At 70.6% G+C, this 41,291-nt stretch carries 30 protein-coding genes and 2 pseudogenes; 14 read left to right on the forward strand and 18 right to left on the reverse strand.

The features are described from left to right. Nucleotides 1–78: 78 nt before the first annotated feature. The 6 genes and pseudogenes from DWB68_RS13400 to DWB68_RS13420 all read right to left on the reverse strand — a co-directional run bounded on the left by DWB68_RS13400 (nucleotide 79) and on the right by DWB68_RS13420 (nucleotide 6,607). Nucleotides 79–714, reverse strand: coding sequence for an IS5 family transposase (locus tag DWB68_RS13400; protein WP_233548814.1), 636 nt, complete (start codon nucleotides 712–714; stop codon nucleotides 79–81). Next, nucleotides 669–1,166: pseudogene (locus tag DWB68_RS17200) on the reverse strand (IS5 family transposase); the annotation flags it as partial. The gene DWB68_RS13400 and the pseudogene DWB68_RS17200, both read right to left, overlap by 46 nt. Nucleotides 1,167–1,313: 147 nt before the next feature. Next, nucleotides 1,314–2,747 (reverse strand): aldehyde dehydrogenase family protein, encoded by a 1,434-nt coding sequence (locus tag DWB68_RS13405; protein ID WP_119425630.1) that lies wholly within the window; start codon nucleotides 2,745–2,747, stop codon nucleotides 1,314–1,316. 358 nt (nucleotides 2,748–3,105) lie between these two features. Beyond that, a complete protein-coding gene (locus DWB68_RS13410) occupies nucleotides 3,106–4,608 on the reverse strand; it encodes an APC family permease (RefSeq protein WP_267896975.1) in 1,503 nt (500 codons plus the stop codon). A 216-nt stretch (nucleotides 4,609–4,824) separates the two neighbouring features. Further along, on the reverse strand, nucleotides 4,825–5,790 hold the full coding sequence (locus tag DWB68_RS13415) for an AraC-like ligand-binding domain-containing protein (RefSeq protein WP_119425631.1): 966 nt from the start codon (nucleotides 5,788–5,790) through the stop codon (nucleotides 4,825–4,827). A gap of 166 nt (nucleotides 5,791–5,956) precedes the next feature. Continuing rightward, a complete protein-coding gene (locus DWB68_RS13420; RefSeq protein WP_158588320.1) occupies nucleotides 5,957–6,607 on the reverse strand; it encodes a TetR/AcrR family transcriptional regulator in 651 nt (216 codons plus the stop codon). 130 nt (nucleotides 6,608–6,737) lie between these two features. Here DWB68_RS13420 and DWB68_RS13425 point away from each other — a divergent pair, with 130 nt between their 5' ends. From DWB68_RS13425 to DWB68_RS13435, 3 genes are all read left to right on the forward strand, one after another. Continuing rightward, nucleotides 6,738–8,696, forward strand: coding sequence for a primary-amine oxidase (locus tag DWB68_RS13425; protein WP_119425652.1), 1,959 nt, complete (start codon nucleotides 6,738–6,740; stop codon nucleotides 8,694–8,696). A 5-nt stretch (nucleotides 8,697–8,701) separates the two neighbouring features. Beyond that, nucleotides 8,702–9,358: a hypothetical protein gene (locus DWB68_RS13430; RefSeq protein ID WP_147391690.1), complete on the forward strand. Its 657-nt coding sequence runs from the start codon at nucleotides 8,702–8,704 to the stop codon at nucleotides 9,356–9,358. Nucleotides 9,359–9,575: 217 nt separating this feature from the next. After that, nucleotides 9,576–11,231 carry an amidohydrolase gene (locus DWB68_RS13435; RefSeq protein WP_119425634.1) on the forward strand — a complete coding sequence of 552 codons (1,656 nt, stop codon included), beginning with the start codon at nucleotides 9,576–9,578 and terminating at the stop codon, nucleotides 11,229–11,231. A gap of 205 nt (nucleotides 11,232–11,436) precedes the next feature. On the opposite strand, the gene DWB68_RS13440 is transcribed toward DWB68_RS13435, so the two are convergent. The 3 genes from DWB68_RS13440 to DWB68_RS13450 all read right to left on the reverse strand — a co-directional run bounded on the left by DWB68_RS13440 (nucleotide 11,437) and on the right by DWB68_RS13450 (nucleotide 15,965). Next, nucleotides 11,437–12,630, reverse strand: a complete 1,194-nt coding sequence (locus DWB68_RS13440) for an MFS transporter (protein ID WP_119425635.1) — start codon at nucleotides 12,628–12,630, stop codon at nucleotides 11,437–11,439. A gap of 333 nt (nucleotides 12,631–12,963) precedes the next feature. Further along, nucleotides 12,964–14,244 (reverse strand): M20 family metallo-hydrolase, encoded by a 1,281-nt coding sequence (locus DWB68_RS13445; RefSeq protein ID WP_325048570.1) that lies wholly within the window; start codon nucleotides 14,242–14,244, stop codon nucleotides 12,964–12,966. A gap of 95 nt (nucleotides 14,245–14,339) precedes the next feature. Next, on the reverse strand, nucleotides 14,340–15,965 hold the full coding sequence (locus DWB68_RS13450) for an amidohydrolase (RefSeq protein WP_119425636.1): 1,626 nt from the start codon (nucleotides 15,963–15,965) through the stop codon (nucleotides 14,340–14,342). Nucleotides 15,966–16,104: 139 nt separating this feature from the next. On the opposite strand from DWB68_RS13450, the gene DWB68_RS13455 reads away from it, so the two are divergent. From DWB68_RS13455 to mmsB, 5 genes are all read left to right on the forward strand, one after another. After that, nucleotides 16,105–17,412 carry a helix-turn-helix domain-containing protein gene (locus DWB68_RS13455; protein ID WP_147391691.1) on the forward strand — a complete coding sequence of 436 codons (1,308 nt, stop codon included), beginning with the start codon at nucleotides 16,105–16,107 and terminating at the stop codon, nucleotides 17,410–17,412. 131 nt (nucleotides 17,413–17,543) lie between these two features. After that, a complete protein-coding gene (locus tag DWB68_RS13460; RefSeq protein WP_119425638.1) occupies nucleotides 17,544–18,878 on the forward strand; it encodes an MFS transporter in 1,335 nt (444 codons plus the stop codon). Nucleotides 18,879–19,279: 401 nt separating this feature from the next. Then, a complete protein-coding gene (locus DWB68_RS13465; protein ID WP_119425639.1) occupies nucleotides 19,280–20,779 on the forward strand; it encodes a CoA-acylating methylmalonate-semialdehyde dehydrogenase in 1,500 nt (499 codons plus the stop codon). Next, nucleotides 20,779–22,029, forward strand: coding sequence for a 3-hydroxyisobutyryl-CoA hydrolase (locus DWB68_RS13470; protein ID WP_199700460.1), 1,251 nt, complete (start codon nucleotides 20,779–20,781; stop codon nucleotides 22,027–22,029). The genes DWB68_RS13465 and DWB68_RS13470 overlap by 1 nt, the downstream gene beginning before the upstream one ends. A gap of 49 nt (nucleotides 22,030–22,078) precedes the next feature. Continuing rightward, a complete protein-coding gene (mmsB, locus tag DWB68_RS13475; protein WP_119425640.1) occupies nucleotides 22,079–23,011 on the forward strand; it encodes a 3-hydroxyisobutyrate dehydrogenase in 933 nt (310 codons plus the stop codon). A gap of 215 nt (nucleotides 23,012–23,226) precedes the next feature. On the opposite strand, the gene DWB68_RS13480 is transcribed toward mmsB, so the two are convergent. Then, on the reverse strand, nucleotides 23,227–23,790 hold the full coding sequence (locus DWB68_RS13480; RefSeq protein ID WP_407645707.1) for a MarR family winged helix-turn-helix transcriptional regulator: 564 nt from the start codon (nucleotides 23,788–23,790) through the stop codon (nucleotides 23,227–23,229). 59 nt (nucleotides 23,791–23,849) lie between these two features. On the opposite strand from DWB68_RS13480, the gene DWB68_RS13485 reads away from it, so the two are divergent. The 5 genes from DWB68_RS13485 to DWB68_RS13505 all read left to right on the forward strand — a co-directional run bounded on the left by DWB68_RS13485 (nucleotide 23,850) and on the right by DWB68_RS13505 (nucleotide 31,160). Next, on the forward strand, nucleotides 23,850–25,124 hold the full coding sequence (locus DWB68_RS13485; RefSeq protein ID WP_119425642.1) for an acyl-CoA dehydrogenase family protein: 1,275 nt from the start codon (nucleotides 23,850–23,852) through the stop codon (nucleotides 25,122–25,124). A 37-nt stretch (nucleotides 25,125–25,161) separates the two neighbouring features. Then, nucleotides 25,162–25,455, forward strand: coding sequence for a hypothetical protein (locus DWB68_RS13490; protein WP_119425643.1), 294 nt, complete (start codon nucleotides 25,162–25,164; stop codon nucleotides 25,453–25,455). A 231-nt stretch (nucleotides 25,456–25,686) separates the two neighbouring features. After that, entirely contained in the window at nucleotides 25,687–28,308 is a 2,622-nt protein-coding gene (locus DWB68_RS13495; RefSeq protein ID WP_147391692.1) for an LPXTG cell wall anchor domain-containing protein, read from the forward strand. 93 nt (nucleotides 28,309–28,401) lie between these two features. Then, nucleotides 28,402–29,793 carry a SpaH/EbpB family LPXTG-anchored major pilin gene (locus DWB68_RS13500; RefSeq protein ID WP_119425645.1) on the forward strand — a complete coding sequence of 464 codons (1,392 nt, stop codon included), beginning with the start codon at nucleotides 28,402–28,404 and terminating at the stop codon, nucleotides 29,791–29,793. 131 nt (nucleotides 29,794–29,924) lie between these two features. Next, nucleotides 29,925–31,160, forward strand: a complete 1,236-nt coding sequence (locus DWB68_RS13505; protein ID WP_119425646.1) for a class C sortase — start codon at nucleotides 29,925–29,927, stop codon at nucleotides 31,158–31,160. A 68-nt stretch (nucleotides 31,161–31,228) separates the two neighbouring features. Here the strand turns inward: DWB68_RS13505 and DWB68_RS17055 are convergent, their stop codons facing one another. From DWB68_RS17055 to DWB68_RS13535, 6 genes are all read right to left on the reverse strand, one after another. Further along, a complete protein-coding gene (locus DWB68_RS17055) occupies nucleotides 31,229–31,909 on the reverse strand; it encodes a glycoside hydrolase domain-containing protein (RefSeq protein WP_199700461.1) in 681 nt (226 codons plus the stop codon). Next, nucleotides 31,882–33,438: a glycoside hydrolase domain-containing protein gene (locus DWB68_RS13515; protein ID WP_119425647.1), complete on the reverse strand. Its 1,557-nt coding sequence runs from the start codon at nucleotides 33,436–33,438 to the stop codon at nucleotides 31,882–31,884. The genes DWB68_RS17055 and DWB68_RS13515 overlap by 28 nt, the downstream gene beginning before the upstream one ends. Continuing rightward, entirely contained in the window at nucleotides 33,435–34,250 is an 816-nt protein-coding gene (locus tag DWB68_RS13520) for an ABC transporter permease (protein ID WP_119425648.1), read from the reverse strand. Before DWB68_RS13520 ends, DWB68_RS13515 begins: the two co-directional genes overlap by 4 nt. Then, on the reverse strand, nucleotides 34,247–35,212 hold the full coding sequence (locus tag DWB68_RS13525) for an ABC transporter permease (protein WP_407645708.1): 966 nt from the start codon (nucleotides 35,210–35,212) through the stop codon (nucleotides 34,247–34,249). Before DWB68_RS13525 ends, DWB68_RS13520 begins: the two co-directional genes overlap by 4 nt. Continuing rightward, nucleotides 35,209–36,804 (reverse strand): ABC transporter substrate-binding protein, encoded by a 1,596-nt coding sequence (locus tag DWB68_RS13530; protein ID WP_233548816.1) that lies wholly within the window; start codon nucleotides 36,802–36,804, stop codon nucleotides 35,209–35,211. Before DWB68_RS13530 ends, DWB68_RS13525 begins: the two co-directional genes overlap by 4 nt. An 86-nt stretch (nucleotides 36,805–36,890) precedes the next feature. Beyond that, complete coding sequence (locus DWB68_RS13535; protein WP_233548818.1) at nucleotides 36,891–37,892, reverse strand: YdcF family protein; 1,002 nt, start codon at nucleotides 37,890–37,892, stop codon at nucleotides 36,891–36,893. 67 nt (nucleotides 37,893–37,959) lie between these two features. Between DWB68_RS13535 and DWB68_RS13540 the strand changes: the two genes are divergently transcribed. Continuing rightward, nucleotides 37,960–39,930, forward strand: a complete 1,971-nt coding sequence (locus tag DWB68_RS13540; RefSeq protein ID WP_119425649.1) for a BCCT family transporter — start codon at nucleotides 37,960–37,962, stop codon at nucleotides 39,928–39,930. An 86-nt stretch (nucleotides 39,931–40,016) separates the two neighbouring features. Here the strand turns inward: DWB68_RS13540 and DWB68_RS13545 are convergent, their stop codons facing one another. Further along, nucleotides 40,017–40,790 (reverse strand): isocitrate lyase/PEP mutase family protein, encoded by a 774-nt coding sequence (locus tag DWB68_RS13545; protein WP_119425650.1) that lies wholly within the window; start codon nucleotides 40,788–40,790, stop codon nucleotides 40,017–40,019. A 312-nt stretch (nucleotides 40,791–41,102) separates the two neighbouring features. Further along, nucleotides 41,103–41,291: pseudogene (locus tag DWB68_RS16315) on the reverse strand (hypothetical protein); the annotation flags it as partial.

The raw sequence follows: 41,291 nt of genomic DNA on the forward strand, positions 1-41,291 counted from the left end.
CAATCATCACCGACCCCACACCGGCATCGGAGGCCTCTCACCCATCGATCGCGTCCACAACGTCAGTGGGAAGAACACCTAGGGCGTGTCTCCCAATAGGCGTGTCCAGTTGAGGACGGCGCAGAGGGTGACGCCGGCGCGGTAGGTGATCGCGAGTTTGTCGAACCGGGTGGCGATCCCGCGCCATTGCTTGGCGAGGGCGAAGAAACGCTCGACGACGTTGCGGCCCTTGTAGGCGTCGGCATCGAGGCCGGGCGGTCTGCCGCCACGCCGGCCGCGTCGCTTGCGTGCGGCCGCTTGGTCGCGCTTGTCGGGGATCACGGCCTTGATCCTGCGGCGGCGTAGTTCGCTGCGGATCACACCGGTCGCATACGCGCGGTCTGCGATCACCGCATCGGGTCGGGTGCGCGGTCGGCCAATACCGATTCGGGGAACGTGGATCTCAGCGAGGACCTGTGTGAGCATCGCGCCGTCGTTGCGCTGCCCGCCGGTGACAATCATCGCCAACGGCCTGCCGTGCCCGTCGACGGCCTGATGGATCTTCGTTGTCAGGCCACCACGGGAGCGACCGATGCCGTGACCGGGTGGCTCAATCTCGTGCCAGGGCAGATTCTTGTGATTCGATCCTGCCCCCCTGTGTCCTGCTCGGGGCGAGTCGTGTTCGTCGCGTGCTGATGCGCACGCGCGATCGTCGCGTCGATCGACACAGCCCAATCGATCTTCCCGGCCGCGTCAGCCTCGGCGAGGATCTGCTTCAGCACGCGATCCCACGTGCCGTCCCCGGCATACCGACGGTGCCGCTTCCACACCGTCTGCCACGGGCCGAAGGGCTCCCGGGGCAGATCACGCCACGGAATCCCGGTGCGGAACCGGTAGGCGATACCCTCCACAACCCGCCGGTTATCACCGAACGGGTGACCGCGGCGCCCCGAGTTCGAGGGCAGAAGCGGCTCAATCCGCTCCCACTGCTTATCCGTGAACACCCGATACCGCGAACCCGTCGACCTCACCCTGCCAGCATCCCGCGAGCCCCACCAAACATATGGGAGACACGCCCTAGTGCTGTGCCGCCAAACGTGCCCCGACCGGTCCCACGCCCGGCCCGCCGCCCACCCGACCACGCGCCGTCGGGCAGCGCCACCGCCCGCCGAAGCCCGCGAGGACACCAAGCGGCGCCCCGTCCTCCATGACGATGGACGGGGCGCCGAGTCGTGTGCTCTGGCGAGAGCTGCGGCGGGCCCTCCCCCACATCCAAGGGGAGGACCGCCGCGTACCGCCCGGGCCGCTGTTCACACGGCGCCGGGCGGAAGCGATCAGAAGTTGATCACGTGCGGCTGGCCGAGGTGCTTGAGGCCCTCGACGCCGAACTCCAGGCCGAAACCGGACTGCTTGGCGCCACCGAAGGGCATGCGCGGGTCGATCGCGCCGTGCTTGTTGATCCACGTGGTGCCGGCCTCGAGGCGGGCGGCCACCTCAAGCGCGCGCTCGCGGTTGGAGGACCACACGGAGGAACCGAGGCCGACCTCGAGGGCGTTGGCCCACTCGATGGCCTGCTCCAGATCGGTGTACTTGATGATCGGCAGGGCCGGGCCGAACTGCTCCTCGGTGACCAGCGGGTTGTCGTTGTCGATGTCGGCGATCAGCGTGGTCGGGTAGAAGAAGCCAACGGCGTCCTCGGACGGGGCCTCTCCGCCGATCAGCACGCGGGCGCCGGAGTCCTTGGCCGCCTGGACGAGGTCCTTGACGATGGTGAACTGGGCCTTGTTCTGCAGCGGGCCGAGGACGTTCTCCTCGGAGAGACCAACGCCCATCGGGGAGGCCTGGGCGACCTTGACGAGCTCCTCGCACACCTGCTCGTAGATGGACTCGGGGACGTAGAGGCGCTTCAGGGCGGCGCAGGTCTGGCCCGTGTTGATGAACGCGCCCCAGAAGAGGTCGGCGGCGATGGCGGCCGGATCGGCGTCGTCCAGCACGATGCCGGCGTCGTTGCCGCCCAGCTCCATGGTGGTGCGCTTCAGGGTGTCGGCGGCGGCCTTGACGATCGCCTTGCCGGCCGGGGTGGAGCCCGTGAACATGATCTTGTCGATGCCCTCGTGGGTGGTCATGGCGTTGCCGACCACGCGGTCGCCCGCGACGATCTGCAGCACGCCGGCCGGGAGGACCTCGTTCATGACGTTGATCATGGCCGTGACGCACAGGGCCGTGTAGCCGGAGGGCTTCACGATGACCGTGTTGCCCATGCGCAGCGACGGGGCGATCTGCCAGATGCCGATCATCATGGGCCAGTTCCACGGGCCGATGGCGCCCACGACGCCCAGCGGGCGGTAGTGCAGCTCGGCGCGGCCGGACTCGTCGTCGAAGAGGACCTCGGGCTCCAGCTCGAAGGAGGCGGTGGCGCGCAGCCACGCCGAGCAGGCACCGACCTCGAAGCGAGCGTTCGGGCCGTTCAGCGGCTTGCCCTGCTCACGCGAAAGCAGCACGGCGAGCTCCTCGGCGCGCTCCTCGATGGCGTCGGCGGCCTTGAGCATGTAGGCCTGGCGCTCAGCCAGCGGCAGCGCGGCCCAGGACTTCTGCGCGGCGCGGGCCGTCTCGACGGCGGCGTCAACATCGGCCTCGGTCACGGCCGGGACGAAGCCGACGAGCTCGCCGGTGGCCGGGTCGAAGATCTCGCGGCCGGCCTCGGCCAGGCCGAACGCCTGGCGCAGCTCCTGCGAGGTGGGGTACGTGGTGGTGGCTTCAGCGGACATGCGGGTGAGTCCTTCCGTGGTTCTGCTTCGGATGCGGGCTCACGCCCGCGTTCCTTCCAGCATGCTCGGGTCTTGTGAGCGGGGCCACGGCATCCCGGCACGCGCTTTGTCTTTGAGTGCACGACGGCGCGCGCCCACCTCGGGCGGGTCGGCCGCGCTGGGCGCGGCGCACCACCGGGAGGCGCGCGGTGGTGCGGCACGCACGGTCCGGGCCACGCGCCGTCGTGCGCCACCGAGGTGCGTCCAGCATCAACAAAACGACGGGAGAAAAGTCGCATGGACTTTTCTCCCGTCGTTTTGTTGATGTTTTCTACGGGCGGGCGGCAGGGCGGGCCAGCGACCCGGCGGGCGGCGATCCTTAGAGGCCCACGCCCTCCGCGTCCTCGGCGGCGGAGCCGTGGCCGATGCGGGCGAAGCGCTCCGGCGAGGTGCCGCGCAACCACATGGCCCACAGGGCACCGATCACGCCGGGCAGCAGCGCGATGAGCGGCAGCAGCCAGTTCAGGACGTTGCCGGGCTCGAGGCCCACCAGCACGGGGAACTGGATGATGATCGTGACCACCAGGATGCCCAGCGCCACGCCGGCGATCAGCGGGGCCACCACGCGGGTGAAGACGCCGTGGCCGTCGGGGTTGCGGCGCAGGAACACGAGGGCGGCGAAGCTCGTCAGTGCCATGAGGGCCACCAGGCCCAGGGCACCCACGTTGGTCAGCCACGTGAAGAGCGTGAGGACCGGGAACATGATCGGGTCCTCGGCGCCGGCACCGGCGACCGCGAAGATCAGCAGGACCACCATGGCGAGCGCCGACTGGGTCAGCGAGCCGGCCACGGGGGCCCGGCCCACGCCGCGCGAGGTCGCGAGGAAGGACGGCAGGGCACCCTCGCGGGCCAGGGAGCGCAGGTAGCGCGAGACCACGTTGTGGAAGGAGACCAGCGCGGCCAGCAGCGAGGTCACGAAGAGCACCTGGCCCAGCTGCACGGCCCACACGGGCAGCGCGGAGCCGAGCATCGCGAAGACCACGCCGGGGCCGTTCGTCGCGGAGTTTTCGACGACTTTGGAGGCACCCTCGCCCATGACCATGGCCCACGCGGAGAAGGCGTAGAACACGGCGATGACGATCACGGCGCCGAAGGTGGCGCGACGGACGGTGTTGCGGGGATCGCGCACCTCGTCGGTGTAGATGGCGCCGGACTCGAAGCCCATGAACGCGGCGACGGAGAAGGCCAGGACGGCGCCGACGCCGCCCGTGAACAGCTCGCCCGGGGCAAAGCCGGCGGCGGAGATGCCCTCCGGCGCGGTGCCGATCGCGATGAAGTCGTAGACAAACACCACGAGGAACTCGAGCGCCACGAGGATGCCGAGCACCTTGGCGGAGAGGTCAACGGCGTTCACGCCGAGCACGCCGACGATCACCCAGCCGCCGAGCGCGCAGGCCCACCACGGGACCGTGATCGAGAAGACCGAGGCGAACAGGTCGGCCGTGGCGAAGCCGAACATGCCGTAGATGCCGATCTGCATGGCGTTGTAGGCAACGATCGCGACCCACGCGGCGGCGACGCCGGGCACGCGCCCCAGGCCGCGGGCCACGTAGGAGTAGAACGCTCCGGCCGTCTGCACCTTGGAGGAGAGCGCGGAGAAGCCGACGGCAAAGAGCGCCAGGATCACACCCAGAACCACGAAGGACAGCGGGATGCCGAGCACCGAGGTGACGGCAAAGTTACTGGTGGTGCCGCCGGCAACCACCGTGAGGGGCGCGGACGCGGCGATGATCATGAGGACCAGCGACAGCGTGCCGATCTTGGGGGGCGCCGCGGACGTCGTGCCGGACGTCGCGGGGGCCGCGGTGCGAGAGCTGCTCACAGCTACACCTCCAGGCAGGGGAATCGAGTGGATACTCCAGGGTGGCCCGGATCACAGGCCCGTGTCTGTCATTGCCCCGCACGCCAGTTGACGATGCGTGCGCGGCCTGACGACTCCCGCCCGCGGCGCGCCTTGCGGGCGGCGAGCGGAGACCAGAATGCCCGACGGCGTGTGGTGACCACACGCCGTCGGGCATTCCTCACGCGGTGGGCCGCCTCAGGCGGCCTCGGCCCGCCGCTCCTCGGAGGGCGAGCAACCGTACGCGGCGCGGTAGAGCCGCGAGAAGTGGGCGGGGTCCGGCAGGCCCCAGCGGGCGGCGACGACGCCGACGGGGATGGTGCGCTGCGCCGGGTCCTGCAGATCGGCACGGGCGCGCTCGAGGCGGCGGCGGCGGATCCACGCGGCGACGGTGCTGCCGGTGTCATCGAAGAGCTTGTAGAGCGCGCGGACGGACATGTAATGCGCGTCGGCCACGAGCTGCGGGCTCAGGCGCGGGTCGACGAGATGGTCCTCGATGAAGCGGTGCACACGGCGCAGTGTGCCGCGGCGGCCGGATTCGGTGTCGCCGAGGCGGCGCTGCGCCTCGTCGTCGCACAGGGTGACGATGAGTTCGAGGGTGTTGCCGACGAGGCGGCGGCCGTTGCCGGGCATCTGCGCCATGCGGCGCGCGAGGCCGCCCATGGTCGGCGCGACCATGTCCAGCAGGCCGCCGTCGCCGCCGAGACGCAGGGCGGTCAGCTCGGCGACGTCCTCGGCGGTGGCGCCGAGGCGCTCGCGGGGCACCATAGCCACGAAGATGCCGCACTCCTCCTCGAAGGTGAGGGAGTACGGGCGGGAGGTGTCGTAGACGGCGAGGTCGCCGGGGCGCAGGAGGGTCTCGCGGCCGTCCTGGATAAGCAGGCCGTGGCCGGAGAGCTGCAGGGTGAACTTGAACTGACCGCCGCCGCCGGCCGCGATGAGGTCGTCGGTGCGGACCACGCGGTGTGCGCGGGCGTCAACGCGGGAGAGCGAGACGTCGTCGTAGCGGTGCGCCAGGATGCGCCCGGCGAAGGGGGTGGAGCTGATGGCCTCGGCGTGCAGGCCCACGAAGGCCGTGGAGGCGGCGCGCTGGAAGGACTCAAAGTCAACCGACTCGGCGAGGGTGTGCTCCTCGCGGGCGCGGGGCTGGGCGGTGGTCGTCATCGACGCGCTCCTCTCCTTGGAAGCTCCGTGGGTCCGGGCCTCGAGACGGGGGAGCTCATCAAGGGGTGATCCGGATCACCTGGAGAATCTACGCCGGGAGAGAGAAAAAGTCACCCCGCCGAAAGCTGTGAGTCTTGCGCCGGCCACCTTGAGCGGTCCGCGGCGCTCAGCCCGCGGCGCCGTCCCGGGATTCACCCTCGGCATCCCCCTTGTCGGAGCCGGATCCCCACACAGCCCAGCCGTCGATGAGCTGGTCCAGCTGACCGCGCAGCGAGCGGCCGGAGCCGCCCACCGGGTCGATGACGCCGACGATCTGGGCACCCTCGAAGAAGGTCAGGAGCGCCTCGGCGGCGTTGCTGACGCTCACGCCCTGGCGCACCTCGCCCGCGGCGAGCGCCTCGGCCACCCAGTCGGTGAGCCACTGTCGCCACTGCGCCTGCTGCTGCACCATGAGCTGGCCGGTCGCCGGGGACTGCGCCGCGAGCGCCCAGTAGGCCACCACGACGCGCGCCTCGTCCAGGGCCGCGGCATCCAGGGGCAGCACCTCTTGGGCGAAGGCGAGCACGGCGTCCCAGCCCCTCAGGCCGCGGACGCGGCGCTCGATCCGCGCGTTGGTGCGGGAAAAGACGTGCGTGAAGGTCGCTTCAAAGAGGGAGTCCTTCGTGGGGAAGTACGGCTTGATGGCGCCGTTGGAGAAGCCGGCCTCGGCGGCGAGCTCGCGCAGCGTGGCGCCCTCCACGCCGTTCTTGGCGATCACCTGCGAGGCGATTTCAACCAGTTCGCGGCGGCGGGCGTCGTGGTCGACGATCTTGGGCACGGTGCTCCTGTTCACATGCTGAGGTGGGGCTTGTCACATCGTAGCCACTCGCCTATTCTCTACGATCATAGAAAAAAGCGTGTCCGTCGTCACGCTTTTCCTCGCGATTTTTCCCTCGGATCGGAGCACCATGTCTGAGACCACCTGCGAGCACAGCCTCGCCGCCGCCGTCGGGCATCACACGCTGGCCACCCCGGAGGAGGTGAGCGAGGCCCGCCGCCTGCTCGCCGAGGCCGGCCACTTCTCTGAGACCGTGCGCCTGGCGTACATCGGCCTCATCGACCCCGCCTTCGGCCTCGCCGAGGACGCCCCAGTGGACCGCCGCTTCCGCATCCAGACCCTGGACACCGCGGACAACGTCTCCCGCGACGCGATCGTCTCCGTGACCCGCGGCGTCGTCGAGTCCGTGCGCGAGCTGGACACCGCGGCCACGGGCGAGCTGCCCGTCAAGGACGAGGACTACGGCGTGGTGGAGGAGCTGCTCGCCACCGACGAGCGCTGGCTCGAGGCCCTCGCCAAGCGCGGCCTCGACGTGGTCAAGGTCCGTGTGGCCCCGCTCTCCGCCGGCGTCTACGCCGACGAGTACCCGGACGAGAAGGGCCGCCGCATGCTGCGCGGCCTCGCGTTTGTGCAGGACTTCCCCGAGGACTCCGCCTGGGCGCACCCGGTCGAGGGCCTGCTCGCCTACGTCGACATCACCAACCGCAAGGTCGAGAACGTCCTGGACTTCGGCGTCGTCGAGATCCCCAAGGAGCACGGCAACTACACGGATCCGGAGCTCACGGGCCCGATCCGCGAGACCCAGAAGCCCATCGTCATCACGCAGCCGGAGGGCCCGTCCTTCTCCGTTGAAAACGGCAACCACGTCGAGTGGGAGCGCTGGAGCCTCGACGTGGGCTTCGACATGCGCGACGGCCTGGTGCTGCACAACATCAGCTTCGACGACCCGAACAAGGGCCGCCGCCGCATCCTCAACCGCGCCTCGATCGCCGAGATGGTGGTCCCCTACGGCGACCCGAACCCGGTGCGCAGCTGGCAGAACTACTTCGACACGGGCGAGTACCTGATCGGCCAGTGCGCCAACTCCCTCGAGCTCGGCTGCGACTGCCTGGGTGAGATCACCTACCTCTCCCCCACGATCGCCGACAACGACGGCAACCCGCGCACCATCAAGAACGGCATCTGCATGCACGAGGAGGATTGGAGCATCCTCTCCAAGCACTCCGATCTGTGGACCGGCATCGACTACACGCGCCGCAACCGCCGCCTGGTGATCTCCATCTTCACGACCGTCGGCAACTACGACTACGGCTTCTACTGGTACCTCTACCTGGACGGCACCATCGAGTTCGAGGCCAAGGCCACGGGCATCGTGTTCACCTCCGGCTACCAGGGCGATCCGACGTACAACTCGGAGATGGCTTCCGGCCTGGGTGCCCCGTTCCACCAGCACCAGTTCGCCGCGCGCCTCGACTTCGCGCTGGATTCCGGCGTGACCCGCGTGGAGGAGGAGGACGCCGTGCGCGTCCCCATGGGCCCGGGCAACCCGCGCGGCAACGCCTTCACGCGCAAGCGCACCGTGCTCTCCACGGAGAAGGAGGGCGTCCGCGACGCCGACGGCCGCATCGGCCGTTCCTGGGTCATCTCCAACCCGGAGTCGAAGAACCGCCTCGGCGAGCCGGTGGCCTTCAAGCTGCACCCCATGGGCACGCCCACGCTGCTCGCAGACCCCGAGTCCTCCGTGGCCAAGCGCGCCAACGTCATGACGCACGGCCTGTGGGTCACGCGCTTCGACGAGACGCAGAAGTACCCCACGGGCGACTTCGCCAACCAGAACCCGGGCGTCGAGGGCATCGCCCAGTGGATCGAGGCGGACCGCGACATCGACGGCCAGCAGGACGTCGTGTGGCACACCTTCGGCCTGACGCACTACCCGCGCATCGAGGACTGGCCGATCATGCCCGTCGACACCGTGGGCTTCAAGCTGCGCCCCGAGGGCTTCTTCGACCGCTCGCCGGTCCTGGACGTCCCCGCCCCGGTCAAGGCCCACGGCTGCTGCTCCGGCGGCGAGTGCCACTGCGAGCACTGAGTCTCATGACCTCGCTGTCCACGGCTCGTCCCGCGTTCCGCGCGGGGCGGGCCGTGCCCGCCTCCGCCGAGCCAGGCTCCGTTGAACCCGTCTCCGACGCCGAGTCCCGCACTTTTCGTTCAATCCCGCACACTTTGGGCGGGATTCGACGAAAAGTGCGGGATGAGACGCACGACGGCCCGGGCTCGGCTGGGCTGCCGACGGTCGTCACCGCGACGGGCACACTGCACGACGGCGCGGGCTCGCCTTTTGCTTGGGCCGCGGCCCCGTCGCGGGGTTGGGGCCGCGCGGCCTCGGTCGCCGCGCTGTTCGCGCTCGCGCTGCACGCCGGGGTCTCGCTGGCCCACGCCCACGATCCTTTGTTCGCGCTCCTGGTGGGACTCATGGGCCTCGTGTGTGCCGTGTGTGCCGTGCGCTGCGTCGTCACGCCGTGCCGCCGCGAGCTTACGGCGTTGCTCGGCATGAGCGCCGCGATGGTCGCGCTCCACGTGGCCTGGCTCCTGGGTGCCGGCGCGGCCTCCGGTGGTTCCCACCACGGTGGGGCGCTGGGCGCCTCCGGCGCCCACGCGGCGTCGGGCATGGGGGCCGCCATGCTGGGCCTGGCCTTGGCCGAGGTCCTCGTGGCGGCGCTCTGCGCCGTGGCCCTGCGTCGTCGGGCCTGAACGCCGCAGCCCGCCCCATCTCACTCCGCCCTACCGAGGCCCCGCCCGCTCCCACCGAGCGGCGCGGGGCCTCGGCGTGCCACCGGTGAACAAGCGCGTGCAGTCACGTCCTAGCGCCAACGCCCGGAGACGGAAAGAGTGGGATGGATCACCGTGGGGCCGCGCGCCCCGCTATCCACGCCCGGCGGATCCCCCGCCGCAAGGAGCAGGAGGACGCATGAGCTCGACGCTCTCCCCCACCTACATCGTCACCGGCACTATCCACACCATGGACGAGGAGGTGCCCACGGCCGAGGCGATCGGCGTCAACGACGGCCTCATCGCCGCGGTCGGCACCCTCGCCGAGGTCCGCGCCGAGCTGGGGGGCGAGGCGCCCGTCGTCGAGCACTCCTCCGCGATCCTCCCGGGCCTCCTTGACGCCCACAATCACCACGCCGAGGCCGGCAAGGAAGACCTGTTCCAGCTCTCCTTCCCCGCGACCGCCACGGTGGAACAGATCATCGAGGCCGTCGCCGAGTACGCCACGACCCTCCCCGAGGGTGAGTGGCTCGTGGGCGGGCTCTGGGGCTCCAACCTCGGAGCCGAGCTCGCCACGGGCGAGCCGCTCAAGGCGCTGGACGCCGTCACGGGCGATCGCCCCGTGCTGCTCACCGACGATTCGCACCACAACAAGTGGGCCAACACCGCGGCCATGCGCGCGGCCGGCATCCTCGACATGACCGAGGACCCGCACGGCGGGCAGATCATCCGCGATGCCTCCGGCGCCCCGAGCGGCCTGCTCTACGAGGCGGCCGCCGCGATCGTTGAGCAGCACCGCCTCACCACCGTCACGCTGGACGACGAGTTCCACGCCCGCTGCTCGGAGCGCGGCATCGAGATGCTCGCCGAGCACGGCATCGTGGCTTTCCAGGACGCCGCCGCCGGCCTGCACACGCTCAAGGGTCTGGCCAAGCTGGACGACGAGGATCGCCTCAAGGCGTGGGTCGTCTCCTCCTCGCTCATCAACGACAACATCTTCGGCAACGAGGTCGTCGGCGAGGAGCTGCTGGGCCAGGCCGCCCAGTACGCGCGCGCCCACCACCGCCCCACGTGGTCCAAGATCTTCCTGGACGGCGTGCCGCCGAGCCGCAACGCCGCGTTCCTCACCCCCTACGTGGCCGACGACGAGCACGGCCACGACCACCTCGGCGCCACGCTGCTTGACTTCTCCGAGCTGGCCGGCTGGCTGCGCTCGGCCCAGAAGCACCAGATCGGCATCAAGATCCACTGCACGGGCAACGCCGCCGTGCGCCTCGTCCTCGACGCCGTGGCCGACGCGCGCGCCGAGGGCATCGAGGTGCCCGTGCACATCGCCCACGGCCAGTTTGTGGAGCCCGAGGACCGCCCGCGCCTGGCCGAGCTGCGCGTCGTCGCCGAGATCTCCCCGTTCCTGTGGTTCCCCGGCGTCATCGCAAACGCCCTGGACGCCGTGCTGCCCGAGGAGGTGTTCGCCGGGATCCACCCGAACCGCTCGCTGCTGGACGCAGGCGCACACCTCGCGGTCGGCTCCGATTGGCCCGTGTCCGAGTCACCCAACCCGTGGCACGCGGTGGCCGGCCTCGTCACGCGCCAGGATCCCTCCGGGCAGTTCCCCGGCACGCTCTTCCCCGAGCAGGCCATCACGCGCGAGGAGGCCATCGCGGCCGTGACGAGCCGCAGCGCCGACGCGACCGGGCTCGGCGACGTCACCGGCCGCCTGCGCGTTGGCAACTCCGCCGACTTCGTCTTCCTCGACCGCGACCCCTTCGAGGTGCCCGTCGAGGAGCTCGCCCACACGCGCGCCGTCGCGACGTTCTTCGGCGGCGAGCAGGTCTTCGGCGAACCCGTCGCCTGATACTGAGCCCCCTCCACCCCCCTGATCGGAGTGCGAAATGTCGTCAAAACCGCGGTTTTGACGACATTTCGCACTCCGATCCGGGGACGGGGCGGGGCGGCCACTCAGGGCACCCACCCTCCCGCACCTCCCCAGCCCCCCACACAGCCCGACGGCGCGTGGCCAGGAAACCTGGCCACGCGCCGTCGGGCGTTGGGTTGAGACCTCAGCGAGCCCCGGCGAGCTCCGGCTCGGCGGCGGGCGCCGCGGCGGCGGCGGGGGCGCGCATGACGACCACCGAGCAGGCCACCGACACCGCGAGGATCGCGATCGACACGATCAGCATCGTGGAGAAGCCGCCCGTGGCGTCGATGATGGCGCCGGCGAGGATCGGGCCCACGGCCAGGCCCGAGCCGATCATGAGGTTGGTCGAGTTCATGACCTGCGCGCCGCCCACGCGGGAGACCGCGGCGAGCAGGAACGGCAGAAGCCACGACCAGGCGATCTTGAAGAGGATCGCGGAGAGGGCGAAGCGGACGAGGCCCGGGGCGCCGAAGAGCAGGAACATCGAGGCCGCCATGGCCGCGTAGCCGCCCAGGACGTAGTACTTGGCGCGGGAGCCCTCGCCCACGAGCGTGCCGACGAGCGAGGAGGCGACGCCGAAGAGCGTCGCGACGCCGATCGTGGTGGACGCGGTGCCGAGCGAGGTGCCGCCGGTCTCGGCGATCTTGGCCATGAAGGTCCACACGCCGCCGAGGGCCACGTAGAAGCCGAACACGGCGATCAGGGCCGCGGCGAAGGGCAGCACGCGGCGGGCGCCGGCGGCGACGGCCTCGACCGGGTTGGCCGCGGCGGAGAGCTCGTGGCCCTTGACACACCACGCGGCGGGCAGGCACAGCAGGCCGAGCGCTGCGAGCGTGAAGTACACGGCGGCGACGGGCTTGCCCGCGTAGATCGCCGGGAAGAGGAAGAGGATGATCGCGCCCATGCCCAGCTGCGCCACGATGAAGATGCCGTAGGAGCGAGAGGGCTTCGAGGTCTTCGCGGAGAGCGAGAGGATGATGACCGTGATCGAGCCGGCCGCGAGCGCCGTGAGACCGCGCATCAGGAGCAGCAGACCGTACGTCGGCATGAGCGCCGAGAGGACGTTGCCGGCGATGACCAGCGAACCGCACAGGATGGTCACGGTACGGATGTTCGCGCGGCGCAGCCAGAGATACGCGGGCAGCGTGGCCAGGGAGAAGCAGCCGAGCTCCACGGAGGCGAGCAGGCCGGCCGAGGACGCGTCGAGGCTGAACTGGACCATGAGCTGGCTCGTGACGATGGGCGCCACGAGCAGCACTGAATACAGCACCGCGGAGAACGCCGCGATGTAGAGGTTGAACTTCAGGTCGGCGCCGGACCTGGCGGTGGTGGTCATGGGGATCCTCCAAGGTGGTTCGGGGGCGGGCGCCGGCGCGCCGGGGGCTGGCGGGCCGCGCTCCTTGGTGAGACTCCCCCAGGCTCAGTGATCGGGGCCACAGCGTTCGGGGCTTTGGGCAGGCACGTTCAAGCGCGCCGCCGGGAGAGTCAACGCGCGTGGATCTTTACCGGCGGGTACGGCCGGGCGGTGGCGCGTGCGCCGGCGAAGTTTGCGTGGCTTACGCTGTCAAACAGGCCGCTTCACGGCGCACGCCACGCAAACGTGGGCAAGACGCCAAGCGGCGCCGGGCTTTCATGCCCGACGCCGCCCGCTCACCGTGGGTGCCTCGCCTCAGGCGAGGCGGTAGGAATCGCCCTCGTGCAGCTCGCCGCTCACAAGGCGCGCCGCCACGTCGGAGAGCATGGCCACGCCATCCACGGCGTCGGCGTCGCGCGTGTCCTCGGCCTCGTTGTGGGAGACACCCTGGATGCTTGGGACGAAGAGCATGACGGTGGGGACGACGTCCTTCATGTTGGTCGAATCGTGGCCGGCCACGGTCATGATCGGCGTGTGGCTCAGGCCCAGCGCCGCGGCGGACTCGCGGGCGAGCTCCACGCCGCCGGAGGGGTAATCCACGAGGCCCCACGCGTGGGTCAGGCGGCGCTCGATGCTCACCTTCGCCTTGGCCTCGATCTCCTCGAACTTTTCGGCGAGCAACTCGTTGGCGCGGGCCAGCACCTCCTCCGAGGCCGAACGCAGGTCCAGGTTCATGTTGACCTGGCGGGCCAGCGTCACGGGCGAGTTCGGCAGGACCTCCATCTCAGAGACCGAGGAGTGCAGGGCACCCTCCGGCAGCAGCTCGGTGAGCTCGCGGACGGCCACGACCAACAGCGACGCCCCGTAGAGCGCGTCGCGGCGGTCCTCCATGACCGTGGCGCCCGTGTGCGCCTGCGCGCCGTTGACGCTGATGCGGTACTTGCTCGCCGCCCACGTCGCGTGCACAAGGCCGATCGTCGTCTGCGCCTCCTCGAGCAGGCGGCCCTGCTCGATGTGGATCTCGGCGTAGGAGGCCACCTCGAGGCCCGGGACCGGCTCGGGGCGCTCGCCCAGGGCCTCGGCCACCGTGATCCCGGCCGTGTCGGTGACGGCCAGTGCCTCCGCAAGCGCGAGCTTGCCCGTGGCCACGGAGGAGCCCATCATGCTGGGCGCAAAGCGACTTCCCTCCTCGTTGAACCAGTCCACCACCGCCACGTTGAGGGTGGGGGTCACGCGCCCCTCGGCGGAGGCGCGCACCACGGTGTGAGCCGCATGGGCGGCGGCGAGCACGCCGTACGCGCCATCGAAGCGACCGGCCAGCGGCTGGGAATCCAGGTGTGAGCCCATGAGCACATACGGCGCCCCCGGAACCAGCTCGTACAGGCCAAAGATGTTGCCGATCGCGTCCTCACGCACCGTGAAGCCGCGCTCGGTCAGCCAGCCCTTAAACCATGCGCGGGTCGCATGGTCGGCCTCGCTGCCGGCCTGGCGCTCCACGCCGCCGCCGGCCGTGGCGCCGAAGGTGGACATGGTCGCGAAGTCGGGAAGGAAGCCCGTGGGGTCGGTGGTTTCGGGGGTGATGTGCTGGGTGCTCACGTGTCTGCTCCGCTGAAGGTGATGGGCTGGATGAGGTCTCTTGTGCCCGACGGCGGGTGGTCGCCACGGGCGGGCGGCCACAGGGCCGGGGTGGTTCAGTCGAGGGTGGTGTGGGTGGCCTCGCCGCCCACAAAGGTGCCGAGGACGTCGATGGCACCGATGGCCTCGTGCGCCACCTCTCGGGGGTCCTCGGCGAGGACCACGAAGTCGGCAAGGGCGCCCGCGCGCAGCACGCCCTTGGTGCCAGCCCAGCCGGTCGCCGCGGCGGAACCGAGGGTGTAGGCGTCAAGCGCCTGCTCCACGCTGAGCCGCTCGGCCGGCGCGTACTCGGCGCCGCTGCGGGTCAACCTCTGCACAAAGGCCTGGATGATCGGCAACGGGGCGCCGGGCGCCACGGGGCGGTCGCTGCTGCCGGGCACGGCAAGGCCCGCCTTCAGGAGCGAGGCCGCCGGGTAGGAGTGCGCCGTACGCTCGGGGCCCAGCGCCGCGGCCATGCCGTCGCCGAAGAGCGGGATGAAGAAGGGCTGCGGCACGAGGTAGACGCCGAGTCGGGCCAGGCGCGCCACCTGCTCGGGGCGCACGTAGCCGCCGTGCTCGATGCGGTGCGGCAGCGCCGCCGGGCCGTGCGCCGCGAGCGACTCCTCGATGATGTCCAGGGCCAGGTCGATGCCGCGGTCGCCGATGGCGTGCAGGGCCAGCGCCCAGCCCGCGGCGGCCGCCTCGCGGGCCTTCGCCGCCATGGCCTCGGCGTCGCCCTGGAGGTAACCGGAGTGGGAGCACTCGCAGTAGTTCTCGCTCATCGCCGCGGTCTTCCCGAGCAGCGAGCCGTCCATGAACATCTTGGTGGGGCCGAGCTGCAGGAACTCGTCGCCCAGGCCGGAGCGCAGGCCGGCGTCCAGGGTCTGCACGCCCGGCTCGCTCGCGTGGCCGGCCACGGGGTGCAGCACGTCAGCAGCGATCATGACCTGCGCGCGCGTCTTGAGCTGCCCCGCCTCGCGGGCGCGCTGATAGGCGGAGAACTCGCGCGGGCCGTGGCCGATCCAGCCGCCGCCCACCCCGGCGTCGGACACCGAGGTCAGGCCCTCCCGGGCGTAGCGCGCCGTGGCGCGAGCCAGTGCGGCCTGCAGGTCCGCGATGGGCTCCGGCATGAGGACCGCCTGGGCCACGCGCATGGCGTTCTCCTCCAGCAGGCCAGTGGCCCGGCCGTCGGCGTCCACGCCGATCACGCCGCCGTCGATGCGCTCGGTGGGGAATTCCGCGACGCCTACGGACCGCAGGCCCACGCCGTTCAGGGTGTAGGCGTGCCCGGAGGCGTGCTTGATGAGCAGCGGCTTGCCGTCGGCCGCCGCGTCCAGGGCGTCGCGCTCCAGCGTGCCGGCCAGCCCCAGCGGGTCGAAGTTGGAGGCAACGAGCCATTCTGCCTCCGCCTGCTCGCCGCGGCCCGCCTCCAAGGCGGCGTAGACGGACTCCGGCGTGGGCAACCCGGCCAGGTCGATCTCCGCGAGCGTCTGCCCGAACCACACGCTGTGGGCGTGCACATCGTTGAACCCGGCCATGAGGAACGCGCCCTTGGCGTCGATCTCCTCCGCCGCGCGCTGGCCCAGCAGCTGCTCGTCCAGGCCGACCACACGACCCATCCATACGCCCACACTGCTCGCCGAGGGGCGGGCCGGGTCGCCGGTGCGGATGCGGGCGTTGCGGACGATCAGGTCCAGCAGCATGGGTTCTCCTTCGGGCGGCGCGCCGGGTGGGGACCCCCGGTGCTCTTCCCCTTCATCACACGCCCGCGCCCTCGCCGCGGGCAATGGGAGGGCGCAACACAAAGGGGCGACGGGTTGTGCATCTGCATAGACTGAGCGGATGGCTTCAGGACAGGGCCCGGTGCGGGACGCGTGGGACAAGGGCAGGGCGCGGGCCGCCGCCGCGGCGGCGGCCGCTGGCACGAACCGCGGCACGACGGCGGGCGCTCCCCCAGGCCGGCCGGCGGCGGGAAGGCGCGGGGAGACCGCCGCCACCCCGGGGAACGACGATGCGGCGTGGCTCGGACTGCTCGCGTTGCTCCACGAGAACATCCCGTCCCTCGTCGACGACTTCATGGACGAGGTCCAGGCCCGCTCGCTCTACGCCGGGCTGCCCGTTGATCACGACGACATCCGGCGCACGGCGCCCCAATCCTTCGCGACCTTGCTCAGTTCCATCGCGGACCCGAGCGCCGACACCGCCGCGATGGCCCAGCGGCTCGGCGCCCGCCGCGCCCAGCAGGGGGTTCCCCTCGACGCGCTCACGGAGGCCGTGCGCATCGACCTGCAGCTCGTCTGGCGCCAGCTCAACCTCCTGGCCAGCCCCGAACAGGTGGGGCTCGTCGCCTCGCGCTTCGAGCACGTCATGCGCGTCCTGGACTCCTACGTGCTCGCCGTGCAAAAGGCGTTCCTCAGCGAACAGGCGGCCCTGGCCCGCGACGCTCGGCTTGGCACCGAGCGCGAGCTTGCCCACCTCTTCAACGCACCGGCGCTCAGCGAGGCCGAGCTGGAGCGCGTCGCGGCCGCCATGGGCGTCGCCACCCATGAGCCCTTCGAGCTCGCCGCGTTTTCAAACGCCAACGCCGCGGAGGCCCGGCGCATCGCCGAGGACGCCCTCGTCTCCGGGCGCGTCTTCTCCTATGCCTTCCGGGACATCGAGTGCCTGTTCTGGCTGCGGGACACCCGCCCGGACGCCGGACGCGGCACCCGGACGCTGCCACTGCTCGGCGCCGTGCCCGGCGTCCTCATCCCGGCCTCCGGTGTCTCGGACCTGCCCCGTGCGGCGGCGACGGGACGCGTCGTGCTCGAGGCGACGCCAGGCATCGACAGGCTGCGCCAGGTCCCAGAACTCTGGGCACCCCTTGCCGCGCACGCGCTCGACAGCGCCGCTCCCGGCACGGTGAGCGAGCTGCTCTCGGGGCTCGGGGACCTGGAGGACTACGAGCGCGAGCGCGTGCTCGCCACGGCCCGCGCCTACCTCGAGACAGGCTCGGTAAAGTCGGCGGCCGAGCTCGTCTTTTGCCACCGCAACACGGTGATCAACCGCCTTGCCGTGTTCAAGGCCCACACCGGGCTGGACCTGAACCTGCCCAGGCAGGCGGCCCTCGCCGTCGTGCTCTTGGACGCCCCAGGGCGCCCGCGCCCCTAGCCGCTCCCTCACCCCCATTGTGCAAAGGCACACCGCCCCTCCCGACCCCGGGGCACATTTCCATTGGATGGTGATCCGGAGCACAGAAGGATGGGTGTATCCCCACCGCACACCCCCCTGAGGAGAATTCCGTGACCTCGACGCACAGCGCGGCAGCGCCGCCCCAGACCACCGTGAAGGTGGCCGATAAGGACGTCCGCCGCATCGCCAACGCCGCCTTCGTCGGCACGGCCCTTGAGTGGTATGACTACTACCTCTTCGGCACCGCCTCCGCGCTGGTCTTCAGCCGCCTCTTCTTCTCCAGCCTGGACCCGACGGCGGGCGTGCTGGCCTCCCTCGCGACGTTCGGCGTGGGCTTCGCGGCCCGCCCCATCGGCGCCTTCATCTTCGGCGTGCTGGGCGATCGCATCGGCCGCCGCCCCACTCTCATCATGACCATCGTCTTGATCGGCGTGGCGACGGGCCTGATCGGCCTGCTGCCGACCTATGCCGTCGCCGGACTCTGGGCCCCCGCGCTCCTCGTGATCGTCCGCCTGCTCCAGGGCCTGGCCGTGGGCGGCGAGTGGGGCGGCGCCACGACGATGGCGATCGAACACGCGCCCGCCAAGAAGCGCGCCCGCTACGCCGCGCTCGTCCAGATCGGCTCGCCCGTCGGCACACTGCTCTCCTCCGGCGCCTTCGCGCTCGTCCTACTGCTGCCCTCCGCCACGTTCGACGCGTGGGGCTGGCGTATCCCGTTCCTGCTCGCCTTCCCCATGCTCTTGATCGCGCTCTTTATCCGCCTCAAGGTCGAGGAGTCCCCGGTCTTTGAGGAGCTCCTGAAGTCCGATCAGCGCGAGAAGGTCCCGGCCCTCAAGGTCTTCACCAAGGCCGGCGGGCGCCTGCTCGTCGCCGTGGCCGCGGCCTTCCTTGGCGTCGGTGGCTTCTACGTCATGAACACCTTTGTCGTCAGCTACGTCGCCAACAACCTGGGCCTCGACAAGCAGATCGCCGTCAACGCGACCCTCGTGGCCGCCGTGGTGCAGATCGTCGTCATCGTCCTCTTCGGCCGTATCGCCGAGAAGATCGGCCCCGGCCGCGTCACGATGATCGGTGGCCTCGCGACCGCCGTGGCCGCCTGGCCGCTGTTCTGGCTCATCGACACCCGCTCGCCCCTCGCGATCACGCTCGCCGTGGCCATCGGCATCGCGCTGCTGACCGTCACCTACGCCGTCACGGGCGCCCTGCTGACCGAACTGTTCCCGGCCCAGCTGCGCTACTCCGGCGTCTCGCTCGGCTACAACATCGCCGGCGCCCTCTCCGGCTTCCTGCCGCTCATCGCGGCCGGCGTCATCAGCGCCACGGGCGCCACGACCGCCACCCCGGCGGTCGTGATCCTCGTGATCATCTCCCTCATCACGGCCGTGGGCGGCTTCATCGGCGAGAAGCTGCGCGTCAAGGACGACACTGCCGTCGAGAGTGCCTGACACTCCCCCACACCAGCCGGTCTCCCCGCCGGCCTGCCGGCCGCGCTCCCCTTGGTCGGCCGGATGCAGGGCCCCGGACACGTCACCCGACGCGTCCGGGGCTCTGCCGCGTTCGGGAGAGTTTGCGTGCCTTGCGCCGTGAAGCGCGGGCCCATCACGGCGCAAGGCACGCAAAGTCTCACTGCGAGACTGCCGGGCTGCGGGGCTGGGCCTACCTGGCGATGCCCGGCGGCACTGGGCCTCGTGCAGCCCGGGAAAACCCCGGAAGAAATTACTAGGACATCCAACCTTTTCCGCGCGGCCCAAACGCGCTAGCGTGGGTCGCAAGCGTGAGCGGCGTCACCCGTCCGCGAGCGCCCGCCCGAGCACATCGCAGCAGCACCGAGACCCAGGAGCCCACCGTGCGCCACGTTCCCCATTGGATCAACGGCCAAGCCGTCGCCGGCACGAGCGGCCGCGCGGCCGACGTCTTCAACCCGAGCACGGGCGAGGTGCAGGCCACAGTGGACCTGGCCAGCACGGCGGAGGTCGCGCGCGCCGTGGAGGTCGCCAAGACCGCCCAGCTCCAGTGGGCCGCCATGAACCCGCAGCGCCGCGGCCGCATCCTCCTGAAGTTCGTGGACCTCGTCCGCGAGAACATGGACGACCTCGCCGCGCTGCTCTCGAGCGAGCACGGCAAGACCTACGAGGACGCCAAGGGCGACATCAACCGCGGCATCGAGGTCGTGGAGTTCGCGGGCGGCGGCGCGGCGCACCTGCTCAAGGGCGAGTTCTCCACGGAGGTCGGCTCCGGCATCGACACCCACTCGCTGCGCCAGCCGCTCGGCGTGGTCGCCGGCATCACGCCCTTCAACTTCCCGGCCATGATCCCGCTGTGGAAGTCCGGCCCGGCCCTCGCCGCCGGCAACGCCTTCATCCTCAAGCCGAGCGAGCGCGACCCGGGCGTGCCCCTGCGCCTCGCCGAGCTCTACCAGGAGGCGGGCCTCCCGGACGGCGTCTTCCAGGTCATCAACGGCGACAAGGAATCGGTGGACGCGCTCGTGGACCACCCCGACGTCAAGGCCATCGGCTTCGTCGGATCCACGCCCATCGCGCAGGCGATCTACACGGGCGCCGCGGCCGCCGGCAAGCGCGCGCAGTGCTTCGGCGGCGCCAAGAACCACCTCGTCGTCATGCCCGACGCGGACTTGGACCACGTCGCCGACGCCCTGCTCGGCGCCGCCTACGGCTCGGCCGGCGAGCGCTGCATGGCCATCTCCGTGGCCGTCCCGGTGGGCCAGGAGACCGCGGACGCCCTCGTCGCCAAGCTCGCCGAGAAGGCCGCCGCGCTCAACGTCGGCCCGAGCCTCCAGCCCGGCGCCGACTTCGGTCCCGTCGTCACGGCCGCCGCCAAGGAACGCATCGAGGGCCTCATCCAGCAGGGCGTCGACGCCGGCGCCACGCTGGTCCTCGACGGCCGCGGTGTGCAGGTCCCCGGTCACGAGAACGGCTTCTTCGTGGGTGCCACGCTCTTCGACCACGTCACGACCGACATGCCGATCTACACCGAGGAGATCTTCGGTCCGGTGCTCTGCGTGGTCCGCGCCGCCGACTTCGCCGACGCCCTCGGGATCGTGAACTCCAACCTCTACGGCAACGGGGTCTCGATCTTCACGCGCGACGGCGCCGCGGGCCGCGAGTTCGCCACGCAGGTGGAGGTCGGCATGGTCGGCATCAACATCCCCATCCCCGTGCCGATCGCGTACTACACCTTCGGCGGCTGGAAGGCCTCGGGCTTCGGCGACCTCAACCAGCACGGCCCCGACGCCTTCCGCTTCTACACGCGCACCAAGACCGTCACCACCCGCTGGCCGGAGGGCGTCTCCGACGGCGCCTCCTTCGTCATGCCGCAGGGCTCCTGATGCGCGACGACGCGCGCTCGCCCCTGGCCTCCCGCCTCGCCTCGGGTGCCGTCCCGGCACCGGGCGGCGTCTCGGTGCTCGGGGCCGGGGCCGCGGGCCAGCCGGGTCCCGACCACGCACCCTCCGGCGGCTCGGCGACGGGGACCGGCCACGCGGCGTCGGGCACCGGGGCGCCCGAGCCGACCGTCCTCGCCGAGGTGCGCGGGCGCCTCGGCCTCATCACGCTCAACCGGCCGCGCGCCGTCAACGCCCTGAACCACGAGATGGTGAACCTGCTCTGGTCGCAGCTCGTGCGATGGGCTGACGATCCGGCCATCGCCACGGTGGCCATCCAGGGCGCGGGCGAGCGCGGGCTGTGCGCTGGCGGCGACGTCGTGGCGATCCACGCCGACATGACACGCCCGGACCGCACGCCCACCGCGCCGTACGACACCATGGGCTTCTGGCGCGACGAGTACCGGCTGAACCTGCTCATCTCGCGCTACCCCAAGCCGTACGTGGCGCTCATGGACGGGCTGGTGCTCGGCGGCGGCATCGGCGTGAGCGCGCACGGCTCCTTCCGCGTCGTCACCGAGCGCACGCGCTCGGGGTTGCCGGAGACGCAGATCGGCTTTAGCCCCGATGTGGGCGGCACCTACCTCTTGGGCCACGCCCCGGGGGCGGCGGGCGCGCACGCGGCACTGACGGGCGCGCACCTGGACGCCGGGGACGCCCTGTACCTGGGGCTCGCCGACGCGTTCGTCCCGAGCGGCGCGCTGCCGGAACTGCTCGACCGGCTCGAGCGCGAGGAGCCGGGCGCGGTCATCGAGGCCCTCGCGGCCCCAGCGCCGCCGTCGGCGCTGCGGGACGGCGAGGCCTGGATCGAGGAGGCCTACGCCGGGCGCACCGCCCTCGACGTGGTGCGGGCCCTCGAGGCCTCGGAGGCCGAGGAGGCCCGGGGTGCCGCCGAGGTGATCCGCGGCAAGAGCCCCACGGCCGTGGCCGTGGCGCTGGCCGCCGTGCGGGCCGGCGCTGGCACCGACCTCGCCGGCGCCCTCAAGAACGAGTGGCGCGTCGGCTACCGCTTCCTGGGCGGGCACGACTTCGCCGAGGGCATCCGCGCCCAGGTCATCGACAAGGACCGCACGCCGAAGTGGGAGCCGGCGCGCCTCGAGGACCTCTCCCCCGGCACGGCCGAGGCCTACCTGGCACCGCTGCCGCACCTGCCGCTCGACCTCTCGCCGGTGGACGCCGTGATCCCGCCCGCCTGAGCACCGCCGCACCCACCCCACCGTTACACCCATCACCCAGGGAGAGCACATGGCACTCGAACTCAAAGACACCACCGTCGCGTTCGTCGGCCTCGGCCACATGGGCGGTCCCATGGCCGCCAACCTCGTCAAGGCCGGCGTCACCGTGCTCGGCTTCGACGTGGTCCCCGCCGCCCTGGAGGCGGCGGCCCAGGCGGGCGTCACCGTCATGCCCACCGCAGCCGAGGCGGCGGCCCAGGCCGACATCGTCCTGACCATGCTTCCCTCCGGCACGCACGTCATCGCCGCCTACGAGGATTCGCTGAACGGAACCCGGGGGATCCTGCGCGCCGCCAAGAAGGACTCGATCCTGCTTGACTGCTCCACGATCTCCGTGGACGAGGCGCGCACCGCCGCCGAGCTGGCGCACGCCGCCGGGCACCGCGCCGCGGACGCCCCGGTCTCCGGCGGCGTGGTCGGCGCCGAGGCCGGCACGCTCGCGTTCATGGTGGGCGGGCCGGAGGACGTCTACGCGGACGTCCTGCCGATCCTGGAGGTCATGGGCAAGCGGATCGTGCACTGCGGCGGCAACGGCCTGGGCCAGGCGGCCAAGGTCTGCAACAACATGATCCTGGCGATCAGCCAGATCGCTGTGGCCGAGGCGTTTGTGCTCGGCGAGGGCCTCGGCCTCTCGCATCAGGCGCTCTTCGACGTGGCCTCCAACGCCTCGGGCCAGTGCTGGGCGCTCACGACCAATTGCCCCGTGCCCGGACCGGTGCCGAGCTCACCCGCCAACCGCGACTACCAGCCGGGCTTCGCCGGGGCGCTCATGGCCAAGGACCTGGGGCTCGCGCTCGCCGCCATCGAGGCGACGGGGACCGCGGCCGAGCTGGGCCGTCACGCCGAGGAGATCTACCGCCGCTTCCGCGACGAGGACGGCGGGGCTGGCCGCGACTTCTCCGGCGTCATCACCACGATCCGCGAGCGCTCGGGCGCGGTGTGAGCGCAGCCGTCAGCCCCGCCGCGAGCCGCCCGGTGGCGCCCCGCGCCCCGGGTGCCGCACGCGCCGAAGGCGAGCTGGCGGCGTCGTGCATCCGGTTCCACGAATCGTCACCGCTTCGGCGCTTTGTCACCGTCCCGGTGACGGTGACAAAGCGCCAGGGCGGTGAGAAAACGCACGACGGCGGGTGGGCCACACCCAGCGCAGCCTCCCGCGGCTCAGTCCAGGGGCGCCGCGAAGTCCCCGGACTTCTGCCGGAAGCGCTGCAGGATGCGGTTGAGCGAGGCGACGTCGCGGGCGTTGAAACCCGTGCTCGCGAAGAGCTGCTCGTTCAGGGCCTCGGCGGCGGAGCGGGCCAGCTCGCGGCCCTCGTCGGTGAGGACCAGCAGCACGGTGCGTCCGTCGGTGGGGTGCGCCGTGCGCTCCACGAGGCCGTCCTTCTCCAGCCGATCCACGGCGCTCGTGACGGACGTGGGGTGCACCTGGAGCAGGCGCGAGGCGCGCGACATGGGCATCTGCGAACCGCGAGCGAAGCTGAGCAGCTGCAGCATCTCGAAGCGCGCGAACGTGAGCCCAAAGCCCTTCATGATCGCCTCGGCCCGGCCGATGAGGATCTGCTGCGCGCGCATGATCGAGGTGACGGCGGCCATGGGCTCGGCGTATTCGCCCCAGCCGTGGCGCTCCCAATTGCGCGCGGCCTCGGCGATCGGGTCGCGCGGCAACGGTTCCTGCACGGGGCCTCCTTGATGTCGGGGCGCTACGACGCCCCGCTCGGCGCGCATCCGCGCCGACGCTTCTTTCGCAGAATCCTACATTTCGGCCACCGTCGAAAGGACATGTCATGACCGCCGTTCAGCCCCGCCCCTCGGTTGCGCCCGTGGGGACGGCCCCCGCTCCCGGCAGCCGCCAGACCGGCATCGCCGGCGCCGGCGACTCCCCCAAGAGCTGGAACATCGCCGAGGGCAGCCGGGACCTGCTCGGAGCGGCGGAGATCCTGCCGGAGAACGAGCGCCAGCGACTCATCGAGATTGATGACTACCTGCAGGAGCACATCACGCACCAGTCCCTGGAGTTCTGGAACCGCGAGGAGTTCCCGCGGCACTGGCTTGAGGGGCTCGGGGAGCTGGGGCTCGGGCGGATCCAAACGGACGGGACGAGCCGCCTCTTCAAGGGCCTCGTCTACGCGGCGGTGGGGCGCGCCGACACCTCGCTGTGCGCGCTCGTCGGCATCCACAACGAGCTCATCGTGGGCATGATCGATCGGCTGGGTTCCGAGGAGCAGCGCGCCGAGTGGCTGCCGCGGCTGGAGGTCTTCGACGCGATCGGTTCCTTCGCGCTGACCGAGCCGGATCACGGCTCGGACGTGGCCGGCGGCCTGGCCACCACGGCGCGCCGCGAGGGAGACGAGTGGGTCATCGACGGAGCCAAGCGCTGGATCGGCGCCGGAACCATCGCCGACGTGGTGCTCACGTGGGCCAGGGACGTGGAGGACGGCGTCATCAAGGCCTTCCTCATCCGCTCCGAGCTGCCAGGCTTCTCCGCGAGCAAGATCGAGAACAAGGTGGGGTTGCGGATCATGCAGAACGCCAACATCGAGTTCGACGGCGTGCGGGTCGCCGAGGCGGACCGGCTCCCGGGCGGCGACGGCTTCGACAAGGCCAACGAGCTGCTCCTGGATTCCCGCGCGTGGGTGGGTTGGCAGGCCGTGGGCCTGGCGCACGCGGTGCTCGACGACGCACGCGCCTACTCGCTTTCTCGGCAGCAGTTTGAGAAGCCGCTGGCCAAGTTCCAGTTGGTGCAGCAGCAAATCGCCGACATCGCGGGGAACGCCACGGCGGCCATGGGCATGATGATCCAGATGGCCAGGCTGCAGGACGACGGGCGCCTCAAGATGGCGCAGACGGCGATGGCGAAGGCGACAGCCACGCGGTTAACGCGCGCAGCGGTGGCGCTGAACCGCGACCTGCACGGAGGCAACGGCCTCGTCACCGAACCGGGCCACCTGGCCTCGAAGCTCTGGGCGGACGCGGAGATCATCTTCACGTACGAGGGGACCTACTCGATCAATTCCCTCATCGTGGGGCGCGCGCTGACGGGGGTCTCCGCGTTCGTGTGACGTTCACGCGAGGTCATTCTCCGCACGGAGGGAAAGCTTGCTCCCACACCGCCGCCTTCTCAGCTTCGCCGAGGACGCCACCAACGACCAGGTGCTGACCGACCTCAAGCGGTCCGCCGTCGTCTGCGACCGCGGGGACACCCAAGACTCCGCGCTGCTCGCGGGCCAGAAGGGGATGGCCCAGGCCGCCCAGGATGCGGCCAATCAGAAGCTGCGCGTGCAGACCAAGGCAGAACGGAGCGAGAAGCGCGGGGAGCGGTGCGTGGCGTGCGCCGGGTGCACCCGGTCGCTCCGCTCGAACTTCGGAACCATGCAGAACACCTGTACCTGAGTGACGGTGAGAGCCGTACGTGCCCTCCGGGTCGGGCCCGAGAGACTACTACAAGGGTGAGCACGACCACTCTCTAAGTGAGCGCCACCCATGCGGAGTCGGTGCTATGATTTCGGGAGCCGAAACGCCCGGGGAATCGAGGGAACCGATTCTCCTGCGCCAGTGAATCGTTGGGGAACGATCACTTTCACGCGACTCTGCACGTCATCTCATCCATGAATCGGTGTTTTCATGCCTCAGAGCATCTTAGGATCCACGCGCCCTCCTCGCTCCTGGCGGGCGGCGCTCACCTCCGTCGCCATTGCCGTAACCGGCTTGGTGCCGGTGGCGGCCGGCGTCATCGTCGACGTGGCCGCCGCGCCTAGCGCGCAGGCGGCCGATGCGTTCTCATGCTCGCCCGGGACGATCTACGGCGTGACGTCGCCGGCGACCCGACCGCTGAGCGCGAGCGGGATGTACAAGGCCCTCACCACAGCGGGGACGGCCGTGATCAGCCCCCTGACGGGGCCGTCCTCGCTCCCCGGCCTCAGCGACTACGCCGGCGCCGGCAACCTAAACGGTCTAGCCCTCGATCTCACGGGCGCGAACGCGTATGCGTTCTTCCGCTACCAATCCATTGATTCGAACTACAAATTCCGATCCGCCAGGTACTCGACCGCAACGGATACCTGGAGCTGGATCGGTGGAACCACCACCACCTCCGTCGCATCGAGCCTCATCGCAGGCGCCGTTTCCCCCTCCACGGGCTCGTACATGGTGGGCGGCTACACCAAACCTGCGGGACAAACCAACTACTTCTTCACGCTCTTCAGCGTCAATGTGAGCACCGGTGCCGCCACCCAGCTCGGATCCTTCGACACCGGCCAAGGCACCAACGCCCTCAACGGCGACATCGTCTTCGACCGCGCGGGCAACCTGTACATCTTGGGAGCCGAGAACACCACGAGCACCACGAAGATCTGGATGCTTCCTGCCGCCGATCTGGCCAACGCCACCGCCGCCGCCAACGCCTCTGCCGTCCTCCCGGTCAAGGCACAGACGACATCCAGCATTCCCGTGGCCGCCTACAATGGCCTGGCCTTCGACGCCGACGGCACGGTGGTCCTGGGCACCGGCTCTGAGCTGTCGCGCTACGACCCCTCAACCTGGCAGGCAGCCACTACCAATCCGATGGCCATCAGCGGGACGGCACTTGTCAACAGCACGGACCTCGCCTCTTGCGCGATGCCCCCGACTCTCTCGGTGCGCAAGAACATCGAGGGCCGCGTCGCCGCAAGCGATCAGTTCACGCTGAGCGTGAATCGCCGTGGCAACACCAGTGCGGGTGTGACACTGAGCGCCACGACCTCCGGTGCAGCGACAGGCCTCCAGACGGCACAGACCGGCCCGGCGCCCGTTGCCGCCGGCGGCACCTACGACTTCCGCGAGGTCATGGCCGCAGGTTCTGCCACCACCGCGGCCAATCTGCCCCGCGACTACATCGCCACCTCCTCGTGCACGGCCGACTACGGCGACGGCGAGGGCCCACAGGCGCTGGGCACCGTCATGAATGGCACCACCGGTTCCGTCACCATGCCCACGCTGGCTTCCTTGCAGGCCGGCCAGAAGTCCCCCGCCGTGGTGTGCACTGTGACGAACACCCCGTCCACCGCGGACCTGACGGTCGCCAAGACGTGGTCCGTCACCTCCAACGGCAAGACCACCACCTACGCCGACGGCAAGCAGCCCGCGGGTCTCACCGCGGCGCTGAGCCTGGACACAGGAGCCGGGGCCGCGCAGGTTGCCTGGGGGACCAGGGTCACCGGGCTGAAGGCCGGCCAGAAGGTTGCCGTGTCGGAGAAGACCACCATCGACACGAGCCTGCCCGGCTGCAAGCTCATCTCTTCACAGCTCACCTCGTTCAACTCCGCGACCTTGGCGAGCAATGTCCCGACGTCGCTGACCATGATCGGCGGCAGCAACACCGCCACGGTCACGAATGCCGTCACCTGCGACACCACTCTGACCCTGAACAAGAAGGTGGTGGGTGGCACCGCCGATCCCGCCGCCTGGACGCTCACCGCGAAGACCTCCGGCGATACGACCGCGCTGACCGGCTCCACGGGCAAAACCGGCTCTGTGGTCCCCGGCACCGTCTATCAACTCGCCGAGAGCGGTGGCGATGCTCGCTACGTGCAGGACGATGTCCGCACTGCTGCGGAGTCCACGACCTCCCCGCTGGCGAGCGGCTCCTGGCAGTGCAAGGCCGTGGACGCCAACGGGGCCACGGTCGCCGACGGCGTCGGAGCTCGTGACGGGCTCAACGGCACCGTCACACCGAAGCTCGGCCAGACGATCGACTGCACCGCGACCAACCGCACCGCGTTCCTCACGATCCTGAAAGTCGTGGAGAACGTGAACGGCACCGGAACGGCGACGCCTGGTGACTGGAAGCTCACTGCCACTCCCGCCGCAGCCGGACTGACCCCGAGCACCGTGACGGGCTCCGCCACGTCGTCGGCCGCCAACAAGATTCAGGTCCGCCCGGGCTCCGGCTATTCGCTGAGCGAGGCCGGCGTGGGCGGGTACATCAATCGGGCTGTGCAGAAATTCACCGGCACCGATCCCACCAACGTTGCCCAGCTGGCGAACGACGCCAACTGGACCACGGTGGCCGACCCACGGGCCGCCGTCTCCGTGGCGGCGGACGGCCAGGCTGTGTACCGCTTCATCAACCGCGACGCGCAAGCGTTTGCCCTTCCGCTGACCGGCGGCTCCGGGGCTTCCCCGTACCTGATCGTCGGTTCGATTGTCGTTGCTCTGGCCCTAGGAACGGCCTGGCGACGACGCAGGTCCCAGCGCTCCAAGCGCTGACAAGTCACCACCTCAAGCCCAGGGGTGGTGCGGCGACGGACCTGCTCCGCCGGCCGAGTGCCACAACCCTGTCAACCACCAGAAAGAGACACCATGAAGTCATCGCTTCACCGCCGCAACCGCGGCCTGCGGGGCACCCTGGCGGCCCTCGGCGCGGCCGTGCTCGGCTCCGCCCTCGCGCTCGGCACGGCCGCTCCGGCCCACGCTGCGCAGAACATCGACCCGAATGCCAAGGGCTCCATCACGGTGCACAAGTTCGAGGAGCCGGTGACCCCCACGGGCCTGGCCCACGACGGTACGCAGCAGACCACTGCGGGGCTGACCCCCATCCAGGGCGTCACCTTCCAGGTGCAGAAGGTCAACGTCGACCTGACCGACTCCACCAAGTGGCAGGGACTCGAGAACTACACCGTGGCCCAGGCGCAGGCGAACCTCACCGGCACGCCCACCTCGGTCGTCACCGACGCCGCGGGCACCGCCGCCTTCCCCAACCTCACTGTTGGCCTCTACCTCGTGACCGAGACCGCCGCCCCGAGCAAGGTCGTCCAGAAGTCGGCGCCGTTCCTCGTCACCATCCCGCTCTCGGTGAAGAACGACTGGCTCTACGACGTCCACGCGTACCCGAAGAACACGGTCTCCAGCGTGAGCAAGGCCATCGATGACACCAAGGCGAACATCATCGGCGACCCGATCTCGTTCACCCTGACCGCCAAGGTCCCGAACCTGCCGGCCGCCCAGGCCCTCACGGCCTTCGGCTTTGTCGACACCATCGATTCCCGCCTGACGTACCAGAACGCCACCGTCACGGTGGCGGGCCTGACCCTGGCCGCCGCGGACTACACCATCACGGCCGGCCCGAACTTTAAGGTCGACTTCAGCGCCTCCGGTCTCGCCAAGCTCAAGACCGTCCAGGGCGCCGACGTGAAGGTCGTCATCAACACCGTCATCAACTCCATCGGCGACGGCACCATCAAGAACAAGACCCAGCTCTACGTCAACGACCCCAAGAACCTGGTGGACTCCAACGAGGTCTCCACCCCCTGGGGCGCCCTGAAGATCACCAAGGTCCAGAAGGCCGACACCACCAAGACGCTGGCCGGCGCCGAATTTGAGATCTACGCAACGGACGCCGCCGGTAACAAGACCGGCAACGCCCTCGTGAACCCGAAGACGGGTACCACCAAGTTCACGACCGGCACCGACGGCACCGTGAGCGTTGACGGCCTCAAGGTCGGCAAGTACATCGTCATCGAGACGAAGGCGCCGCTCGGCTACAAGCTGGATTCCACGCAGCGCCCCGTCACGATCGTGGCCGGCTCGACCGCCACGCCGGTGCAGCTGCAGGTGACCAACGACCAGGTGCCGCCATTCGAGCTGCCGCTGACCGGTTCCACCGGCATCGCGCTGTTCGTGGGCGTGGGCGTGGCGCTCATCGCCGCCTCGTTCCTGCTCGCCGCGGTGCGCCGCCGTCAGCAGCGCGCCTGACCCCGTCGGGCCCCGCTTCGGCGGGGCCCCGGCAAGCACCCGCGGCCGGGTGAGGGGGATCCCCCGGCCGCGGGCCTCGCCTCCCCCGCGCGGCGGTGGCGAGGACAACGGAGGACAGCAGAAGGACACGCTTGAGCATCATCGACGCTCCGCAGCCCGTCGCCGCCGCACCCACCCGGGGGCGGCGGCGTTCGGGCGTGTCCGCGTGGTTCACGGCGCTGCTGCTCGTGGTCGGCTCGCTCGTGATCCTCTACCCCTCCGCCGCGTCCTGGTTCAGCTCGGTGCTCCAGGCGCAGGAGGCGGATCGCTACGTCGACGCGGTGCAGGGCCTCACCCCCGATTCCCGCGATGTCGCGCTCGGCGAGGCCGAGCAGTACAACGCCACCCTGGCCTCCGGCGAGCGCGTGGTTGACCCCTTCGCCTCTCCTGACGCCAAGACCGTCAAGACCAACGACCCGTATTGGTCGCTGCTTGACCCCTCGGACGACGGGATCATGGCGCGCCTGCGTGTGCCGTCCATCGACGTGAACCTGCCGGTCTACCACGGCACGGGCTCGGACATCCTGCGCGACGGCATCGGGCATCTGCAGGGGACGGCCCTTCCCGTGGGCGGCGCCGGCACGCACGCCGTCCTCACGGGCCACCGCGGGCTGCCGGAGGCCACGCTCTTCACACACCTCGACAAGCTCGCCAAGGGCGACATGGTCTACATCGACGTCCTGGGCCGCACGCTCGCCTACCGGGTCACGACGAGCGAGGTCACGCTCCCCACGCAGACCGACACGCTGCGCCCGCAGCTGGGCCGCGACCTCATCACCCTCATCACGTGCACGCCGATTGGCGTGAACTCCCACCGTATCCTCGTCACCGCCGAGCGCGTGACGCCCACCCCGCCGGCCGCCTCCGTGGTGAAGACCGCGGTGGGCTTCCCGTGGTGGATGCTCATCCTCGGCGGCGTGCTGCTCGCCGCCACCGTGTACTTGCTCCTCGCCAAGCGTTCGGAGCGCCGCAAGGCGGCGCGGGAGGCCCTGCCCGACGACGCTGCGGCCGGGCCGGGCGCGCCCGTCTCGTCCGCGCGGCCCGCCTCCCCCGGCCCGGTTGCCTCGGCGGGGCGTCCCTCGGCGCCGACCGGCCGCCCCGCGGCGAGCGGGGAGGAGTTCCCGGTGGCGAGCGCCTACCCGCCGATCCTTCCGCCGCCGAGCCGCCACGCGGCGTCGGGCACGCCCCGCCCCATGCCAAGCACGGCGGACGGGCGGGCCGCCGACCGCCCGGCGCGTTCGGTGCGCGGCGCGGCGCGGCGCCGCCGCGACGTGGAGGAGGCGGACCTCGCCGCCCTGCTGCGCTGGGACGAGCCGGGCGCCACGTGACGCGCGAGGGGCCCGACGCCGCGTGGTAACCACGCGCCGTCGGGCCCCTCCCGTGTGGGCCGGCCCGCCTACTTGGCTGGACGGGCCGAGGCGAAGAGCTGGAAGCTCGTCGTGACGGGGGCGAAGACCTCGGGGGCCCCGCGGTCAACGCCGCCGGCCTGCCTCACCGTGAGGACGGCCTGGTGTTTGCCGCCCTTGAGGGCCGGGAGCGACGCGACGAGCTCCCTCGAGTCGCCCTTGGCGACCGCCCGGACGGGCACCGGCTGGCCGTCCACCGTGAGGGTGGCCTGCACCGGGAGCCTCCAGGAGGCGATCGCCTCGCCGGCGCCGCTCGTGCCGGCGGAACGGACCGCGCTCACGGTGCCGAGCGTGTGCTCGGTGGCCTTCTTGAGGTGCACGTCCTGCGATGCCTTGACGGAGGCCGTGACGTCCGCCTTGAGCGGCGCCGAGGTGCTCGGCAGCCACGCGTCGCGGGCGGTGCCCCAGCTCAGGCCATCGGCGGTGGAGCTGAGCTCGTAGTTGAGGCTGGTGGCCCGGCGCAGATCGTTGACGTCGATCCACGTCGCCTCGTGCTTGGCGCCGTCCACGCTCAGGGAGCGCGTGTAGCGCGGCAGCGACTCGTGGGCGCCGGCGGCCGTGATGGTGAGGCTCTTGTCGCCGAGGCGAAGCGTCGCCGCCTCGACCCGCGGCGAGTTCAGCGCCAGGAGGCCGGAACCGGGGGTCACGGGCTGGAAGCCGAGCGTGGCCATGACGTACCAGGACGAGAGCGTGCCGAGGTCGTCGTTGCCGACGCCGCCGCCGGGGTGTCGGGGAAGCGGTTGAGGTTGGCGGCCAGCACGTCGTTGACCTTGGCCGGTTGACCCACTGCGTTGTAGAGCCAGGGATTCATGATGGTGTGCTCGTTGCCCGGGTGGTAGCCGATGCTCGAGTAGTAGTCGCTGCCGCCGCGAGCCCAGCCGGCGGGGGTGGCGCCGGGCTTGGCCTTGAGGTCGTTCATCGAGAAGTGGTAGTCGAGGCGCTTGAGGAACTCCTCGCGGCCTCCCATCTTCTTCTGCAGACCCTCCACGTCCTGCATGGCCATCCATTGGTACTGCCAGGCCGTGCCCTCGTGGAACCCGGAGTCGAGGACCGTCGACTTCTCCGGGACGCTCACGAACGAGCCGTCCGGGCGCACCGCGTTGACCATGCCGGTGAAACCGCCCGTGAGCTTCACGTCCGGGTTCCACAGGCGCTGCCAGTTGGTGCCGCGCTCGCGGAAGGCCTCGCCGCCGTCGCGGCCCGTGCGGGCCGCCGCGTTGCCGATGGAGGCGTCGGAGACAGCAAACTCCATCGAGGCCGAGCCGCCGTGGCGGTACTCCTCGAACTGCTGGCCCAGGCCCGGCTCGCGCTCGGAGTAGAAGGGGATGTGACCGTTCTTGATCCAGAAGTCCGCGCTGCGGCGACCCACGGTCGCCACCCCGGCCGGCGGCGTGAAGGGCCCCAGCGTGCGCGCGGTGATGCGGTTGTTGCTGGCAGAGAGCCCGGTCACCGGCGCTTCGCCGCCGAGGAGTCGCCCTAGCTCCCCCGCGAGATCCACCCCCGGGTCGGCCGCGTTGCGCACCACCCACCCCCGCTCCACGGGAAGTCCGGCCGCGTCCATCGCCTCGCGGTAGCCGGCCTCGCGCTCGCGGGCGGTGTGGAGTTCACCGCGGTCGACCAAGCAGGCGATGCGCCGGTGCCCGCGGCGCAGCAGCTCGGCCACCCCAGCCGCCGCCCCCTCGCGGTTGGCCGTCACGACCGAGTCGGCCTCGCCCCGGGCCGGGCGATCGATCAACACGAGCGGCGTCCCCGCCCCGATCAAGGAGGCGGCCTCGGCCGCCCCGAGCCCCACGGGCAAGGTGGCAAGCATCGCATTTACCCCGTGCGCGGCGAGCGCGGCAAGCTGGGTCCGCGCCCGGCTCGGCTCCCCCGCCCCCGAGGCCACCAGGAGCGTCCACCCGCGCTCGAGGGCCGCGTCCTCGACGGCCCGGTGAATCTGCGTGTAGAAGGGGTCCGCCACGTCCTCGACCAAGAGGCCAAGCGCGGTGCCCTCCCCGCGGCGCAGCCGCGCGGCCGCCACGTTACGGCGATAGCCGAGCCGGGTGATGGCGTGTTCGACCGCCGCGCGCCGCTCGGCCGCCACCTCGGCGTGCCCGTTGAGCACCCGCGAGACCGTTCCCACCGAGACGCCGGCCGCCGCCGCGACGTCGGAGATGGTGGCCCGCCTCGCAGGCCCCTTTCCTGGCTCCTCGGCGCTCATCGACCGTCCCTTCCCACTGAAAGCTTGTCCCGCAGCCCGTCGCCGAGCAGGTTCAGCCCCAGCACCGTCAGCGCAATGGCCGCGCCGGGCCAGACGGTGAGCAGCGGCTGCGCCGCGAGGAAGGGCTGGGCCTCCTGCAGCATGCGGCCCCAGGACGGATCCGGCGGCGGCGTGCCGAGGCCCAGGTAGGACAGGGCGGCCTCGGCCAGGACCGCGAGCGAGAACGTCACGGTGCCCTGCACCAGGAGCAGCCCGGCGAGGTTCGGCAGGACGTGCAGCACGCCCACGCCCCACGCGGAGCGCCCCGAGGCACGGGCCGCCGCCACGAAGTCGAGCTGCATGATGGACAGGGTCGCCGCCCGGGCCACGCGCGCAAAACCGGGCACCGAGCCCAGCCCGATCGCCACCATGGCCGAGACGGTCCCTGCCCCGAACACCGCGGCAAACACGATGGCGAGCAGGAGCGCCGGGAAGGCCAGCAACAGATCCGAGAAGCGCAGGATCGCTTCCTCCACCCAGCCGCGCCGCATGCCGGCGATGATGCCGAGCGGCGTGCCGATCACCAGGGCGATCCCCACCGACACGAGCCCCACGAGCAGGGTCACGCGGGAGCCGGCCATGATCTGTGAGAACACGTCACGGCCGAACTTATCGGTGCCAAGCACGTGCCCGCCGCCGGGGCCCAGCAGCCGCTGGGAGGCGTCCGCGGCGATGGGGTCGAAGGGCGTCCAGAAGACGGAGACGAGAGCAAGCAGCACCACGGCGCCCGTGAGCACCGCGCCGATCCAGAGCGAGACGTTGAGCCGCCTCATGCTTCCGCCCCGACCACGCGCAGGCGCGGGTCAACCACGGCCTGGATCAGGTCCAAGGCCAGGTTCACCAGGACCGTGAAGGCCACGAGCACCATGACGATGCCCTGGATGGTCACCATGTCGCGCTGCCCCACGGCCTCCACCAGCAGCGAACCGACGCCGGGGATGTCGAACACCGACTCGATGACCACGGCCCCCACGAGCAGCGAGGAGAGCTGCACGCCCGCGACGGTCAGGACCGGCACCGCCGCATTGCGCAGCCCGTGGCGCACCATCGCCTCGGAGCGCGAGAGCCCTTTGGCGCGGGCCTCGCGCAGGAAGTCGGCGCCGGAGACGTCCAGCACCGCGGAGCGCACGTAGCGGGTGAGGATCGCGGCCTGCACGGCCGTCAGCGCCAGGACGGGAAGGACCAGCCTCGCCAGGAACGGGCCAAACGCATCGTTCGGCACCACCCAGCCGGACGGCGGCAGCCAGCCGAGCGCCAGGGAAAAGAGCAGGACGAGCAGCACGCCGGCCAGGAAGCCGGGCACCGCCATGAGCAGCTGCGAGCCCACCGTGATGAGGAAGCCGTCCAGCTGGCCGCGGCGCAGCGCCGCCCAGGTCCCGAGCACGGTGGCCACGAGCAGCGCCAACACCACGGAGGGGATGACGAGCCACAGGGTCACATTGGTGCGGTCCAGGATGATCGCGCTCATGTCCTGCCCGGACACGAAGCTCTCGCCGAAGCGGCCCGTCAGCAGCCCGCCCATCCACTCGCCGTATTGGACCAGGAGCGGCCGGTCGAGCCCGAACCGCTCGCGCGTTGCGGCCACGGCCTCGGGCGTCGCGTCGACGCCGAGCGCCACCTGGGCGGGGTCGCCCGGGACGAGTCGCAGGAGCACAAAGATCAGCACCGACGCCAGGAACAGGGTCAACGACGTGCGCGCCACGGCGAGCGCGATGCCGCGCCACAGCCCGCTCACGCCTTCACCACCCGGGAGAGGTTCAGCGCCGTGGTCGGCGAGTTCACGGGCAGCCCCTGCAACGAGGCCCGCATGAGGCTGAGCGCCGGAAGCAGGAAGAGGGTGTCGGCCGCGGCGTCCTCGACGATCGCGGTGCGCACCACCTCGCGCATCCCGGCCACGAACTCCTCGGTGCTTCCAGCATCGGCGCGGGCCGCGATCGAGGCGACCCGGGCGCCGTCGTACCCCAGGTAGTACCCCGAGGACAGGAGGGTGAGCAGGTCGTCCGGCTCCACGTGGCCGATGACCGACATCTGGTAGTTGTGCGTCGTCAGGACCTCCTGCAGCCACACGGCCGGGAACTCCTGCACCGTGATCTTGACCGTGAGGCCCACCTTGGTGAGATCGGAGGCCACGGCCTGGGAGGCGGCGACGGCGTACGGCAGGTCCGGCACGGAGAAGATCACCGTGCTGCCGTAGACCCCGGCCTCCTTCAGCAGCGCCGTGGCGCGCGCCGGATCGTACGGGTACGCGCCGTTCAGGTCCTCGTAGTAGGGCGAGGTGGGCGGCACGGGGGCGCCGATGAGCGTGCCGCGGGCGTCGTAGGCGGTGGCCATGACGCCGGCGCTGTCCACGCCGTACATGACGGCGCGCCGAACGCGCACGTCGTCGAACGGCGCGGCCTGGTTGTTCATGGAGAGCACCACCTCGCCCGTCGAGGTGCCCTGCGTGATCCGGTAGTCGGCGTTCTTCTCGAAGGGCGTGACCAGCTCTGGGCTCGCGAGTCCCACCACGGCGTCCACGGCACCGCCGCGCAGGGCGTTCACGGCCGTGGTGTTGTCCGCGTAGTAGCGCAGGGTGACCTGCGGGGAGGCGGCCGGCTCGCCCCAGTAGTCGGCGCGGCGCGTGAGCGCGAGCGACTGCCCCGTCTTCCAGCTCGTGACCTCGAAGGGTCCGGTCCCCACCGCGGCGCCCTTGAGGCCCGTGACCGCCGAGGGCGTGAACATGGCGCCGATGAGCGTGGCGAGCGAGCGCAGCCAGGCCTGCGAGGGGCGCTTGAGCACCGCGACCGCGACGAGCGGATCGGGCGTCTCCACGCGCTCGAGGACGGCCATGCCGGCCTTGAGACCGTTGGTCCAGGCGTCCGAATTCACGCGCTCGAGCGAGAACTTCACGGTCGCCGAGGTGAATTCGTCGCCGTTGGAGAAGCGCACGCCCTTCTGCAGCTCAAAGGTGTAGCGCGTGCCCGATTCGTCCACGCTCCACGCGCTCGCGAGCGCCGGGACCAGCTCGCCGTCGTCGTTCACGGCGACGAGACCTTGATAGACGTTGCCCATGAGGGCCTGCGGGATCGCGGCACCCGAGGTGGTCGTGAAGTCGAGGTTGGCCGGCGGGGCGGTGAGCGCGAGGGTCACGGAGCCGGGCGGGGCCGCGGCGACGGCGTCGCGCGCCGTGTGCCCGGCGTCGCAGGCGGTCAGCAACCAGGCCGAGGCGGCCGCCGTGACGCCGCCGGCCAGGACCGCGCGGCGGCTGGGACCGGCGCCCGGCAGGGCCGGGGCGGCCAAGGCACGACGGCGCGGGGCCGGGTTCGTGCCAGGGGTGCGGGTGGGCACGCGAGCGACTCCTTGGGGTGCGAGGCCCGGAGGGTGATGAAGGCACCGGGCGGTTCAAGGGTAGTCCCCGGTCTTCCCGCGGGGCCTTAGCGATTCGCGTACGCGTAGACCACGAGCAAGACGGAGAGCGCAAGGAAAGGTAGGCAGGCGAGCACGTTGAGCCACTTGTGTTCCATGAGCACGGCCACGAACTCGCGCAGGAACGCGCTGGGCCGGTAGTAGCGCGCGGTCGTGGCCCCCACGACGTCGGCCGGGAAGCCGAGCTTGCGGGTCAGCATGGCGCTCCGCAGCACGTGGTAGTCGTTCGTGACGGCGATGAGCGCACCCGTGCGGCCCGCCTCGAGCTGCAGATCGCGCGAGAAGCGCAGGTTCTGCTCCGTGTTGACCGCCCGGTTCTCCACGACGAGGTCGGCGCTCGGCAGGCCCCGGTCTAGAAGGTACTCGGCCATCGCGGCGCCCTCCGACTGCTCCTCGTCCGGGCCCTGACCGCCGGACGGGATGACGAGCGGCCTCGGTTCGGTCGCCTCGTAGAGATCGAGGGCTCGATCCAGCCTCGCCCGTAGCAAGGGCGGGACCTTGCCGTTGATGATCTTGGAGCCGAGCACCACGATCGCGTCCGGGCTGTAGGCCGGGTGCATGCGGGCATAGGCGACGGCGTAGGCGAGAAACACCACGAAGACGCCGCCGGCGTAGGAGCTCAGAAAGAACAGGAGCACCGCGATGCCGGTGGCGGTCGGCTCCCCCGTGCCCACGAGCAGGACCGCCACGACGGGCAGCACGAACACCGCGACACCGGCCGCGAGGGAGAGGAGATTGCCGAGGCTGCGGCCCTCGAGCCGCCACATCGTGATGCCGTTGGCCACCAGATAGCCGCCCAGCACCACGACCGCGAGGGGCGTGAGCAGGATCAGCGCGAGCCACACAGAGGAGGTCCACGGGAACCACCTGGAGAGCACGTCGGCGGCCCCCAACAGCAGGCAGAGCACCGCAAAGACCATGACGAAGCCGTTGCGCAGGCGCCGCCGATCCCGGCGATACATGAACACGAATAGCAGCAGCGACAGGACGCCCACCCCAAGCAAGATCACCCGGCAAGCCTACGGAGAAACCGCCGGTCACCGCGGCGCCATTTTCTCACTTTGTTATTGTAGGAAAATGGCTTCCACGTCGAAACACACGCACGCAAGCCCATCCGCCGAGGGGGCGCCCACCGATCAGCGCGAGCACCATCCGGGCATCGCACCATGGGTCTTCTGGCCCACCGCCATCCTCGTCCTGGCCTTCGTGGCCGCGACGATCATCAACCCGGACGCCATGAGCGCCGGCATCGGTGCGGTGCAGGGCGCCATCATCGCGAACTTCAGCTGGTGGTACATCCTCCTAGCGTTCGGCTTTGTCCTCTTCTGCATCTATCTGGGCCTCTCCCGCAAGGGCAACGTCAAGCTAGGCCGCCCCGAGGATGAGCCCGAGTTCTCGCTCGTGAGCTGGTTCTCGCTGCTCTTCGCGGCGGGCATGGGCATTGGACTTGTCTTTTACGGCGTCACCGAGCCGCTCACCCACTACGCCACGCCGCGGCCGAGCCTCAACACCGAGGGCATGTCCCAGGGCGCCATCGCCCAGGAAGCCATGGCCACCACCTTCCTGCACTGGGGCTTCCAGCCGTGGGCCATCTACGTGGTCGTGGGCCTCGCCCTGGCCCACGCGATCCACCGCCGAGGGCGCCCCCTGGCCGTGCGCTGGGCCCTCGAGCCGCTGCTCGGTGAGAAGGCCGTGCGCGGCGGCTGGGGCAACGCCGTCGACGTCATCGCTCTCGTCGGCACCGTGTTCGGCGTGGCCACCTCGCTTGGCCTCGGCGTCACGCAGATCGCAGCGGGCCTGGCCTCGCTGGGGGTCGTGGACCCGAACAACCATTGGATCGAGTACGCGATCATCGCGCTCGTGACGTGCGTGGTGCTGTGGTCCGTGCTGTCGGGAGTGGCCCGCGGCATGAAGCTGCTCTCCAACACCAACCTCATCCTGGCCGCGGGCCTGCTGCTCTTCGTCCTCATCGTCGGGCCAACGCAGTTCCTGGCCAAGGAGATTGTGCAGTCGGTGGGTCACTACCTGCAGAACTGGCTCGGCATGTCCACGGACGCCTCCGCCTTCGCTGGAGCCGACGGCGCCGCCTGGCAGGCCTCCTGGTCCACGTTCTACTGGGGTTGGTGGATGAGCTGGGCGCCGTTTGTCGGCGTCTTCATCGCGCGCATCTCCCGCGGTCGCACAGTCAAGGAATTCGTCATGGGCGTCATGCTCGTGCCCGCGCTCATCACCTTCGTGTGGTTCGGTGTGCTGGGTGGCACCGCGATCTCCAACGAGATGAACCGCCCCGAGGGCTATGCGAGCGTCATCGGAGCCGACGGCGCCGTGGACGCCAACTCCGCTCTCTTCCAGGTGCTCGAACAGCTCCCGGCCGGCGGCATGCTCGTGGTCGGCGCGATCCTGCTCTCGGCGATCTTCTTCGTCACCTCGGCCGACTCGGGCTCGCTCGTCATGGCGATGCTTGCCACGGGCGGTGACGCTGAGCCGCGCCCGTGGATCCGCGTGTTCTTTACGCTGGCGACCTCCGGACTGGCGGCGGCCCTGCTCCTGGCGGGTGGCCTCTCCGCGATCCAGACCCTGGCGATCACGATCGCCCTGCCGTTCAGCGTGATCATGGTGCTCATGTGTATCGCGACGGCTAAGGCGCTCGCGCGCAACGTGGCACGCGCAGATCGGCTGCGGCGAGACGCCCTCGTGGCCGATCTCAAGGAGAAATTCAACCTCGACTCCGACGATGACGCGGTGTCCTCCGAACAGCGCCTCGCCGATCGCTGGTGGTCAGGGCTGACCTCAAAGCGCCGCCGAACCTTGGTTCAAGGGCTCACGCACGTAGCGGACGCGCTCCCCGAGCGGGAGCGGCGCCGCCTCTTCGGGCGTGCCTTGCCCGGCTCGCCTGGCAAGAGCACGACGGCGGGCGGCCGGGACAGCGCCCACGTCGCCGCGGCTGGTGGGGACGCGCGGGGCGACGGCGCGGCCTCGGCTTCGCACCCCGGCTCCACCCCGGGCGAGGCCCCGGCCTTGGGCGAACGCCGGGACGCCGGGGACTGAGAGTCGGTCCCGCGCTGCCGAGGAACGACGGCGGGGGCCGGGTCACGTGACCCGGCCCCCGCGCCGTCGAGCACTCAACAGCGACGTCAGCGGCGCCAGGCCTGGAGCTGCTCGGTCGCGGTGTCCTCGAGGGCCATCTGCCAGAGCGGACCGAAGCTCACCCGGCGCACACCGAGGGCCCTGAGCTCCGCGAGCCCGCCGGCCGGGGTGGCATTGACCGGGTGGGCCGTGACGTTCACCGGCACGGAGACGGCGTCCACGACCGCCTTGATCGAGGCGGCGTCCGGGAGCTTGACCGGGTAGACGGAGAGCGCCCCAGCCTCCGCCATGGCCTGGCACCGCGCGATGGCTTCGGCCAACGGATCCTCGTAGAGCGCGGTGCCGTGCACCATCGCGTCGGTGCGGCCGTTCACCACAAACGGAACTCCGAGTCCGGCGGCAGCCTGGACCATGGCCTCGATGTAGTCGACGTGTTCGCGCAGGCTGCGCACGCGGTCGTCGTCATGGTGGACGGTGTCCTCCACGTTCAGGCCCACGGCACCGGACTCCACGGCCAGGCCCACGATCTCATCCGGCGAGAGGCCGTAGCCGGCTTCCACATCCACACTCACGGGGATGTTCACGGCCTCGGCGATGCGCTCCACCTGGCGCATGTACTCGACGAGATCTTGCTTCTCGCCGTCCGGAACGCCGAAGGCGTTGGCGACGGGATGGGAGCCGATGGTCAAGCCCTTGAAGCCTGCGGCCTCGGCCAGCCGGGCGCTCCAGGCATCCCAGACGGTGGGCAAGACGATCAGCTCTCCCGGGGCGTGCAGGTCGACAAACTCCTGGCCTCGCTTGGTCACGTTTACGGTGCTCATGCTGTGCTCCTTCGCGTTCTCGGCTTGATGGGGGTGTTCGGCCGGGTGCTTCAGGCAGTGATGTTTGTAAGCCTCCCACCGACGGCTGCGCTTGGCCAGGGGTAGGTGACGAGCAAGGTCATGCCTGGGGACGGGTGCGAGCGGCGGCGAGTACGAACCGACCGGAGGCATCATGAAGCGGGCCCGCGGAGCTGGGCTCGACCGCCGACGACGCCCGGGCGGCACGTCTCTGCCGGGCCGGATTCCCCACCCGGCCAGCTGGCGCAGGCGTGTCCTTCCGATGGGGCGAATCGTCCTCAGCCGGGGGCGCGTCTAGCCGGTGGGGCGGTAGTGGGCGCGGGTGGGTGGTGTCCAGGAGGGTTCGACGGTGTATTTCTGGTCGAAGCGCACGTGGGTGCCTGAGTGGTGGGTGACTTTGAGGCGTCCGCGGTCGATTTCGTGGTGGTGGAAGTTGCACAGCAGGATCGCGTTGGTGATGTTGGTTTTGCCGCCGTCTTGCCA

Source organism: Galactobacter valiniphilus (assembly GCF_003575975.1).
Classification (GTDB): domain Bacteria; phylum Actinomycetota; class Actinomycetes; order Actinomycetales; family Micrococcaceae; genus Galactobacter; species Galactobacter valiniphilus.

Excerpts from the sequence above, each read along its gene's own strand:
- DWB68_RS13540 (WP_119425649.1), top strand. The coding sequence starts at position 37,960 with ATGGCTTCCACGTCGAAACACACGCACGCAAGCCCATCCGCCGAGGGG.
- DWB68_RS13450 (WP_119425636.1), bottom strand. The coding sequence starts at position 15,965 with ATGCTGCTGGACCTGATCGTCCGCAACGCCCGCATCCGCACCGGCGAC.
- DWB68_RS13430 (WP_147391690.1), top strand. The coding sequence starts at position 8,702 with ATGACCTCGCTGTCCACGGCTCGTCCCGCGTTCCGCGCGGGGCGGGCC.
- DWB68_RS13520 (WP_119425648.1), bottom strand. The coding sequence starts at position 34,250 with ATGAGGCGGCTCAACGTCTCGCTCTGGATCGGCGCGGTGCTCACGGGC.
- DWB68_RS13480 (WP_407645707.1), bottom strand. The coding sequence starts at position 23,790 with ATGCGCGCCGAGCGGGGCGTCGTAGCGCCCCGACATCAAGGAGGCCCC.
- DWB68_RS13515 (WP_119425647.1), bottom strand. The coding sequence starts at position 33,438 with ATGAGCGCCGAGGAGCCAGGAAAGGGGCCTGCGAGGCGGGCCACCATC.
- DWB68_RS17055 (WP_199700461.1), bottom strand. The coding sequence starts at position 31,909 with ATGGCCACGCTCGGCTTCCAGCCCGTGACCCCCGGTTCCGGCCTCCTG.
- mmsB (WP_119425640.1), top strand. The coding sequence starts at position 22,079 with ATGGCACTCGAACTCAAAGACACCACCGTCGCGTTCGTCGGCCTCGGC.
- DWB68_RS13545 (WP_119425650.1), bottom strand. The coding sequence starts at position 40,790 with ATGAGCACCGTAAACGTGACCAAGCGAGGCCAGGAGTTTGTCGACCTG.
- DWB68_RS13500 (WP_119425645.1), top strand. The coding sequence starts at position 28,402 with ATGAAGTCATCGCTTCACCGCCGCAACCGCGGCCTGCGGGGCACCCTG.
- DWB68_RS13455 (WP_147391691.1), top strand. The coding sequence starts at position 16,105 with ATGGCTTCAGGACAGGGCCCGGTGCGGGACGCGTGGGACAAGGGCAGG.
- DWB68_RS13485 (WP_119425642.1), top strand. The coding sequence starts at position 23,850 with ATGACCGCCGTTCAGCCCCGCCCCTCGGTTGCGCCCGTGGGGACGGCC.
- DWB68_RS13405 (WP_119425630.1), bottom strand. The coding sequence starts at position 2,747 with ATGTCCGCTGAAGCCACCACCACGTACCCCACCTCGCAGGAGCTGCGC.
- DWB68_RS13415 (WP_119425631.1), bottom strand. The coding sequence starts at position 5,790 with ATGACGACCACCGCCCAGCCCCGCGCCCGCGAGGAGCACACCCTCGCC.
- DWB68_RS13495 (WP_147391692.1), top strand. The coding sequence starts at position 25,687 with ATGCCTCAGAGCATCTTAGGATCCACGCGCCCTCCTCGCTCCTGGCGG.
- DWB68_RS13425 (WP_119425652.1), top strand. The coding sequence starts at position 6,738 with ATGTCTGAGACCACCTGCGAGCACAGCCTCGCCGCCGCCGTCGGGCAT.
- DWB68_RS13435 (WP_119425634.1), top strand. The coding sequence starts at position 9,576 with ATGAGCTCGACGCTCTCCCCCACCTACATCGTCACCGGCACTATCCAC.
- DWB68_RS13440 (WP_119425635.1), bottom strand. The coding sequence starts at position 12,630 with ATGACCACCACCGCCAGGTCCGGCGCCGACCTGAAGTTCAACCTCTAC.
- DWB68_RS13470 (WP_199700460.1), top strand. The coding sequence starts at position 20,779 with ATGCGCGACGACGCGCGCTCGCCCCTGGCCTCCCGCCTCGCCTCGGGT.